Raw genomic sequence first — 46,287 nt, 5'->3', positions numbered from 1 at the left:
CCGCGGCGTCGACCGGGTCGCTGACCTGCTCACGCAGGATGATTTCTACGAGCAGGCGCATGGCCGCATCTACGCCGCGATTGTCGGCGAGGTGCAGGCTGGCCGTCGCGCGAACCCCATCCTGCTGCGTCCGCTCCTAGAACATGACGCTGGCTTGGCTGAGCTGGGCGGCCCGTCCTACCTCGCCCAGCTCACCGGCTCCGGCGCCGGCCTGATCGGCACCGTCGATTTCGCCAAGCAGATCGCAGACCTCAGCAAACGCCGGAGGCTGGTAACGCGCCTCGGCGAGCTTATCGAGGCGAGCCGTGACAGTGCGCGCATAGGCACGCCGATCGAATCGCTCGTCGACACGATCGACCAAGCCATGACCGAAGCGCTCCAGCGTGATCACGTGTCAAAGGGCGTTTCGTTCGATCGTGCCTTCGACAACACGCTGAAAGCGATCGAGGCCGAGGCTCGCGGCGACGCACCGACCGGGCTTGCTGTCCACGGTCTGGACGACTGGAACGAACTGACCGGCACCATGCGGCGCGGTGAGGTCGTGATCCTCGCCGGGCGGCCGAGCATGGGCAAGACGGCCGTTGGGCTGTCTGCGGCGCTCGCTTCCGCCCGCGCCGGGCACGGCACCCTGTTCGTCAGCCTCGAAATGTCAGTGGAGGAACTGACCAAGCGCGCGATCACCGACACGATCTTCGACTATGGCCAGTCCGCCAGCTACGAGAATGTGCAGCGCGGGAAGTTCACCGCCTTCGATCGCGACCGCATCGGCGAGATCCGCCGCCAGATCGACAGCTGGCCGCTGATCTTCCACGAAGACGCCGGCCTGCGGATCGGGCGCCTGGCCATGATGATCCGTCGGTACCGCCGCCAGATGGCTGGCAAGGGAAAGACGCTCGACGTCGTGTTCATCGACTATCTCGGGCTGGTGCGCGGCGACAGCAGCAAGCAGAAGCGGTACGAGGAAGTCAGCGAGGTCAGCCGCACCATCAAGACGCTGGCGCGCGAGTTGAACGTCGCGATCGTGCTGCTCGCCCAGCTGAACCGTGAGGTTGAGAAGCGGGAGGACAAGCGCCCCCAGCTTTCCGACCTGCGCGACAGCGGCGAGATCGAGCAGGACGCCGACACGGTGCTGTTCGTCTATCGCGAGCAATATTACCTCGAACGCAGCGAGCCCGACCAGCATGACGACCGCAAGCGTGCCGCGTGGGAAACCGCCATGGACGCGTGCCGCGACCGGGTGGAGCTGATCAGCGCCAAGGTGCGCAAGGGCCGTATCGGCCGGCGCAACTGCTACTTCTTCGCCTCGCACCAGGCCGTGCGTGGCTCCGCCTTCTTTTCTTCGGGCCGTCGCTGATGACGGCCGAACCTTGGACCAAATGGTTCTGGACCGATTACGAGGCCGACCCCGGCCTTCGTATGAGCAGCCTAGCCGCACAAGGGCTGTGGATGCGTATGCTGTGCCTGATGGCGAAGGCCACCCCGAAAGGAGAACTCAGGGTGGGCAGCGAGCCGTGCACCATGGCTGACCTGGCGATTTACGTCGGGCAGCCTGAAGAGACGGTAGCTGCCCTCGCTGAGGAACTGGAACGGAGAGGGGTTTATTCGCGCACCAGGGCAGGCGTCATCTACAACCGTAGGCTGCGAAAAGACGCCGAACTTTCGAAAAAAAGAGCGAAAGCAGGCGCAAAAGGGGCTGCCGCTACAAATCTGAAAACACAGCGAAAATCGGATTTGCCGCGGCAAAACTCCGGCAACGGTTCCGGCAAAAGGCCGGCCCCAGAAGCCAGAAGCCAGAAGCCAGAAAGCCCCCTACCCCCAAGAGACGGACCTCCACCCGATCTCGCGGCGGTGATGAAGGCTGGACGGTTCGTCTCACCGCCCTCGGACGCATACCTGCTCCGGGAGTGGCTGGCGCTGCCCGACGTAAAGCTCGAGCGGGATATCATCCCGGTCGTACAGCGTGTCGCGGAGAGCGAGATGCAGCGGAATGGCCGCGCGCCGTTCAAGCTGAAACTCTTCGACGCGGCGGTCCGCGAGAAGGTCGCGGCCGATGCGGCAGAGATCACCCGTCTGAACCGCATCAGCCAGCGGATGACCACGCAATGAGCCGGCTTGGATCACCGCTAGGTCGCTTCGCTCGCCTCAACCACGAGCCAGATCCCGACGCGGCTTTCCACGCTGCTCGGTCAGCCTGGCTCAACACCGGCATCGTCCTGATCAACCCGGAATGGCTCACCAGCTGGACCGACCGAGCACAAGCCGAGCTGCTCGCTGAAAAGCTCTACGGCAAGCGCAAGGGAGGCGCAGGGAAGTGACGAACCGGGGGGAAGTGAGCGAGGGTCTCGCCGACCGCGTCGAACGGCTGTTGACCGCCAAGAAGCGCGAGCGCCAGCGCGCTGCCGACCTGCTCGAGCGTGATCGGATCTGTGCCGCTGCGGATGCCCGGCGAGAGGCGGCGCAGGTCGAGGTGGAGGATGGCACGTTCGTCAACTTGGGCGACGCATCGGACGGCCCGACACCGGAGCAGCTGAGCAAGGGCGAGTTCCGTCAGTTCACGATCGAGGGCCGAGATGGCACCGTGCGGGACGGCAAGGCCCTGCGCCGCGTCATCCCCGACCGGCTGGTGCAGCTCCACAGCCGCGGCGTGCTGGACGACGACACCTTCGCGGCCTGCGCCTGGTACCGGAAGGCTTGGGAGGACACCGGGCTGGGTATCACCGTATCGGCTGGCAGCTACACGCCGGTGATCCGTGGGGGCACGCCTCGCCGCGACCACCTGCCCAAGTCGGCGATCGGCTGGGAGGCATGGGAGGATTACCGCTTCGCGCGGGATGGCATCCCGCTGGCATTCCGCACGATCGTGGATCTCGTCGTGCTCGACAACGACACGATCGAGGAGGCGGCGCGGAAAGCGCGCGTTGGCTTCCGCAATGCCTCCGCGGCCTTCCGGCAGGGCGCGCTCGAGCTTCACGGCGCGATCAAGCACCGCCTGCCCGTGCGGCAGCTGTGATGTTTTTCGTGTTGACTTCCCGACAGGGAGAATCGATAGGGAATGCGTTGTGTGGAATTGCGCCCGGAGCCGATCGGCTGCCGGGCTTTGTTGTAACTGCGGCACTTCGGCTCCCCTGACATGCCCCGCGTCGCCGCTGATCCCAGCGCTTATCTCGACCAGCTGAACTCTGCCCGCGCTGATGCCGCGCCGGGTACGATCGTCAGCGCCAGCGGCCTGGCCAAGGCGACCGGCATCACGTGGCGGGTGCTGGAACGCTGGGCCGAGAAGGACGCCAAGCTGCCGGTCATGCAGCGCGGCGGTCCTGGTACGAAGTGGCAGTTCGACTTGGTCGCTGTGCTCGATCATCTGATCGCGTCGGGCCGCGCCATTGCAGTCACGAAGGGACAGCGTTCGGACGAGGCGGCGCGACTGGCTGGCATCTCGGAGCGCACCGCGATGCCGCTGATCGACTTCGGTGCAGAAGCGCGCGGCGCCAAGGCGATCGCTGAGGCTCGCCTGATGACGCACCGGCTCAAGCGCGAGCAGGGCGAGTACATTCGCGCCGATATGGTCAGCGCTTTGCTGAACGATCTCATGGGCCTGATGCAGACCGAAACACTGGCCATCACCGCCAGGATCGATCCGGCCGGCATGTGGCCAGCGGAGCACCGCGCCGAGGTGGAGGACGAGCTGCGCACCGTGCTGATCACCGTCCGCGATCGCTGTGACGCGCATCTCGCCAAATGGAGCGACAATGGAGGGTTTGGCCGAGCTTAGATCGGATCTCGACCGACTGAGCCGCGACGGTTTTTGCGCCGATATCGTCAAGATCGCGCGCGAATCGCTGACCCTCCTGACACCTCCCGAGCGCATCTCGACCACGGAATGCGCGGCTCGCTTTCGAAAGCTACCGGCTCCGGAGGGCAAGGGAACGATCGACTGGTCGCCCACCCTCACCCCCTACATCAACGATATTCAGGATCTACTCGACGATCCACGGGTCGAGATGGTGGTGGTGATCAAGCCCGGGCGCGTCGGCGGCACCGTTGCGGCCGAAAATTACCTATTCAAACTGATGAAGTTCGGCCCGCTGGTCGACGTGCTCTGGTACCTGGGCGCCGGGTCGGAGGTCGAGGCATACATCGACAACGTCGTGACGCCGATGTTCGACATTCACCCGGATCTCAAAGCCAAGATCGGCAAGGGGCGCAGCGACAACAAGCTGGCGTTCAAGCGCATCAACGGCCGGCGCCTCGCCTATCTGCCGGTCAATCCGAGCACGATCACAAACCGCCAGGCCGGCTTCATCGTGGTCGACGAGATCGACACGGTTCGGCCCCGCCTCCGCGGCACCATGGCCAATCAGGTCAAGATCCGCGGCCGAACGCTGGGGTCGCGGCGCAAAGCCTACATCTGCAGCCACCCTGACGCTGGTTGGGGCAGCGGTGTTGGCGCCGCGTACAAGGAAACCTGCCGCTCGATCTGGTGGTGGCGGTGCCCCGAATGCACCTGGTGGTCGAGCCCGGCTCCGCCGGCGAAGCACCGCATGGTCCTCCACTACGACAGGCTCGAGGGTGTGACCGACGACGAATATCTCGATCGGGTGAAGGAATCGGCGCGGCTGCTGTGCCCGCACTGCGGTTCGCTGCTCGACGATGCGGCCAAGGCGCACCTGCTCGCCAACCGTCGGCTGGTTTTCGAAGGCCAGACGATCGACGCCGAGACCGGCGAGGTGATCGGCGAGCCGCGCAGCATGACTGCGGTCGGCCTCTGGATCCACGGCACTATGACGCCGTTCGTGAAGCTGGGCGAGCTGGCCCGCAGCTATGAGGCGGCGCGGCTGCATTTCCAGCGCACCCGCAAGCCGGAGAAGCTGCGCGAGGTCACGTCCAAGGAAATGGGCGAGATCTACGAGGGGGGCGGCGCCGGCGGCGCTCACATCGCACCCGAACGTCTCGCCCAGCGCGCCAGTGACGATACCGGCTTCGCTGTCGGCACGGTGCCTGACGAAGTTTTGTTCATAACCGCATCCGTCGACCCCGGCGGCGCCAAGTTCGACGTCGGCTTCTGGGGCTGGGATATCGAGGGTCGGTCCTGGTTGATCGACCGCATGACGCTGAAGCAGCGACGCTGGCCAGATGGTCGGCTCCGCGACATTCGCCCCGCCGAGCGGATCGACGATTGGAACCTGATCCGCACCGAGGTGCTGGACCGCAAGCTGCCGCTCGCATCCGACCCCGATATAGCCTTGCCAGTGGCGGCGGTCGCGATCGACAGCGGCGATGGCAACGTAACGTGGAAGGCGCGCGAGTTCGCCCGACGCATGGCCGTCGCCGGATATGCCTGGGGCAAGGGCGCGAGCCGCTGGGAACGGGTCCGCCTGATCAAGGGCGCCAAATCGGCGAACGCAACGGAGCTGCCCGTAACGGGCCGAAAGGTCAGTGCTGACGAGCAAGGCCGGCCGGTCGCCCCTACGGTGATGGAATTCGACCTCGGCGTGTTCAAGCTGAAGTCGCAGGCGGTCGAACGCCTCGCCGTGACCGACGACGGGCCGGGCCAATGCTACTTCGCCAATGGCCTGCCCCGATCGACGTTCGCCGAGTTTACCGGCGAGGTGCTGATCGACGGCAAATGGGAACGCCGCGGCCCGAACGAAACGCTCGACCTCTTCGGCTATGCTGAGGCGGTCAGGCTGATGCTCCGCCCCGATCGCGCGGACATCAAGTGGAACACCCTGCGCCCGATCTGGGCCAGGCCGGTGCGCATAGCTGGTGAAGAGCCGGCTGCACCTGACAAGTCACAAGCTCAACCGGCCAAAGCGGCGCCGCGCTCGGCGCGGCAGCGGTTGGCCGAGCTCAACAGGAAACGATGATGGCGACACGCGAAGAGTTGGAGGCAGACAAGGCAGCGCTGCGCGCCGCGCGCCTGTCGCTGCTCAGCGGGCAGAGCGTCCGCGAGTATTGGCGCGACGGTCGGCGGGTCGTGTACCGGGACATGACGGCTGCCGACATCAAGGACGCGATCGACGACATCGATTCCGATCTCGCCGCCCTCGCAGTCGATGCCGGCACTAGTCGCCCGCGCTTCCACGCGCTCAGCGTGCGGTTCAACGGGCGGTGACGTCCATCACGGCGGGCGGCTTGCCCAACGGCACCATCACCGCGACGGTCGCCGAGCCGAAGACGCGTGCCTCCGCCGGCGTCGTGACGCTGACCAATCACGCCTATGTGGCCGGCGGCAGCAGCCAGGAGCTTGCCGGCTTCTACCCTGCCCTGCGCAGCGCCGATGCCGAGGTGATGCAATCGCGCGACCGGATCGTGGCGCGGTCGCGCGATATCGACCGGAACAACGGCTTGATCGCTGGCGGCATCGATCGCCGTGTCGATGCGGTTGTCGGGTCGAACCTCCGGCTAAAGCTGAAGCCCGACTTCGCCGCGATCGGCATGTCGGCGGAATGGGCCGACGAATGGTCGATCCGTGTCGAGGCGCTGTGGCGCACCTGGGCGAACTCGTCGCGCTTCCTCTGCGACGTCGAGCGGCACCACCAATTTGGCGGCATGATCCAGCTGGCGTATCGCCACTACGTCACTGACGGCAGCGCCTGCGCCGCGGTGATGATGATCGAGCGCGGAGGCCTGTTCAGCACCGCCGTCCAGATCGTCGACCCCGACCGGCTGTCCAACCCTGCCGGCAAGCCCGACAGCGCTCGGCTGCGAGGCGGGGTCGAACTGGACCAATACGGCGCGGAGGTCGCCTACCACGTCCGCAAGGCGCACCCCGGCGACGTCGGGTACAATCCCGACACCAGCAAATGGGAGCGGGTCGCGCGCGAGGGGCCGACCGGCCGCTCCCTATTCGTTCGCGCGCTGAACAAGCGACGCGCGCACCAGCACCACGCGATTGGCCGCCTCGCCTCGGTGATGGCGAGGGTTCAGCAGCAGCACCTCGCCGATAAAACCGAGCTGCAGGCCCAGATCACGAACGCCATCTTCGGCCTGTTCGCGACCACGAACCGCAGCTCCGCCGACATGGCGGCATCCATGGCGCCGGCCGACGACGGCCTGGGCGACGACAACGATCTCAACCGCGCCGGCTTCTACGAAGAGGCGGACCTCACGTTCAACAACGTGCGGGTCGCGGTGCTGCCTGACGGCGACAAGATCGAGACGCTCACCGCGGAGCGCGCGTCGAGCAACTTCGTCGCCTTTCAGAACTACATCCTGCGCGCGATCGCGTCGGCGCTGGGCATCTCCTACGAGCAGCTCAGCAACGATTGGTCGGGCATCAACTATTCGAGCGCCCGCACGCTGCTCAACGAGATCTGGCGCGGCTTGCTCGCCGACCGCCACCTGTTCACCCAGATGTTCTGCACGCCGATCTTCGCCGCGTGGCTGGAAGAGGCGGTGGCGCGTGACCTGATCGAGATTCCCGGCGGCAAGGCCATGTTCTACGTGTTCCGCGACGCACTGACGCAGTGCGAATGGATGGGGCCGGGCCGCGGCATCATCGACCGGAAGAAGGAAGCTGACGGCTCCGCGATCGATCGCGCCGGCGGCGTGTCCAACCTCGAAATCGACTGCGCAGAGCAGGGCCGCGATTGGCGCGAGGTCATGTGGCAGGAGAAGCGCGAGATGGAGCAGCGCCGCAAATACGGTCTGCCGATCGCCGGGGAAGCGCAGGTCGCTTCCGGCAACGCCGGCGGCGGCAACGACGAAGACGATCCCGACAGCGCCGACGCGCGCGAAACCGCCGGAGCTGAACGATGAGCCGACTAGCCCGCCTGGCGTCCAGCCAGCTGTTCAACGTGCCCTTGATGATCGACCCGGCCAAGGCCGAGGTGATCGTCGCGGCGTTGCAGGAGCGGCTCGGCGTCGTCTCGTTCGAGCGCATCGACGGCGTTACGCTCAACGCGCTCGATCTTCAGGCCAGCGCCGGCGACGCCACGTTCCGCGGGCGTGCGCGGGACAAGCTGTATCCGATCGAAAGCAATGTCGCCGTGATCGAAGTCGATGGCACGCTGGTGCATAAATATGGGTACGTCGACCCCATGTCAGGCCTGACCGGCTATGATGGCATCGCGCAGAAGCTGCGCAGCGCCATGGCCGATCGTGAAGTGAAGGCCATCTGGTTCGACTACGACAGTCCTGGCGGCGCGACGGCTGGCTGCTTCACGCTCGCCGAAGAGATTGCCCGCTGCACGAAGAGCGAGGGCGGCAAGCCGATCTGGGCATTCGTCAACGAGACCGCCTGCTCCGCCGCCTATGCCCTCGCGTCGGTCTGCGACAAGATCTACGCACCGGCGGACGCGATCGCCGGCTCCATCGGCGTCTATTGCATGCACGTCGACCTGACAGAGGGCCTCTCCAAGGAAGGCATCAAGGTCGAGATGATCCGAGCCGGCGAGCAGAAGGCGCGCGGCGGTCCTTACGAGACGCTCGACGATCGCACGCGGGCCAAGCTGCAAGCGTGGGTCGACGAGACCCGTCAGCGCTTCGCCACCCTCGTCGCTGCTGGCCGGCGCATGTCGAAGGCGGCGGTGCTCGCCACCGAGGCCGACTGGTTCCCCGCCGCTGAGGCGCTGAAGCTGGGCCTGATCGACGGCGTCATGTCCGAACCCGAAGCCTGGGCAAAGCTCCAGCGCTCCATCGCGCGGGCCAACTGACCCCGCCTCACTGAAAGGAAATGCCATGCGTATCGCGCTCGGCTCGCGCTTTGCGAGCCTGGGGAAGACGGCGCGCGCCATCAGCGCGGCGGCCGAGGAAGAGCTGGGCGGTGACCCGGTGGTGCTCGTCACGGACAACGGCGAGGAAGAGGAACCTGCCTCGACGACCGAACCGGAAGCGCCTGCCGAACCCGACCCCGCCCCCGAGCCTGACCCCGCTCCCGAACCGGCGCCAGACCCTGCCGCCGCGGCGAACGCCCGCGTCGCTACCGTTTTCGCCTCCGAGCACAGCGTTGGGCGCGAGCGCCAGGCTGCCGACATGCTCCAGACCAGCATGAACGCCGGCGAGATCACCACTCTGCTCGCCAAGCTGCCGAAGGGCGGCGGCGCGGCGGCGGACGCCATGCTTCAGCGCCTCACCGAGCAGCCGAACCCGGAGCTTGGCGCGGGCGACGACACCGACACCAGTCGCGCAAGCGCCGGTGATTTCTGGGCCAAGATCCGCGGCACACGCGGCAGTTAAGGAGCTTCCTCAATGCCCCCGATCCCCTACGAATTCCGCCGTTCGGGCAACTACCTCGGCGAGTGCGCCGGCCCGAACATCGTCAACGAAGAGATCATCGTGGCCAGCGGCCAGGGCGTTCTCTTCCCCGGCCAGATCCTGGGCCGCATCACGGCGAGCAAGAAGTTCGCTGCGCATGACCCGGCCGCGAGCGATGGCTCGCAGAACGTCGCCGGCATCCTGTTCCACAAGGTCGATGCCACCAGCGCCGACGTCACTACCGTGGCCACCCGCCGCGGACCCGCCACCATCAACGGCAACGACCTGATCCACAAGGGCAGCCTCAACGCGACGCAGCAGGCGTCCGCGATCGAGGGCCTGCGCGGATTGGGCCTCGCCGTTCTGCCCCAGCACGCGGCCTGACGGTCGCCCGTTCGCACAGAAGGACCCTTCCATGATCACCTTCGACGTCTTCAACGACCCCTACTTCTCGGTCAGCAGCATGCTCGAGGGTATCGACAAGATGCCCTATGTGCCGACCGGGCTGGACACCCTCATCGGCTTCGAACCGGAGCCGGTGAACACCGACACCATCCAGATCGAGTTCCGCAACGGCCAGCTGAACCTGATCAACACCACGCTGCGCGGCGCGCCGATCGAGATGGGCACCGAACCCGCAAAGGCCGTCCGCCAGTTCAAGCTGCCCCGCCTGGCAAAGGGCGACCAGATCTTCGCCCACCAGATCGCCAACCTTCGTCCGTATGACGGCGAGGGCGAGGTCGAGACCGTCGGCAAGGTGCTGGCCCGCAAGCAGGACCAGCTGATCGTCGACCTGGAAGGCACCGAAGAGTTCCACCGCCTCGGCGCGCTCAACGGCGCGGTGTACAATCCGAACGGTTCGCTGATCATCGACTTCTATCAGGAGTTCGGGATCTCGCAGCCGGCTGTGATCGATCTCGATCTCGACGCGTCGGTGCATGTGCCGGGCAAATTGCGCCGCGATATCGACGAGCTGATCGTCACCCCCATCGAAACGGCCAGCATGGCCGGCAATGCGCCGAACTTCGCCATCAAGGCGCTGTGCAGCGCGGCGTTCTTCAACCGCCTGGTCACGCACCCGGACGTCGAGAAGACGTATCTGAACTATGCCGCTGCGGCCGAGCTTCGCGGCATGAAGCGGTATGAGGGCTTCGAATTCGCTGGCGTGACGTGGATCCGCTACCGCGGCAACACGCAGATCGGCATCACCGCCAACCAGTGCAAGATCTTCCCGGTCGGCGTGCCGCGGATGTTCAAGCACGTGATGGGGCCGTGCAACGAACGGTTCGAGACGATGCACCAGATGGGGCGTCGCTATTACCCGCTACTCGTCCGCGACAAGGATCGCGATCAGTGGGTGCAGCCGGAAATCTATTCCTATCCCGGCTTCCTCAACCTCCGCCCTGATCTCGTGCTTCGCGCGCAGATCTGATCCGTCCTACCTCACAGGAGGGTTGAATGACCAAGCACAAGTTCCTGCGCCAGCGGGTGTTTCACGACGGCACCAGCATGATCGTCGCCAAGAAGGGCGACAGCCATCCGGTGCCGGACGAACTGCTCAACGACTTCGTGATCGACAAGTCGATCGAGAAGCCGAAGGGCTGGAAGCATCCCGATGGGGTCGAGACCGTCGACGATGACGAAGGTGATGACGACACCGGCGCCTCTACTGGCGCTTACACCATGAAGTACAAGCCGGTCGGTAAGTACGTCATCGCGGGCCCGAACCTGCCCGCCGAAGGCGAGACGGTGTCCGGCAAGGAAGCCGCCGAGAAGCGCCTGGCCGAGCTTACCGAGGCTCACACTGCTGGCGGCGAAGGCGCGCCCACCGAATGACCACGCTCCGCGACGCCACGCTTGTTCTTGAGCGTGGCGTCAACGACGCCTTGGGCGACGAAATCACCTACCGGTTTGGCGATGGTGACCTTGCTCCCATTACCTTCAATGCCTGGGTCGAGTTCGATACCGCGGATGCCAGCACCGGCAGCAGCGCCTCGCGCACAGATGCGCCGAGCATTGAGGTGCCGATCGATGCCGTTCCCCTGCCCTCGCATGCCGACCGCATCACCATCACCGTGCTGGGCAACCAGCTGTTCGCCATGGCTGCTCGCCGCCGCTCCCCCACCGGCGCCAGCTGGATTATCGACCTGAAGCGAGCCGCGGAATGACCGCTGAGCCGCATCCTCCCGCGATCACGAAGGTTTCGGACGGCCTTCAGGAGCTCATCAAACAGATGAGCATGGCCGTGTTCGTCGATCGCTCCGACGAGGAGCCGATCCTCGACGAGGAACGCCCATGCGTCGTGATCCGCATCGTCGACGTCCAGTTCACGCCCGTCGGCATGGCCGAGATGCGGCATGAGGTGACGGTCGACTTCGACTTCTACGACCAGCTGCTCAGCGCAGCCACCATCACCCGTCGCCATGCCGTGATGGTCGCGGAGGCCAACGGCCTGATCGCGGCCGACCGCACGCTGGGCGGCATGCTGGAATCTTTGGAGCTCCGCTCCGCCACGGCCGAGATCGACGCCATGCCCGATCTGGGCTGCGCGACCCTCACCGGGGACCTCAGCTTCCTGACACCCCGCGGCGACTTCTTCACCATCCTCGGCGCCTCGCGCCAGTTCTGACCGCCAACCAAGGATCTGCATCGATGACCCAGACGACGGCCCCTGCGCCGGCGAGCGCTGCCGCTTTGCCGAACGCCTCGATCGACTTGAACCAGCTGCTGGCAAACGATGCCGATGGAAAGACCGGCGAGGCGCTGTTCGCCGGCGCAATGCTGGTGGAACCGTCCGTGTCGGCCGAGTCGTCTCCGCCCGCAACGGCGCCGGAAGATCGCGAGCCGGCCGCAGCTGACACCGTCACCTATGAGGCGACAGGGGGCAGCTGGTTCGCTGTGACGGCCTCATGGCTGGCCGAACCGATCAAGGTTCAGGGCGAGGCGAACGCACAGGACAAAGTCGCCGCGCTGACGGCCCTCATCCCCAGCCCCGCTGCCTGACCGCAGAGCCAGCAAAGGAACCGACATGGCTGACCTTTCCCTTAATTCGGTTCTCGGCATCGCCGTCGAGACCACCGCCGGCACCTATGTGGCGCCAGCACTCGCCGATCTGATCGCGGTCGCCGATCTCCGCCCATCGATCGAAGGCATCACGTCCGACGTTCGCGAGTATACCGGATCGATCCACCGCCCTGGCCCCGCTGTGTTCGGCAAGACGTTCAACGTCACGGGTCGTATTTACCTGCGCGGGCCTGGCGGCGCTTCCCCGCCTGCTGCCGGCGCATGGGTACCGGGACGCGTTCTCCGCGCGGCCGGCTTCGCTGAGCAGATCCTATCGGCGGCGGTACCACCCGCTCCTGAGGCGCTGGCGGTCGGCAGCACCACCGGTGTGGCAAATCTCGGCGCTTCCGGTGCGGCAACCGACGATATCTACAACGGCCTGCTTCTCGCCCTGTCCGGTCTCGGAGCCAATCGCACTGGGCTCTCCGCGGTTCGCGATTACACCGGCTCGTCGAAGGCAGCACGCCTCGCCGAACGCGCAGGGGCGCCGATCACCGGCAACTGGCAGCTGCCCTCGCAGCTCACCTATGCGCTCAGCCCCGGTGAGCCGCCTTCCCTCTCGGTATCGTGCTGGATCGGCAGGCGCCGTTATAACGGTGTCGGGTGTGCCATCTCGTCGTTCCGGTTCAATCTGCCCGCTGCGGGTCGTGAGAGCCAGGAGCTTCCGTCAATCGAATTCACACTCAGCGGGGATCTCGCCAGCGCCGTGGACGAGGCCCCGCCCGCCCCGCCGGCCGGTCTCGCCATCCCGCCGTTCCGCGACGGCAAGCTGTGGGTGAGCGAAGTGCAGGTCGGCGGCTCGTCCGTCACGATCGATATGGGCGCGCAGGTCGGCTATCCGCCCAACCCGAATAAGCCGTCTGGCAACGACGCGGCGCAGCTGACCGAGACGACGCGCACTGTCGACATGACGCTGAACCAGATGGCGATCAGCGCCTTCGACGATCTCACCATGTCGGACAGCCAGGCCTATTACCCGCTGTTCGCTCTGTGGGGTCTCGGCAGCGGCAACGCCTTCGGCCTTACCGTAACCGACATGCGCTTCGCCCCGCGGTCACCTGATAACTCCGGTGCGTTCGTCACCAGCACCGGGCAGGCGTACATCGACGGCGCTAACCGCACGATCGCGCTCTCCATCCCCTTCACGTCGTTCTGATCGGAGCGCGAATGATCCCGATCACCAGCACGGAGCTGTCGGTCTTCATACCCGCCAGCTTCGCCAACCTCGAGCCGAAGCCGGTGTTCCGGCTGCGGCCGGCAACACCGCGGTCGAAGCGTCGCTACAGCCAGGCGCTGATCGAGGAGGGTCTCCGCTTCCATCCCGAGCCGGTGGTTGAGGCGGAGGTGCTTCGCGCAATGCGGGAGCTGTGGGTCGGCGATCCCGACCAGCTCGCCGCCAATGAGGCGCGGCTGACGACCTTCAACGAAACGCTCCGGCAGGCGCGCAAGGATGAAACGATCGTCATCGACCAGCGCGAGGCGGAGGCCATCATGCTCGCCGTCGATCGGCTCACCGATGCGTGGCCGATGCTGCGACGGATGAATTCGGACAATGCGCGGTTCAACCAGGACGCGCCGAAGGTCGCACTGGGGCAATTCCTCGCTGGCTGGTCGAACGTGAACCTCTCGTTCCGCCTGGAAGATGGTGTGGTGCCGCTCGACCTGCTCGACCGGCTTGAGGACGAGATCCAGCGGATTGAGCTGGCCGCGATCGCCGACGGCGTTGAGGGTGTGAACGGCGCCGGTTTTGCCGAGCTGACGCTCCGCGCGCTCAACCTCCTCGGCCTTGCGCAGGACGCGGAAAAAAACTCGCCAGCGCCGTCGTCGCAATCCGACACCCCGAGTGGCTCGACGGCGGCTGGATCGGATCAGAGCAGCGAAGCGCCGCCATCGAACCCGCAGCTCGAGAGCTTGTCCTCCTCTGGCTCCGCTGCCGAGACGCTAACGGCATGATCCACTGGCCGGATGGTGGTTGCTACCTCGACCAACCGGTGCAGTTGATCGCCGCGTTCGACCACATCGCGGTCGAGTGGCGGAAGCTGGATCCGAAGCGATGAGGTTCGAGCTGCGCTCACCGGCGCGCGGTTCGACCGGTCCATGGCGGCGGAAGAATAAGGCGCGGCTCACCAAGGCCGCAGCCCGCACTACCGATCGTGCCGCGTTTGGCGCGCGGGACGAGATCCGCGCAGCCATGCGATCCCAGCGGCTGGGCAATCTGGCCAATGCGATCGCCGCCACCTCCGACGTCCGGAAAAACCGCCCTCGCGGTCGAGGCGGCGACAAGCTCGACGTGGCCGGCTTCGTCACCACCAGGATCAAGTCGCAGCGGACCGCCGGCGCGCTCAGGTCCTATGTCGAGCAGGACGTCACCGAGATCGGCCCGAAGGGTCGCGGCAAATGGATGGCCCTGCCCACCAACGAGATCCCGCAACGCGCCGGGCGGCGGCGCATGACGCCGGAGCTCTACCGCGAAAAGGGGTTCGAGGATCGGATCGGTCCCCTCACCTTCATTCCCAGCCGTCGCGGGCAAGTGGCGTACCTGGTCGTGAAAGATACCACCATCCAGCTCGCGCGGCAGGGCAAGGCGCGCCGGCTGCCCAAGCGAGGGCGTGTCGGCGCCGGCCGCGCGCGTGTAGGCCTGGTGGCCTTCGTGCTGATCCGGCGCACGCGACGCCAACGGCGCGTCGCACCGCGCGAGATTGCGCAACGCTGGCTCAGGCAGCTACCGTCCATGCTTCGTGAGGATCTGGGGCGGAGTCGGTGACGACCCGCGAAGGGTTGTGCTATGCTTTCACTGGTGATCGTTGCGCTGGTTCTAGAAACCGCCAGCGGAAGTTCAGAGCGGATGGCTCCGCCAAACGTGGACATATCCGACGTCGCGGTTGAACGCGATATGAAGGTGTTCTGCGGGACAACGGACGAATGTAGATCGCGCTTTTTCGCGTACCGGGACTACATCGTTAAACAGTACACCGAGAACAAAGGACGCCGGCGAGGCATAGAGAAGATATTCGCCAAGGCGAAGCGGCCCGATGGCGTTGACTGGACTGAAGTGGAGACGATGGTCCGGTATCGCTACGGCGAGCCGATATTTTGGTCACCAAGGTACCGCTCGACGGTGACGTGCACCACTACATCGTCAACGAATAGAGTGACTACGACCTGCCACTCTTACTGAGACTTCAAGATGACCCATCTGCGAGCCGCCCCTAACCGGGCGGCTTTTTCTTTGCACGAAAGGAGGACGACATATGGCTGACGACAGCGTGTTCCCGCTCGTCCTCGCGATCCGTGAAGATGGATCGATCGACACGGCGATGTCCGGGTTCGAGCAGTCGATCCTCGCCGGCACCGGGCGGGCGGCGCAGGGCTTTCAGTCACTCACTCGGCAGGTGCAGACCTTCAAGTCTGAGACTGCCCGCAAGATCGCTGATCCGCTCGGCATCGACGCCGCGCTGAAGTCGCTGAACGCCAGCCCATTTCAGAAGCTCGTTGACGCCCAACTCTCCGCCCAAAACGCACTTGCCGCGCAGCAGGCGCGCGCGAGCGCAGAGCGTGTGGCACAGATCCAGCGTGAGTTCGACGCCGCCATGTCGGCGATCCGCCAGGAACAGGCTGCCCGCACCGCGGCATGGGCTCAGGCAGACCGCGAAGCGCAGGCGCTGGTCTCGCTCCAACAGCAGCGCATTGCTGCCGCCGTTCAGTCGGTAGCCGCGCCCCAGCAACTTGTTGGCATGTCCCTCGACCCGCGCGGCTCCGCGGCCGCTGCGGCAGCGGCGCGCGCATTCGCGACCGAGCAGGAGGCTTTGGCGCGGGCGGCAGAACGCGTCGCCGCTGCGACCGACAAGGCGACCATTGCGGATCGCAACTACGCCATCGCGGCGCGCGAGGCGGCGAACGCGGCCCTGCTCGAGGCTCAGCGGCTTGAAGACAATGCCGCCACCCACACCCGTGTCGCTGATGCGGTGGCGCAGTCCGGCGTGAAGCTGGGCCAATCGAGCGACTTCGCAACGAGCAGCGCTCGCAATCAGCGCTTCGCCTATGTCCAGCTCGGCCAGCAGTTGCAGGATTCGATTATCCAGGCACAGCTGGGCACCAGCGCGCTGATCATCCTGACGCAGCAGGGTTCGCAGGCAGCCTACGCTTTCACGGAATTCGGCGGGAAAGTTGGCGCGGCGGCTCGCTTCCTAGCCGGCTGGCAGGGCGCCGTTCTGCTAGGTGCACTGACCCTCACCGGCATGCTCATTCCTGCATTGTTCAAAGAGAGCGAGGCGGATGAGATGGCGGCGAAGGCCAAGGAAGCTCACCGGAAGGCAGTGCTGGACCTCGCCAAGGCACAGGGCGATGCGATCACCACGATGGAGCGCAAGCAGGCGCTCGATACGGCGCAGATCAAGATCGACCTCGATGCCGCCATTGCGACCCGCCAGCGCACACAGGCATTGCTCGAACAGGCGCGCGCCGAGGAGCAGCTCAACAACTCGGCAGGCGCCGCGTCGATCGCTGGGGAGGCAATCAGCGAGGTTCAGCGTCAATCCCGCAACCGTGTCACGGAGCTGGAGCGTCAGCTTGCGGAAAACAACACCAAGCTGACCGCGCTTCAGTCGGGCTATAACGCTGGCCTCGCTCGCTTGATCGGCCAGCGGGTCGACGCCATGCGCGATCCGCGTAGCGGAATCGACCTGATCTACCGTCAGCAGCGCTCGGCGCTGGAGAACGACCCGGCGCTTCAGAAGAATGGCGCGCTGCTCGCCGCGAAACTGGACGCGCTTGCCGATGCGCGCGATCGCGAGATCCAGGCCGTGAACGACGCCGAAGCGGCTCAGAAGAAGCTGACGAACAAGGTCAATGAGATCGGCCGCACGATCACCCTGAGTGAGGCGAAGGGGATCGTTGCGGGCATCGGTGGTACCGTGACGTCCGGACTGCGCTCGCGCGATCATCAAGCACAACTCTACGCACGCTATCAGGCCGGCACCGGCCCGCTCGCCGCGCGGCCCGGTCATAGCAACCACGAACTCGGTCAGGCGCTCGACATCGCGAAGTCGGAAGGCATGACGATCGGCAAGATTCGCGACGCGTTCCGCGCCCGCGGAGTGCAGGTCACCGAGCTGCTGGATGAGGGGCGTCACTTCCATGTCGCGTGGAAGGCCAGCGCGACAGCGTCAAAGGAAGCGAATGCCGCTGCACGCGAGGCGGCCAAGGCGGAGCGCGAAGCAGCGCAAGCCCAGCGCGAGTTGGAGCAGAGCCTCGACGCGATCACGACCCGGTTCGATCCCGCGACCGCCGCCGCGCGCGATTATGCTGAGACCCTGACCGAGATCAACAAGCTTGCCGGCGCGGGCATGATCAGCAACGGCACGGCCTTCGATCTCCAGATGCGCGCCGGCCGGGCTGACAGCGATCGCAAGGGCGCAGAATTCAACCAATCGTTCCGCGACATCTTCGGCCCCGACGTCGACACGATCATCCAAGATTGGGAGCGCGGCCTCTCCGCCGGCGCCGTGGCCGCCAGCGAGGAGCTGAAGATCGGCACGCGCCAGGCTGCGGAAGAGCTGCGTTTCGCCGTGAGTGGCATCGCCGATCTGCTTGGCGTTCGGATCAACGGCCCGTTCCGCAATCTGCTGCAGCCCGGCGGTATTCAAGGCCAGGCGGATGACATTGCTGACGCTCTTAGCCGCTCGCTCAGGGGGGCTGGAATCAATTTGTCGGAGCGGTCCGAAGCCAGGCTCGCCAGCGTAATGGCTGGCGCTGGTTACGGTCAGATTGGTGCGTCTATCTACTCCGGGGTCAGTGGTCGCCCTGGTAACGGCACTCTTGGCGCCATCGGCGGCATCCTTGGTAATGAGGGCGGTAAGGCACTCGGCAGCACCATCGCCACCGCAGTGGGTGGCTCTTTGGGCAAGATGCTCGGCTCCGCCGCCGGCCCGCTCGGCGCCATTGCTGGCGGGATCCTCGGCAACGTCGTCGGCGGCCTGTTCCGCACGGTGAAGTACGGCACCAGCAACGTCACGCAGAGCGGCTCATCGATCGCCGGCAACAGCTCGAGCGCCCGCGGCGCGGCGGGCAACCTTGGCGACTCCGTTGCCCAAGGCGTGCAGCGCATCGTCGATCAGTTCGGCGGCACGCTCGGCAACTACAATGTCTCCATCGGCACCTTCGACGGCAAGTACCGTGTCAGCACCACCGGCTTCAAAGGCTCGCTCGACTCCAAGAAGGCGCGCGGTCAGGGCCTGGTCGACTTCGGCACCGACGGCGCGGAGGCTGCGATCCGCTTCGCCATCGCCGACGCGATCAAGGATGGTGCGGTGCAGGGCCTGCGCGCCGGCACGCAGCGCCTGATCCAGCTGGGCAACGACGTTGAGGTGCAGCTGCAAAAGGCGCTGCAGTTCGAAAGCGTGTTCACGCAGCTGCGCCAGATGAAGGACCCGATCGGCGCCGCGGCGGAGGCGATCGAGAAGGAATTCGCCAACCTGCGCAAGATCTTCGACGAGGCCGGCGCCACGTCGGAGGAGCGGGCCCAGCTTGAGGAGCTGTACGCCATCAAGCGCACTGAGGCGATCAAGCAGGCGCAGGAGTCCGCGATCGGTCAGCTGAAGGATCTGCTCGACGACCTCAAACAGGGCGACAACGGCTTGTCGCTGCGCACCCGCGAGCAGAACATCCTGCAGAGCTTCACGCCGCTCATGGAGGCGATCCAGCGCGGCGAGAAGGTGGACCAGGGCCAGTTCACCGACGCGGCCCGCAACTATCTCGATATCCAGCGTCAGCTCTACGGATCGACCAACCCGTATTTCGAGGCGTTGGCAAAGGTCACCGAGCTCACCAACAAGGCGATCCAGAACAGTGGCGCCGGCGCGAACGTCGCGTCCCTGCTCAGCGGCGACAAGCAGGGCGCGCTGGCGGCTGCCGCCGCGGCGGGCGGGTCTATCCCGACCGGGAGCACGTTCGACATCAGCGGCATGGTGAACGCTGTGTCGAGCCAAACCGACACGCTCGCCGGCGCGATCGCCGCCACCAACAGCCGCTTGGACCTCATCTCCAAGCAGCTCGCGCAGAACGGCACCCCGATGGTCCTGCAGATCGGCGACTCCGGGAATGGCCTGGCCCGCGTGAACGCGCTTCGGAACGCCTGACCTGTGGCAGTCGTGTTGGAGATCTCCCCGCTCGATCCGACGAGCGGGATGAGGAAGCCGTTGCGCGTGTCGGCGCATGACGACAGCCGTGTCACCGGCCTGAATGGTCAACGGTGGTGGCCCGGCGTTGTCGCACCCCCTACCCTGCGCCTGGACGGCTGGGATGGCAGCTTTGCCAGCACCGCAACGCTCGCCAGCGCCTCTGCGCAGATCGACCCGGTCGCGTTGCGCAGACTGGATCAGCGCAGCCCCGCCTACCGCTGGGCCGGCGCGCCGCTCAGGATCTGGCAGGGCACGCCCGGTGCTGCGTGGGGCGAGTGGCGCGAGATCTTCACCGGGCTGGTGAACGATTACGGCACTGACGAGAATGGGCGCTATACCTTCTCGGCACAGGTCGATGGGGAGCCGTTCGAGGCGGACCTGCTCAACCGCCGCTATGCCGGCACTGGCGCGGCGGAGGGTGACGACAGCCTGAAGGACAAGCCGAAGCCGGCGCTATTCGGGCGCGCGCGCAACGTAGAGCCGGTCCAGATCGATGCGGTGAACCTCGTGTATCAGGTTCATGGGTATGGGCCGATCCGCGGAATCGCTGCCTTGTACGAGCGTGCCGCCAGTCTGATCGCCGCCGGCGGCAAGAACGTCGGCGACTTCGCCGATTATGCCGCCTTGGTGGCCGCCGCGATTCCGGAGGGCTCGTTCGGCACTTGCCTTGCACGCGGCATGTTCCGGCTCGGGGCGCCGCCGGCAGGTCTGGTCACCGCCGATGTTGAGGGCGACAACGCCAGCGGGTTCGTCCGATCAACCGCCGCAGTGATCACTCGCATGTGCGCGATCGCGGAGGTCGATCCTGCCCGTATCGATGCCGGCAGCCTCGCAGCACTCGAGACAGCTGTGCCGTACCCGATCAACCTATACGTGACCGCATCCACCACGCTGCTGCAGATGGTCCAGTCGCTCGCTCAGGCTTGCAACGCGCAGGCGATCATCGACTGGAACGGCAGACTACGGGTGATCCGGTTCGGCGCTGTCCCGCCGCCTGCGATCACGCTGGATGCGCAGGGCCGGCGCCGCCCGCCGGTGCTGGCGAACCAGGAGGTAAAGGTCTCCCCGCCTTACTGGCGAATCGAAATGCGCGGCGCCCGGTGCTGGCGTACGCACGGCATGGACGAGGTTGCGTTCGGAGCGCCGCTGGTGCCCCGTGGTGATTATAGCGCGACCGAGACGTACCGAGAGGGCAACATCGTCCAGCACCAGGGGTCGTCCTGGCTCTACATCAACACCACCCCCGGAGCGGGGCATGCGCCGCCAGCTCTACCAGCGACTGAAAACACGCACTGGTCAAAGCTGAGTTCGGCACCTGCCTGGGATGACATTCCTGATCCCAACGGCACCAAGCCGAGCAACAATGCCGACAAGACGAGCGAGAACACGTCGAAGGATACGGAGGCGGTCGGTGGTCGCCCGGTCGAGCAGGTCATCACGCACCTCGACGTGAATACGCAGGCGATCCTCGAGGAGGCGCTGCGGCAGGACGATCTGTTGCAGGTGGTTCAGGCCATTGCCTACGTTGAAGGGCAGCCGGTGTCGGTCAAGTTCCTCGCTTTCCGAAACGAGATCCTGACGGACACGAGCGCGCTGGCTTCCGACTTCAATGGCATCTTCGCGAGAGCGGCAAACGGCACGAGCCGCATCATCAATCTTCAAACTGTGCTGGTCGACGAGACCAAGACGCTGGCGGAAAAGCTGGAGGAGGTCGGGCTCAGCGAGGGGGACGTAGAGGCGAAGATCACTGAATACGATAGGGTTGTGAGCGGCCGCTTCGGCAACGTCGAGGCGACCCGCACCATCGCGATCGACATCAACGGCAACATCGTCGGCACGCAGCTCGTCGGCGTGGCGGACGGGCGCGGCAGCCTCAACCTCGTCAACGCTGACCTCCGGATGGGCACCGGGCGCGTGATCTTCAACAACGGCAGCGTCATGCGCGTGCAAGGCACCGGCTTTGGCCAGAACAACGACTTCATCTCTTGGTTTGGACCGACCATGGCGATCGAGGACTGCTCGCGCGCGAATGCGATCAGCTACGAGGCCACGAACGGCGATGCCTATTTCGGCGGTTCGCTGTCGGCAGGTGTCCTGCGAAACTCGGTTCAGACCTCGTCGCAGGACTTCAACGCGAGCGTATCGACCGGCCCCCTCGGCTCCAACGGGGGCACGCGCACCGTGGTGGTCAGCTATGCGTGGACCCTCATGCAATCCGTGGATCAGCCCCAGAACGAAGGTACCGGGGCGACCAGCGCGACCATCGTTCTGAGCCGCAACGGCGTTGACGTCGCCACGCTGACGGCGACGGGTATCTGGCGCCGCGACCCTGCCTTCAGCGCGCAGGAGCCGGGCAACTACACCTCGAACATCGGCGGTGCGCTGACCTTTACCGACAACAGCGGTGGCCTCGGCGTGGAATATTCGGCGCGACTGACGGGCCGAAACACGGGTCCGGGGCCGCAGAACGGCAGCTTGCAAACGCCGACGATCAGTCAGCGCATCAGCATTGTGCAGACGGAGGAATAGGCATGGCGACCCTCCCTGAGTTGCTTGACGACGTTTCGGCGCTCCTTGGCCGGCGCGACCTGTCGCAAGCGGAGTTCGCTAACTGGCTGGCGGGGCCGGCTGACGGCGGCCCCAACGGCGACGGGCTGTATCCGCTGACAGACGCCTCCGGCTTCACGCGCATGGTGCCGTCGCCTGCCAAGCAGATGCAGGGCGGCACTGGAGGCGGTTCACTGGATCCGGAGGGTGTCGCAGCGCTCCCGGTCGCGCCGCCATCCGACATCACGGCAAACCTGCAGGTCATCGGCGTAGCGCCGGACGGCAGCCCCAAGCGGTTCTCGACCAACCTGTTTGCCGCCCGGCGCACACGCGATCTCGCGCCGGCGACGCAGCTGCTCGGCGATGAGGTGCTGGCGAGCTGGTCGCCAAAGCGCCACGCACAGCTGGGCAATGGTGATGCACAGCTGTCGGTCGGTGAGATCTCGGCGCTGATCCAAGGCGTCGCGAACCCCAAGATCGGCTATGGCGCCCGCGGTGATGGGCGTCTCGCCTATGACGTTTCGACCACCCGCGACTCTGATGTGGTCGAGAGCCTGGACGGCTCATTCTCGCCGCTCGACGTCGGCAAGCATATCTGGATCTCGAACGCGGGTGCGAACTCGTCGTCGCTGCTGAACATCCAGATTATCGCCTACCTCGATCCACAGCATATCCGCATTGCCACACCGGCGCTGACCACCCGCAGCCGCCAGTTCGCCTTGTGGGGCACCGACGACACGATCGCGATGCAGAACTGGCTCAACGATCTGGGCGGGAAGGGATCGTACAACTTCGGTCGTGCCGGTCTCCTGCCTGAGGGCGTCTTCATCACTCAGACGCTGCGCTACGGCGCGCGCATGGTCATGAAGGGACAGGGGCGCAGCGCGACGACGCTGGCGCTGATCCCCGGCGGCACCGGCTCCGCGCACCTCCAGAACGTCAGCAATCGCGTCGATTTCCCGGTGATCCGGGACATGACGCTGCTGGGGAACAAGTTTCTCACCGGCAACAACAAGGATGGGCTGCGGTTCGTCTCGATCCCCGGCAGCGATCCCTCGCTGCCGCAGACCGACCCTTATCCTTGGTTCAGCGACCTCGACATCGACGAGCCGGGTAGCCGCGGCTTCTACCATCAGTACCGTGGCGGCGGTAACTTCCAGAACGTGATCGTCCGCCAGGCGGGATATTACGGGATCGAGAGCCAAGGATACGACATGTCGTACCAGAACGTCTCGGTTGCCGCGGCTCGACTAACCGGCATCTACTTCAGCCGCAACAACTCGGCTGGCAACAACCTCCGGTCCTGGTACAGCTTCTTCAACGGCTCGAACCCCTACCAGCAGGGCGCGGGCGGCATCCGCGACGCCAACTCCCCGGGCAACATCGCGTGGGAGGACAGCTGCAACCTGTTCCTTGGCTCACCGCAACAGATCACGGGTGGACGGTCGCAGGAGAGCTGGGGACCGAGCATCGTGATCTGTGGCCGCGGCAGCTACCTTGCTGACACCCGCATCGACGACACGGGCTGTGTTTACCCGGATCACCAGCAGGGTCGCTCGACGCTGCTCAGCGTCCGCGCCGCCATCATGTTGGTGGGCGAGCGCGCGCACGAGAACTTCGTCAAGGATCTCTACGTCACCCCTGCGGTCCACCGGAACAATAATTACGCCACCCACGCGATCTACAGCGTCGGCAACGACACCGTGGGCTATCCTTATGCAAATTACGTCTCGGTCCGCGAGGAGATCGGCATGCCGCCTTATTACGGCACCGGCACCGGCGATCTGACCCCCGGACGTATCGGCACCAACAACCCCGCCGGCTGGGGCGACAACGCCATCTACATCAACAACCAGCTCGTAGCTGGGCAGGACATCTGAGATGGATCTAACGAGGCGCCTCGTTCGGAAGCTCGTTGCTGCCGGTCAGGCACTGAAGCACGTCTTGCGGCTGCATGCCGGTGATTGCGCCCATCACTTGGCAAGGCATGGCGCGCATTCCGGCAGCCCAAGCACTTGCGATCATTTCCACTGTGGTGGCAGCCGCTCCGGTGAACTCCCACTGGCAATGGCTGGTGTCGCACCCATCGAGAGCTATTGGACCTCCATCGAAGACCAGCCGACAATTGATGAAGGTGCAATCGACGAAACGTCGGTTGGAAATCTCGACGCGTTCTTCCTTGAAAATCCGAGCGGCGGTGGTCGGCGGGGTTTCCATAATTGCTCCGAAAAGGACTGCTGGATAGCCCTGCCTAATGGCCTGACGATTCGGCTAGAGGATTCGTCCCCGCCGGCCCCTAAACACTTCGAACCCAAGCGCCACCCACGCTCATAGACGGAAGCGGCGCCGCGTTCGCGCGGGCCCGCTCCGGCAGATTCGGCGACCACACACGCATGACGCGTGCTCGGCGCAGCCGTGAGATCTGCCGAGCGCCTGCCACTCCACCATCATCGTGCGACCTCTGAAAGGATCGATATGTCTGACCGTTACGGCAGCTTCTCCGCCAACGTCTCCTCGCCAGCGACCCGCTCCACCCCGATCGAGCCGGGCGCGGAGCTCAATCCGATCCCGAAGGCGCTGCTCGTCGGTGGCGCCGGCGCGGTCGTCGGGCAGCTGATGGAGGACACCGAGGATCGGACGTTCAATCTGGCGGCGGGCTATCACCCGCTTCGGTTCAGGCTGATCCGCAGCGCGGGCGAGGGTACGACCGCGACCGGCCTGGTGGCGCTCGACTGATGCTGGGCTTCGGCTTCGGCCCGGGTTCGGTCGCGACGGTGCTAGCCGGCGGCGTGCCGCTGCCGATCGAGCCGCCGGTGCCCACCATCCCACCCGCCGACTGGCGCATGCCGGCGACAGTGACGACCAGCGCGGGGCTTGCGGGATCGCAGCCTGCTCTTCAGGCGGCGCAGCAGTCTGCGGCGAGCAAGTCGCGGCCATCCGTCACCGTCCCGACCAGTACGACCGAATGGATCGAGTGGCAGGTCGCCGCATCATCCACCTATCTTTCGCTGTCGTTCATGGGCGGCAACAACGGCACCGTCACTGTCGCGGTCGACGGCGTCGACCAAGGCTATACCCCCCAGTTCCCGCCCGACCACGCCAGCGGGCCGAGTGGCAAGCGGCAGGGAATCGCTATCCCGCCGGGCGCCGCGCGCACGATCCGCCTGACCTGCGTCGCCGGCGCGGCCGATCGCAGCATCGCCCCGCTGCTGCACCAGATGCCCGCGCGCGGCCCCGCTGACAGCTATGTCGTCAATGGCGCCAGCCGCGAGGATCAAGGTCTCAAGTCGGCCGAGTTCGAGGCGGCCATCATCGCCGCCTATCCGGGCCGCGACCCGATCGTGTTCAACTGGGCGCGGTCGGGCCAGACGGCAGACTACGTGGCAGCAGCGGCGCCCTCGGCCATCGCACTCTACCGCCACATCTCCAGCTATGCTCTCGTCGGCTCGATCCTCGGCAACAACATCACCGGCGGTCGCCCCTACCAGGAGGGCTACCAAGCGCCGTTGACAGCCTATTACGACGCGATCGGACAGGCCTATTCCGACGCGGGCATCCGGCTGGCTCTAAGCAACACCAGCTACCGCGCATACAGCGGCGTCACGCCCGAAACGCAGGTCGGCGGATCGCGGGAGTACAATGACGCAGTCGTCCACCCGATGATCCTCAAGTGGTCGCCGCGCTTCTACGATGCCGCGCTTCTGCGCGCCAAGGGCGACGAGTACGTGACGGTCATGCGTGCCCGCAGCACCCTTACGGACTCCACCCACGGGGCCGAAGTGGCGCAGCGGAAGGCGCTGCTGGAGGGCGTCTTCCCCGTTATCTACGGCGCCCCCTTCGTCAGCCAGGCGGAGCGCTTGGTCGCCGCGCTCGAAGCCGAGCCGACCGGGGTCAACGACAACGAAGCGCTTTACGCTCTGACGGCGATGGTGCCGAGCGCAGGCCGGAACGCATTGGTCGCCCGTTACGCTGTGGCCCATCGGCGGATGCTCTATGCCGATGCGCTGGCAGCAACGCAGAACGCGGAGGCGGCCAAGACGCAGGCGGCCAAGGATGCGGCAACAGCCGCGGTGCAGGCGGCGCGCGCTGGTGGGTACACGCCAGCCAGCAACCTCGACGCGCTGGACGCCCGTATCGCGGCGATCGTAATCGTTGCGGCGATCGTCATCGGCGTGAACTTCAAGACTGACACCGACGTGCCGGGCTGGAATAACGTCAGTCGCTCCGATCCTGGCTTATCCACTCTGGGAGCCATAATTATTGCTGATCTTATCGATGACAAAGGCCAGAAAACGGGGTTCCGGCTAGAGTTGGTTGCATCGAGCGGGGCGCTCAGCACTACTAATACCCTAGGGGCTCAAGGCGCTCCGGCAGGAGCGCCGTTCCCCGACGCAGTTCTGTTGCGGGGTATGTTTGCTTCGGCTGCGACGAGCCGAACTTTTCGTATATCGTCAGACCGTGCAAACTGGCGCGCATCGCAACAAGGCATCTCGTCCACAACGCGCAGTTCCACGAGCACCACTCATTATGACGTGCCAGGCCGAACTCGACAGACATTAAGCGCCCGGGGCAACGTTAGCGACTATGCACACTTCTTGGAAGTTGAGCCGGAAGCGTTCGAGGAAGCAGGAAAAACCCGCCATGGAGTCAATCTGGCGGTTTCTCGAGGCTCAGGTTATTTGGATATAAACGCAATCCGCTACGTCATCATTGATCACTGACGCTGAAATACAAAGACTGCTCATCTCCGGACAAGGCCGGCAACACCAGCATTTTTCGTTCTTCTTCGCCAACAGCGGCCAAGGACTTAAGAAAGCTGTCTCTGAAGCCATCCCCCACACACTTCAACGCGCGTTTAAAAAGAAGAATTGCTTTGTCTATATCAAACACCATGTTGAACGAAGACAGCATGAAGTGGCCAGCGATCTTGGTGTCTGCTTCAAGAAACTCATTTTCGAAGTAGTCTAATGATACATCCTTACCGACGTACGGTCCAGATGAGTGCCAAGCGAGAGCATCAGCGCGACCGTCTTCTATATCTCTAGTCCAGTAATATATGGATCCAAAAAGGGGATAACCCTTTGATTTACTGGCACTTAGGTTAGAAATGCTCTGATCTACATGATCCATGCGATTTCTCATTTTACTCGCAACCGACGCAGCTTCTATAAAGCGAGACACATCTTTTGGCGGCTCAGCACCCTTTCGGATCAGTAGCGGCATAAGCCTTCGTCCGACATGAATTGAGTCTATAATGGTCCAAGCAGCCCTGAACATTCTGGCTCGCTCCATCTCGTCCAGCGCGCCAACTCCAGTTCCTGTCGAAACTTTGAACAGATCTTCCCAGGACAGCTCAATTGATCGAGCTGAATAGGTCAAAGTTGACATAATAAAGAGGTATCTTGTTTCCAAGCCGATTGGCAGAGAAGCCAGAAACCCATTGGGTTCATACAGGTGCCCTCCTCGGTGAAGCATTGTCGAGATCCCGATGACTCTGCATTGTTTCCAACCGCTGCGGGCAGTGCAACAGCGAGTAGGCTAGGCATAATCACGCGATCCGCACCCAGTCCAGTGCCAACCACCACGGCCAACAACGTCGATCGTTCAAGGGATTGCGTGTCGCGGCAACGTGAAATGTCGCGCAGGTTTCTTCGTTTACATGCTTCTGAGCGTTGGATGAGCAAGTACTGCGCCAGCGTCCCCATAAAGCATAATGCGGTAAAGCTGAAGAAAATGCCCGGCGAGCACTAGGGAGCTCGCCGGGCAGGATGCCTGCTGCGCCACAGGCTTGGGTCGCGGGACCAACGTCGATCAGTTTCAGGCGATTCGCATCCCCCAAATGGGTGAGATCGCCCCCCCCATTGAGGAAACTTCCATGAACCAGACATGCCGCGCGGCCTTGGTGGTCGCGTTGGGAAGGCGCGCGTGACGATCCTGATCGCGCTCAACACGCTCGCGTGGTTCGGCGCGGACCTGTTGCTCAGCGGAAGCGTGGTGCGCTTATTCGCCAGCCGCGCTCGCCCAAACGACGATGTGCTCGCCGCGCTGAGCCTGATCTCCGCCCTGATCGGCCTGTTCTTCATGCGGCGCTTGGTAGCGGCTAGCGACGACGCCACCTTCGATGTCCTGTGCATCCTGGCGCTCTGTCTCGTCGTCTACGTCTATCGGTTGAGATGGGGGCGCGGCAATGAGCGTTGATAGTGCGGTGCCCGTCACGGTCGCGAACCTGACACCCACCTTCTGGAGCGTCGTCGTCCTCACCATGGTGGCGATCGGCGCCCTGATTAAAGTCTGGCCCTCGCTCGACAGGCAGAAGCGCGACGGTGACGCCAGCCTTCGCGAGGATCTGCTCGAACGCATTAAGGAGCTTGAGGCGGACATCCGCGACGAGCGTCGTCGATGCGACGAGGAGATGGCGAAGCTGCGGACGCACGTGGAAGCCCTGCAGCGGATCATCGTGCAACTCCAGATCTCGACCGGCCAGATGCTCAAGTTTCCGGTTGAGACGCCCGCGGCAGACGCTGCGCTGGAGCGCTTAGCCAAGAAGCAAGGGGACGAAGAGTGACGGATGCCGATCGCCATTGGCGTTATGGCCTCGCTGCCATGTTGATCCTCTGTTCGTTCGCGCTCGGCATGGCTGTGATCTTTCACGCCGTGCCAGCGGATAATCAGCGCATGGTCGACACTCTGTTCGGGGGGCTTGTGACCATCACCGGCAATGCCGTGCTGAAGGCGATCGACGCCGCGCGTTCGGTAGAAGACGCCAGCACCATCAAGCAGCAGTCGGCGCAGCTTGCGGATGCGCGCCCGTCTGATGGCCCAAGCGGCCGGCCGGGCGATCCGCTCGCGGTGATCGAAGAGCCCTCCTGAAGCAAAGGCGCGACGCTCCGGGGTCGCTGTCGGAGCGTCGCGTCTCGCTGCGGCTCTGCCAGAACTAGGGAGCGTTCCTTCGCCGCACCCGACACCCACCCGGTCGGCAATCGGGCAAGGGCTTCATGCCACGCGATTTCGTGCCGCAGAACCCCCTGTGACAAAGATCACAAATCGGCCGAGCTGGGCAGCAGTGAAGAGGCGCCGCGCCTAAAGGGGTGGAAGACGCGACGCCTCCAACTCGCGAACCGGCATGTCTGGAAGACAAGGGGGCTCCGACTCGCAGGCATCAGCCTTGTCCTTCATGGTTAACAACGCAAGGAACAATGTTCATGGCATCTGAACCAGCGTGGCTGCTTGCCGCGCGGGCGAAGCTCGGTACGCGCGAAGCGGCGGGCAGCGCCAACAACCCGACCATCATGGGTTGGGCGAAGAAGCTGGGCATCAAGGTGCTGGGCATCGCCTACAACGCTGACAGCGTGCCGTGGTGCGGCGTGTTCTGCGCCGTCTGCATCGCGGAGGATGGGATCACGCCGCCCCCGATCGCCGTGCGCGCGAAGGCGTGGGCCACGTGGGGCCTGAACATCCGACCCGAGCGGATCGCACCTGGCGCTGTGCTGGTGTTCGAGCGACCGGGCGGCGGGCATGTCGGCTTCTATGTCGGCGAGGATGCGACAGCCTACCACGTGCTCGGAGGCAATCAGGGGGATCGTGTCTCGATCGCCCGCATCGAAAAGAGCCGGTGCATCGCGCGACGTTGGCCGATCGGGCGCCCGGTAATCGGCAGTCCGGTCGCGATGAAGGCGATCGCCGGCATGCCGCTGTCGCGGAACGAGCGATGAGGCCCCTGCCCCGCTGGGCCGTCCTCGCCGCAGCTGCCGGGCTGGTGATCCTCGGCACGCTCGCGCTCACCCGCTGCGGTGCGCCCTCGGCCGAGCGCCAGGCAGAGCAGGCCGTCGACCTCGATCGGTCTGAGGCGGCAGCCGAGGGCTACGAGCGCGGCATGCTCGCCGAGCGCGCCGCCACAGCCAACCAGATCGAACGCGATGCCGCGTTCCGGAACAGCCAGGAGGAACTGATCGATGCAGCTCGCGAAGCAGACACTGGGGCTGGCGTCGGCCCTGCTACTGCCAGCGTGCTTGAGCGCATGCGCCAGCAGCAAGCCGCGGGTCGTCGTGGTGACGCCGCCCGCTGAGCGCCTGACGTGCAAGCCAGAGCCGGCAGTTCCGACCTTCGTTAATGATCACAACACCGCAAACTACATAATTGCCCTTGCCGAGGCTGGACAGGACTGCCGATCGGCCGTTCGCTGGCTACGCGAATGGGCCGTCAGCATCGGAGAAGGACAATCCTCTTTAAGATAGCCCTCGCGTTGTTCTGTCGGTGTGAATACTGTCCGCATCGGGAGAGAGCGGGAGTTCAGCCGTGGATTATTCGACGCGTGTCGTGGTTGCTTATCTACTGATTGCGGCGGTCGCTATTATTGCCGGAACGGTTGCGGTGATCCAATATCGCAAGCGACAGCGCCAAAATCTAAGGCGGCGCGGCATCAAACGTCACGGTCATTAGGACGTGGGAAGAGGCGGCTAGCCGCTCCGTTGAACGCCGAGCAGAGTCGTCTGGTCCCTTGTGATGGAACCAACCTCAAGGTGACAGCTTCAAACGAGCACTAACCTGCCAGATTGAACCCAATGTACTCAGAACTTGTGTATTTCAACGACGCACACTTTGCGCATATCGCTGCGCGTGAGGAACACTTCCGCATGGAGCGGATCCGCGTCACCTACGAACGTGCCTGGAAGCGCAGGGAGAAGGCAAATCTGCAATCGGTACCGCATGACCGCAAAGCAGGCCGAGGTAGCCGCCCGGTACGGCATCTCTCCCTCGTATCCTGAAGACCTGACCGTGCCGCCACCCGAGCTATTCCCCGACAAACCCGCCTATGTCGTGCGCGAGACCGGCGGCGAGCGCCACCTCGACACCATGTCATGGGGCTTTCCGCGCAAAGTGCCGGGCAAGCGGATCGACAAGGCGACGGGCAAGCCGGTGCTCCTCGACAAGAAGGTGACCAACGTCCGGAACTACACCTCTCCGTTCTGGGAGAGCGCGCTGGCGAACCCGGAGCGTCGCTGCCTGGTGCCGTTCACCGCCTTCAGTGAGTACGGGCAGACCCGCGGCGAGGATGGCAAGCTGCCGCTGCACTGGTTCGACGTGCCCAGCCGACCGATCGTCAGCTTCGCCGGGATCTGGCGCCCGGCCGAGGGTGGCGCCGTGTTCGCCTTCCTGACGACGGAGCCGAACAGCCTCGTCGGGCCGATCCACCCGAAGGCGATGCCGGTGTTGCTGCACGACGAAGATGAAGAGCGCTGGCTGACAGCGCCGATTGAGGCGGCAATGGACCTTGTCGCACCCTACCCGGCTCAGCTGATGCGAGTGAATGGCTAAGCGATCACGATCGAAGCCCATGAGACTGGTCTTGGGACATTGTTCGCTAGTCCATGGCGATCGCCTAGTTTAAAACTCACCTCGCCGCGGGCATTTCGCCGCGCGACTCTGCGGGGGCCAAGTGGACGATTGGGAGAGCAGCCGCTTCAAGTCGCAACAGGTCGCAGAGCTGTCCTACATCGGGGACGCCTTACGTCGCGCTTACATACCGGAGGCCCGTCTCGACCCAGTTCTGGCTGATCTCATCCGCGAGTTCAGCGAGATCCCTATGACGAATGAGGGAACAGCGCCGCCTGCGGAGAGCGCGTGCAAAAGCGCTGACCAACCAAGGAAGCGTCGAAGTTGGGCGCGTCGAATACTCTCCAGTTGATGAGGTGACGGGCGGAGTCAGAAGCGCCCGGTGGAAGGGGGAAGCCACAGGGCATTTCTATTGGATTGCACCGCGAAATAGATCGCCCTCGCCGATAAGCCCTGATCAGCGTACCTTATCGACGAACCGCTCCACCGCGACGGGATCAGCCTGGATCATCTTTAGGAGAGTGATGGATCCGCAATCCGGCCTGCGGAGGCCCTGCTCCCAATCGCGGACGGTGCCGAGCGGCAAATCGTATGCCTCTGCGAAAGCAGTTTGCGTCATATGCGTGGCCGCGCGTACAGCCTTCACATCGATGTGCGTGTCGATCGAACTCAAAGCGCTTCCAATTGAGTTCGAGTTAGCGATGTCCAACCCGTCTGTCATACTGTCGAAGGTGTTCTTCATCTTGCTCTCGTGACATAGGCAGTATGTCAATGACCAGCCCCACGTGCCGGCGTCGACCGAGATCACCGATCGAACAACGGCCGATTACATCGTTCCGCGGGCAGGCGCCGGGCAGGATTGTCGATCGGCCGTTAGCTAGCTGCGCGGTTGGGCCGCTCACGTGGGAAAGCAGGAGCTGTTGCGCAGGTGATAGTGCAGCCTTACCTCCCCACCCGATTGAACCTCAAGCTATCGATCTTTGGGGTCAACTTGACGCCGAATTGGTTCTTCTCAAGGCTGTATCGCTCTTTGAAGTTCTGAATATCCGACGTTAGGACATACGGCGCTCTTGGATCGGCTTTCTTGCTTTTTATCCAGAAGTCCACGAGCGCCATCATGACAGCAGGATCCTTAAGATCTTCGTCCGTTAGGCCTTCAGCCCATTCTGGCATCGGCTGATCCTCCGGGTCGTTCACCGTCCTTCCAACATTTTGCTTACGCTGAGCCTCTTCCGCGAGCTGAGCAAGCTCCTCTCGCTCCTTCGATGTAGTCTCCTCCCCTTTTTCACGAAGTTCCACCATGCGTTCAGTCTTATGAACGCGTTCCGCATGCTCACGGCGGGATGCGCTCTGCTCCTCCCTTAATGCTCGGCGCTCAGACTCCTGTTTGGCCGAAGCAATGCGGCGTTCGTAATCCTTATCTTCTGCATTGAACCTTGCAGTCTCTTGCCGAAGAACCGCTTTAAGCGCAGGACTCATCCCCAAGCGCTGGCTACTGATAATTGTTCTTTCGCCATTGCGAGCGACATAGACGCCGTAGGAGCCTGACACTTCTCCAGGACGACGCTCGGTTACCTTGCCGGCTGAAGCTGCGGCAATTGCTTCAGGGATGGTGCCGCTCCCCGCAACATCGACGAAGTGCCTAGCTCCCATACCTTGGCCCCGGCGTTCGATGACAATCAGTGTACCTGGGGCAGTCGGATTGGCCGCAAGTTGCTCCCGCGCTTTCTCCGTGATCATGTTTTCTCGCTCGGTGTAGTCTCTGCGACCACCCACGAAGTTACCCCACCACTCCGCCACCTCGAGAGCCTCTGACGCGGTGCCGACACTTCCTTTCGCCTCAACACCTTTTTGCCCATGGAGCTCGCTCCACGTGGGCTTCCTGGGACCGAGAGGCCAGTCCGGATTCTGAGCGCCTGCTTCCGTCGCCAAAACAGCGGCTAACAGAAACACGATCGTAGTCGTCTTCACTGCCTCAGTCTCCTCCGCTAAGACTTCCTAGCAAGTACCACCCGTAGGGTCTTCTCACAATTGCTTGGAAGAGGCCTAAGCCAGAGTTTTACTTGCGAACGTGCCTGATCCACCCCCCCACCTCTGTTTATCTCTAGCTTTGAAAGGCGCCTCCTGTGCCCGCCACCCCGCAGCGCATCGCTTTCGTGTTGGAGGAATTCCGCTCCACCACCTGGTCCGACCCGGCCGTTCAAACCATGTACGGCAAGGTTGCCCGCGATACCGGCGACGCGCCGATCGACACCTACTTCGACGACGTCAGTGCCGTGCAGGCGATGGCCAACGAGCGCGGAGCCCTGCTCGGCGCCCATTCTCGCGCCTTCCGCACGCGGGTGGACGGCACGCTCGCGCTCGACTTCCTCTCCGCCTTGCCCGGCGCTCGCATGATCGATGACGAACTGGTCGCCGACATGGACACCGCGGTGGTCGCGATCGAATCCTACGACACCGGCACCGAGCAGACCACGCTCGCAACCTGGGGCACGATCTGATGGCTGGCCTTCCCTTCGTTGTGGTGCCGCAGGCGCTGGCCCAGATCACGTGTGGCAACGAGCGTGCAGAGGCGCCGGCCGGACACCTTGGCGAGTTCCTGTACCGTGGCATGGTGTGGCGATCGAACGGGCCAGGCAGCCTCTGGGTGACCTTCCAGCGCAATGCGACAGAGCCCTTCGACTTCGTCGGGATCTTGGGCGCGAGCGCTCGGCCGGGCACAACGCTGCGCGTGCGCGTAGGTGGTTCCGCCGGCGCGACGACGTCAGCGCCTGATTATGACAGTGGCGCCCTTCCCTTCATATCGCCCGCGATCACGCGCCGTGACGGGCTGTATCACGCGCACCACGAGCTCGGCGCCGCTCGTGGCAGCCAGTGGGTGCGGATCGACATCGGGGGCCATACCGGCGACTTCGAAGCGTCCATGCTGGTGATCGGCCTCAAGCGGCAGGTCGCGCGCTATTACGAGACGTCCTGGCGCACCGGCGTGCGAGATCTCGGTTCAATCACGATCGGCCGCAACGGCGTGCCGGGCATTAGCCTGGGCACCAAGCTGCGCACGCTGGAATATACGCTCGGCTGGGTCAGCGAGGAGGAGGCGGAGACGATGCTCGCGCCCCTCGACGAGCTGTTGGGCCGCACCACGCCCTGTCTGACGTGCTTTGATCCGGAACCGACGGCGTACCGGCAACGCCGCACGTTCTTCGGGTGGAATGAGGAGCAGCCCTCGATCGGGAAGGTCGCGTGGAACCGCTACGAACGCGCTTTCCAAGTGCTGTCGCTGTTCTGATTTGGCGTTACGTCACATCATTCGGTGACATCGGAACCGGGCGGGGCTTCGGCCTCGCCCGGTTTTTTGGTGCCCGGTGTTCGCGATTGAGGCTGATCTTAAGGCCGCATCATGTTCTCGATGCGGCTATCAAGCTCATCCATAGCATTCAACAGGGTATCGCATTGTGTTGATTTCGGCCTTGATCCGCATGCTTCCATCACCTGACGGAGAACCCGCTCTTGATCTCGATCACGCAGCGCCTGAGCCCGTATTATCGCGATTGCCTTGTCAGACTGCATCTGGATCAAGGCAGCGTCTGCTGCCGCCCGAATTGCCTTATCTTCGGCAACTGTGATCACTCCGGCAATCGCCAATCCGCCTAGAAGTGGCATCAACGGGCTATCGTATTTTTTCGGGAGGAAGCGTCCGACGATCCGTAGCGCGAACGCTAGAAGGAGAGCATAGTAGAGAGCGAGGAGAAGTGTACTGCCCGTGAAGCGATGTGCTACATTGAGGGCGCCACCAAGAAGCACGACCTCACATAGTTGAATGATCGTGCTTGGCAGCTGATCACCGACAAATATGCGAGCACGCCTCCAAAACTCCTCAGCCTCTTCGTCGGTTAAGCCGTCCCCGGCCATAGCTACCTCGGCATTAGATCTAGATCACTCGGCCACGGACCACCCGTTTAATCGATTCTACGCACGACGTCCCAGCCCATCTCTCGGGCGAATGCCTTGGCCACGATGGTCCAGCCGAAGAACTGCATAACCATTTCTCGCGCGGCCGCAGCTGAAGGCACCTCGCGCGTGACGATTTGACCGTCGATTTTCACTTTACGATCACCATCGACGTTCTCGATCACCAACGCGTCGCGGATCGCCTGCTCGCCTTCGCGCGACGTCCGCCCGACCTGCTCAGCGATCCACGCCCCGCCGCGCGTCTCCCACAGCGCGAGCTCGGTCCAGCGATCCTTCGGCCGGCGCTCGCTCTGGGTCGTGTAGAAGCCGATCCGCTTGCCCTCGAAGTGCACGTCGGGTGCGTTGTTGACCACGAACTTCTGCCGCGTGAACTCGTCGCCTTCAGCCATGCCCGTCCCCTCTCATTCCCACGATTCGGGCATGCCTGAGCTGGCCGCGTTCTGTCCACTCCATGGCGGTGACGTCGACCGACATTCCCACGGCGAGGGTGCTGCCTTGCGCCTCGGTCGCGGCGACCCGCACCACGCGCGCACCGATCGCAACGCGTGCGGCCCGCGACAGGATCTCGACCACCTCGCCGGTAAGGCTCAGCTCGCGTTTCACCTTCAGCCAGGCGCGCGACCGGGCGCGGGCATAGGTGGCGCCGGCATCTTTGAGCATCAGCCCTTCCCCGCCGCGCTCCCACACCGCTGCCGCCGCGCGATCGATCTCCGCCGCCGATCCGACCGGCGCCGCGGTTACGCGCACCAGATGCGCGGGCGCGAACCCGTCCCAGGCCCGGGCGATCCAGTGCCGCCGCATGCGTTGGGCTTCGCTCCCCTCGCCCGCCTGCCACTCGTCCAGCGGCAGAGCGTCGAACACGTGGAGCTTACCGCGCGGCTCGCGCCGGCCGCGGCTGCCGAGCACCGCCAGCGTGTCGAGAAACCCGCCGGGCTCCTGGTACTCGCCGTCGATCGCCATCGGCTGACCAATGCGCCGTTCCAGCCGTACCAGCTCGGCCGTGACGTGCGGCAGGTCCAGCGGCACGCCCTCGCGCGTCCAGAGCTTGCCGCCGGTCCAGATCGCGCGGATGCCGTCGACTTTCTCCTCCGCCTCCCATTCCCCCGGGGGGAGGGTGCCGGTCCACACGCTCGCGAGCTGGCACATTTCCACGACGGGGGGTGCGAAGCGCGGATCTCGCGGCGCCAGCGCAGGCGGGGCGAAGGGGAGGACCTCGCCCATTACGCGCTCGCCGCCGTCTTGCCGCTCATCAGCCCGGCAAGGTTGAACGTCGGGCGCCAGCCGGCGCCTTTCGCCCGCGCCTCCCACGTCGCAACGTCGCGCTCGAGCTTGACCAAACGCCCGTGCGCTTCGTCTATCGCCGGTGCCGTCTCGCGTTCGATTTGATCGGCGCGCGCTTCTGCCGTGGTCGCGCGCTGGGTCATGGCCGAAAGGTCGAAGGCCAGCGCCTCGACCCGGGCAACTTCATTCCGCGCCCGCGTGACGGCAGCGTCACGCTCTTCGTTCGCCTTGCGGAGAACGTCCAGCGCTCCACGATAAGCTCCATTTGCCGCCTCAAGCGCGCGGCGATCAAGGTCCGCGCGCTCCCGCATTTCGCGACGAAAGCGCCACGCCCGCAAGATTGCGCGCCGCTCCGCATCGCTCCGGCGTGCCGCGCGCATGGCGTTTTCGCGCTCGAGCTGATCACGATTGGCGATGACAGCGCGCACGCGCGGATCGCGTGGGAGAGGGACGACAACATCATTCCCACGCTGGGGGGTGTCCAACATTCCCACGGCGGGGGGTGCAACGTCGGCAGGCTGGCGCTGTAGCTGGTCAACCACCTGCTCCACCGCGGCGAGGCGGGCGAGAAGCGCGCGCACGTCGATCGGCTCGACCTGCTCAGGCATGCCGGCCGACGCAACCGAATCCGAATTGCAGGGCGTTTCGTCAACCAGCTCCATCGATTCGCCGGCGAGGTCCGAAGGTTCGGGCACGAGGTCCGAAGGTTCAGCGATCGGCGGCAGCGATTCGGCGCCCGGATCAGCAGCGCGCGACCACGACGGCCCCGCCCCGCCCTCGCGTGTCATCTGGCAATATGCCGCCATCTCATCGGACGACATGCGCAGCGCCTGCCGCGGATCAAGCGGGAAGCGTGCGCGAGCTGGCGCCGCCGTCCGCTTGTTCTTCAACCCGGTAGCGGCGCGTACCTGGTCCGCCTTGATCGTCATAGAGCCGTTCGGCGCCAACGCCACGCGCTGGGTGCGCTCCACCTCTCCTGCTTCGTCCAGCGTCTCCATGGTGACGACGTCCACCACGCCAAAGCCGGGCATAGGCACCAGCAGCTCCGCGTCCTTGCCGGGCCCGCTCCAAATACCGTTGAGACGGAAGACAGAACCTAGCGGGAGCTCGATGCCGCGCTTGGCGGCCAGCCATTCCAGATACTGGCGCGCCGTGGGATCGGCGACACAGTCGGCGGTAAGGGCGGCGCGGTTGCGGTGGCGTGTCATGTCGTGGGATCTCCCCGTCTAGTCTATTGGCCAGCTCATCAGGCGCGGGCGGCCACTCCCGCGCGACGCACGCACCCGGCGGTGACCGGGCGCGGCGTTTCGCCGTTCAATGATAATCGTTCGCCCAATAGTCGCCGGCGGATGCCTCCACCTCGCGCGCCTCGTGCTTCCGCCGCACCTGCCAATCGAGTTCGGCAGAGCCGTAGAATCGATTGTCGAAGTAATCGGACATGGAGTCGCTGTTGTCGCGGTTATAGCTGGCGAGGATCGCGGACAGCTTGGCCAGCAGGTTGCGCAGCTCGTCGCTGGACGCTTCCACCCACGCGAACGGGTAATCCCGCGTCTCGCCAAATTGTTTGCGCCACGAGGCAGCTTTGACGCTCAGGACCGGGAAGTCTGCTGGCAGTGCCTTTACGCGAACGTCAATCGAGTTGTAATCGCTGCGCACGGAGATCTTCAACGCGGCCGGTAAGCCTAGTGCCTTGATGTCGTCGCGCACGCGCTTGGCCACCTCTTTGACCGGCAGGTCCTTTGTGGCTTGGTACTTCGAACCCTGCACCTCATTTGCCGGGTCGCAATAGGCGGGGGTGAAGCGGTTCGCCCGCTCGCGCTCTTCGTTCGCGTCGGCGATGTTGGCCATAGCCTCAGCCATGATATGCCCGGCCACGCCGGCCCCTGCCCGCTCCGCTTTGTCGTGCAGACTGGCGCGCCGCTCGTTCGCCAGCTTGCTGCGGGCCTGTTCCTGTTGTTCGATCGCAGCAGCCACACGGCGAGCCTGGACGATCGCGGCGAAGTTGATGACGTCTCCCATGGTCGCGCCCCCTCAAGCTGCGATGCGCAGGGTGCGCAGCTCGTGACGGCGGCGAACCGCCATACGCAGCACGCCGCGCGGATCAGCACGGAACGGCGATGCGGTGCCGTAGCGCTGCGACATGATGCAGGCGACAGCGTCGGGACGGTTCAAGCCGCACGTGCGCTGCAGCAGGCGGACAAGGCGGGGGTGGGTCTGCGTGATCGTTTCGAACATCGGTCTAGTCCTATTGGGCAGGCTCATCAGCGACCGCATGCCCGGGCGGCCGGACGCCGGCGCCGTAGCGCCAGCGTTTCGCCTTAGCTGCGAGGTGCAGGGAGCAGGCGCAGCGGCACCCAATCGTCGAAGTCCATCGCAGCTACACAGCTGCCGTAATGGTCGACCACGGTGCGCACGGTGAGCGGCTCCGCATAGTCGCCGGCAGCAGTCCAATAGCCAACTGCCAGCACGTCCGTTTCGAAGTAACGGGCGCCTTCCGCCTCGTGCGCGAGGGTCACAGGATCAACGCGGGCAATGTTGCCATAGGCGGTGCCGCCGCAATCCTCACAGCTGCAAGGCTCGCCGCGATCGACGATCACCCCCGTTGCCATGTCGGCGCGGATGGCACCGTGCGAACCACTGATCAGCATCGTCTGCATGTTGTCTGCCTCATCGTTCTGGCAGTGGGGCCAGCTCACCGCGCCGGCCCCGTTGCCCTGTGTCTAGTCCGCCCTGCCGGGCTCCTATCGTCGGCACCGCTGCACCGACGACTAAGTAAATGCAGACGAACGCGGGCAGTTCAACGGTAAACGAATGGGTCCTAGGTCGAATGCGACAAGTGGTAAGCGGCAAGGAACCGCATTTTTTGTCTGTGAGTGGTCCGGAATACTTAGCGTTAGTCGCAACCGCGCCGGATTTACGGATTGCACGGTTCAAGCGCGACTTTTCCGACTCCGTCAGCTCTCGATAGTTGATCATCTGCACCTCCATCGCTCAAGCGCGCATAGGTGCGGACGATGGCTCGGTGCGGCTCCATGCACAGGGTCGTTCGAATAGCCCTGCGACTCACTGCGGCTCGCCCGCGTGGCGCGAACAATCGGACATTTCCAGCCCTTACGTTCTCGCTCCGTTCTGGCATTCAGGACGCATGGGCGCGCCGCGGATCAAGAAGCTCGAGGATTTCGACAAGGTGGATGCGCAGGTCGGCATGGAATGCCGCGGCTGCGGACGCATCGCAGTTTATCAGCGAGAGGGGCTGATCCAGTGGTTCCGGCACAAAGGGTGGAACACCGATCTCGAGGTAGCCGGCTCGCACTTCAGCTGTCGGGAGTGCGGCGCGAAGTGGCCGCGCGTCTTCGCGTCCAGCGCGACACCCCCGCCGGCGCCGCCGAAGCGACCGGAGTTATTATGGGAGCGGGAGGCGAAAGCTGCTGATCGCCGACGCCGTGGCTGAACCCAGATCAGCCAGCCGTACCGTTTGTGTCGACTGGCGGAGGAACAGGCACGATCGGCGGGAACGCTCGCGCGGTGGCCGCGCTTGCCAGTTCATCGATGTACTCGCGGGCAACGGTGTTGATGTCAGCGTAGATACGATCGGAGCTGACACCGAGCACCTTTAGAGCGGCGAGCATCGACGGCTTCACCACAGACGATATTGTCCAGATGATTGGATCGTAGTCGGGCAGCAATTCGTAATTACCTGCGCAGTGCAGCGTCATCACGCTGTCTTGCGCCATAGACCGCTTGTTCATCGTATCGGATGGGACGAGAAGCGGTGGGCCAGACCATGTGTTGAATACGTCAACTCGGCTCGGGTCATTCTCTCTCCACAAACCGGATTGGCTGATGGTCATGACCGCGCCGTTTGCTGCATTCCCGAGACTGTCCTTTGCGGGCTGGCAAGCGAAGTATAGCGCGATCAGGGGATTGCTGGTCCAATCAAGCAGCGGGGTGGCGACACCGTAGTGCTGAGCAAGCACCAACCATTCTAAGTCTCTGAGCGGGCGGTCCACAAAACGGCGAGCGGCGCCCTTCCATCCCGCAAGATCCTGAGCATTCCGGATGCCAAATACATTCGGGCGAAATGCGGACGGCAGCACCTGCCAAGCCCTATTTGCGTGCCCTCGGAAGATTGAATCCGCGCTGGTGCGAGTGGAAAGGTGGTTCAGATAGGCCGCGATGTGCTGCAGCCCAACGCCAAGGTACGGCATCTACAGGTGGCCTTTGCTTTTCAGATGCAGGAGTGCCGCCGCAGCATTGCGTCGGAACGCATCCTGCCAGTGGAATGCGACTTCCCACTCGATCTCATGCCCGCCGCTCGCCCACATTGCCGCCGCGACCTCGTCGATCAGCCGCGGATCCTCGATGTCGATCGGCTCGGCCGCGGGCGCCGGCGCAGGTCCTCCCAGCTCGACCTCCGACACCCCCAGCACCTCAGCCAGGATGCGGCGATCTTTCTCCGCCAACACGCGGGGCGTGCCGCGCTCGATGAACTGCTGGAGATACGCCACGTTGCGACCGATCAGCCGCGAAAGCTCAGATAGCGACGTGTTGTTCTTGAGGGACAACAACGCCAGCCGCTTGCGGACCTCGTCGCTCATCGGATCAGCTGCATCAGGCTGAATAGCGCCTGCAGGACACCGAGCAGCACCAGCGCACCGACCACGGCTGCCTCGATGCGAATGAGCCTGGGCGACTTCAATGCCGGACGCCGCGCCGGATCTGGTCCAGCCGCTCGGCGATCTCTTTGAACCGGATCACGCCGGCCTGATCGTCCGCAAGCGCGAGCGCGCCGATCCGCTCTGCAACGAAGAGCGGGGCCTCCTCGCCTTTCCAGCGGTGTATCTGCCATGCCTCGGCCCAGCGCTCCTGATCAGGCATATCAAGCGCGGGATCAGCGCTCGAGTACATTCACATTAACGCGATGTCGGCTAGTGCACTCTCCAGCACCTCTTTGCTTTTGGTTGGCCCCTTGAAGAGCACAGCCATGAACCGCCCCTCGTGCTCCCGTTCGAGCACGTTCAACATGGCCTCATAAATCAGCTCACACAGCTCCACTAGGTACTCTTCATCGAGAGATGCTGCGAAGTCCTGTATTGTCTCGTTTAGCTTACCCTCACCGTAGAGCCGGAAGACCCCACTTTCGAGAACGCGATTGCCGTGCACCAACAACCCCCAAGGCAATCCCTTCTTCTGGTCCAATGATCGCTTCTTTTGGTCGATCCACTCTTCTATTTTGCGCTGCATCAGAACGGAATTGAAAGCGCGCGCGCCGCGAGTTCCAGAGTTAAAGATCGTCTTGTAAGGCGCTCGCTTGAGATCCGCGAAGAAACGGCCGATCGCGGTCTTCGCTAGTACCGCAAGGGTTGGGTCAGGAGCGGCGCAGGCAAGAGCAGTGAGAACTTCGATCAGGTCAGTGGACCGGGCAGTTGGTGTCGCCCGCTCTCCGCGGAGAAACTGATAATTCACGTCCTCAATCGACATCTCCTGCTGGAGCCGGGCCTGCTCCGGATCCTGAGCAACGAAATCCCGTGCTTCAACGCGGTTTTGGAGATTATTGGTTCTCGTGACTTCCCCACCAAAACCCGCAGGCGCGTCCTTCAGGAGCACGACGCGGATTGGGATTCGAACCTTACCGAGATTTTCATCCTGATCGACACGCGCCAGAGTGCTTACTGTTTGAGCTCCATTTACGATTGATGCTCCCGCGAAAGAGAAATTTCCAGCCGTCTTAGCGCTTGATAATCCCGGCGCCCGTTTTGCCTCGTCAGCGACAATCGTGATGCCGTTATTGAAATACCAGAATTTCTCAGGCTCAGTCGCCGCTGTATGACTGATAGCGTCATTGACATCAGTGGCGCCTAACGAGTGCCTGATGTTCTTGGCTACAAGCCGATTCCCGTGGGCTTGCCACCACGTTTTCAGCTGCAAACCGTCGATGACACCAAAGTACGCTGCATACGGATTGGCGAAATAGGACCAGTCATAGAGCGTAGCATCAACCGAGATTTTGCCGGCCGTCGTATCGCTCGCCAAGCTGGCGTAAATTTCTGAAAGGCCGCTAAGCGACCATTCCGCCATGTCAGCCTCGTCTTCCCCATTCAAGGAGTCGACAAGCTTTTGCATCACCTTGGTGCCATGGGGCGCTAAGTCGCTTTTACCGGTTGTCGCAATAATCAACTTGGTGGTGGTACCGACCTCGAGCAGCGAATCCTGAACAACTGACAATTTGCTGTGCAAGCGAGTATGAAAACCGTCGTTTTCTTGTTCCATTAGGTCTCGTACGCCGTCTGCGAACGTACGAAGGTCTTTAGCTTCGGGCTCACCGGAGCCAGCGTGTATCCACTTAGCTTGCACGAGAATGACCTGCTTATCAGTCGTATCGACGAAGGCAGCATCGATGCCGTTGTCATCTGAACCATCCCAGACCGCAGCGGCCGCGTCCTCAGGACTGCACCCCGCCTCTCGAAAGACGGCAAAAGCGGCAAGACACCGAGAAAGAATTTTGTTCTCGCGTTCGGGATCTGTGGACCCGATATCGCTTAGATCCAAGTGATCCTCGAAGAGCCCCAACAGCTTAGCTTTAGTCTGCTTAACCTTCAACGATGACATCGGAACCTCTCCCCGCCGCGCGATCGCAGAAAATAGCGAATACGTCGAGCCCGCGACGACAAGAGCGAAAGGTCAGGGAAGAGCGTTAGAAAGCTGTTTCCGCCCCGCCTCTTCCGGCGGCGCGAACTTCGGCGTGAATCGTTTCATGGTGCCCGGGCAGGACCAGCACGGGATCTGCTGAGGACAAGGCTCGCGCACCTCGTCGCGGGCACCGCAGACGCAGGCGAAGGAGGCGACGACGGTCACCGGCACGGCTCCGCCGGCGGGCGCTTAGCGACACGTCGCTCGACCGCCTTCCACGCCAGCCATTCGCGGCGCCCTAGCGCCTCGTCGTAATCACCGGTGAGCGCATGGATTCGTCGCTGCTGGCGCTTGAGCCGGGCGAGCAGCGCCTTCTCCCGCTTCGTGGCGCGGCGCCAATGCGAACCGCAGACGAAGGCGGTCCAGCCACGCCGTTCCATGGTCGATGCGGCGCTCCACCGGTGGCAGCCGTGGACCGAGCAGTAGATGCGGGGCTCGGTCACTTCGCCCTCCAAAGGAGCGGCCGCTGATCACGCGGGATGCGGTGCTTGCCGCGTGCCATAGGGTGCTTAGGCGAACCGTCCGCGTTCGTGCCCCAGCACCACAGGTCAGGGTACGGCTCTGCCCCGGTCTGGATCTCCTCGACCACATGATCGATCCACATCGGATTCCACGCGATCGCGCCCCAGCAGACGAACACCTGGTGCGCGGCCTTCGCGGCCTCGACCAGGGCTGGCAGGTTGATGAAGTGCAGCGCGTCGCGCGCAGCCCAATCGCCACCCTCGATGCCGTCAACGATCTTGCGGCACTCAGCAGGCTTGGACGTGACGAACGGGTAGAGGTTCATCGCATCGTAGCCGCCGAAGCCGAACAGCTGGAACCATGCGTTCCACCAGAGCGAGGTTGGATCGTCGCCGAGCGCGTCAGCGGTCGACGGGTTGCAGCCGATCACCAGCGCCCGCGGTCCAGGCGCCCAATCGCGTGTGAGGCGGGTGCGGACGCCGGCGGACGGGAAATGCGCGGAGCGGCGCAGGACGGGATCGCCGAGCAGGTCGACGCCGAGATCGGGCGCGCTCATGCTGCCATCCTCTCGAGCTTGTCGGCGTATGCACGCACGCCCATCCACTCGTCGGGCGTTCCGGCGAAAAGGGGCTGGCGATAGCGATGATGGTTCTGCGCGAGGCTGGTGCTGTCACAGCTCACGAACGGATAGTCGCCACCCACCAGCACGCCGCGCAGCATGTGCAGCGGGTGCCAGGTAGCGCCCATCAGCCCGGCAACCTCGTCCATCCGACGCCGATAGGCATCGCAGCCGACCGGCTCGCGCTTCGGATCGCCGATCCAGCCGAGGCAGATCCGATCGTAGCGCTCGCACAGCCGAGCTAGGCGGTCGATCGGGCCGTCCATGTGCCATACGGGCGCGCCGCGGGACCGTCCGAACGGCCACTCATTCAACAAGCCGTCGTTAAGCTGAGATGGCGCAGCCGGCTTGTCGGGGATCACTGCCCAGCGCCCCGGCGTGAACAAGCGGCCCTCAAGCCACTCGTAATATCCCGACCAGTCGCCGCGCCCCGCCTCGATTGGATCGATGCCGAGTCGAACAGCCTGCATCCAGAAACTGAATGCGCCATTGTCGTACATGACGAAGGGAGCTTGCTGCTCCACAGCATCCACGTCGTCGGAACGGAAGTAGCTGACGCAGTAGCCGCGCGGTCCAGCGGCAAGGAGCGCGGCGCGCGGCGTCAGCGGAGTGCCATGATAGACCAGCGCCATCATGCGCTCACCATGCAGCCGCAGCCGCTCTCGCCCGGCTGGTACTCGTAGCTCGCGCCAGGGTCCGCGCGCAGCCGCTCGGCGAACTCCGCCAGTGTCATCGGCCGCTTGCCGGTGCCGCCACGCCGATCGGTGAGCATGGAGACGTCAGCGCCGAGGTAGGCGCGCATCTTCTGTTCCATCAGCGCGTCATAGGCGTAGCGTTTTGGCTGGACGCGGAAGCGATTGGCGTAGTGCGCCTGCCCTGCCTTCACACACCAGCCGCCGCAGTTGTTGTGCTTGTAGCCCATGCCGTAGAGGCGCGGGCTTGCCGGTCCGATCTGATCGAGCGGAGCATAGGCCAGCGACAGGATCTCGCCCGGAACGCGCTCGCCCGCTTTGATGCGGGCGTTCAGGTCGATGAGCGGCGCGTGATATTGCCAACCGTCCGCCGCCATGCGGGGACCGAGGCCGCCGCCGTTCCCATCGAAAAAACGATGTGCCTCGCTCTCGTCAATGCCCACGGCGAACCAGTCGGCTGGCTCGAACAATTCGCCGACCCGGTGGCAGTGACCGACGCGCCACGCGTCAGCGACCTCGCGCTTCGCGACCTCTGAGCAGGGGTCGCGAAGGCTGTTGCCCAGGAACCGACGGTCGCGGAAAATCTCCCACGGATCGCGGCCTTCAACGAGCCAGATCAGTCCTGGTAGCGCATCCATGGCCCGTTCGCGCAGATCAGCAAGCCAAGCGCGCCACTCCGGGTTGCCGCGGTACTCTTCGATCGGGGTGTCGGCAGAGACGCGATAGTCAGGCGCGTCGTCCGCGCGCACGGTCCAGTTGAGCCGACGGCCGAGCACCTGCGCCGCTCCCTCGATCAGGAAGCGATAGGCGTCGGCATCCTCGTAGAGCGTGTCGGTGAAAACGAGCCCGTATTCAGCATCGGGGTGCTGGGCACGGTCGATCATCGCGGCGCGGAACGAGCCCTGGCCGGCGGAGAACATGGTATAGCGGCGGCCGCTCACCACGCGACGACCTTGAAGATCGCCATCCAGAGCAGGCTGCTGGACACGATGATGCCGGCCCAACCCAGCCGAGAGATGCCGCTGCAAGGGGCCGCCTCGGGCCCAGCGTGCACATCGCACGGTCGGCGGTTCGGCACATCGGCAGGAGCGCCGGCGTCGCGCGGTAAACCTGCGGTGCAACTGCCGGTTGTGCGCTGATTGTTCTTGAAGCGTTCGCGCTCTGATCGAACGCGTGTTGAACGGAAAAGCTCGGTTTTCTGCGGCCTTCTCAGCCTTCCCAAGCTTACGACGAGGGTTCGATTCCCTTCACCCGC

At 64.2% G+C, this 46,287-nt stretch carries 55 protein-coding genes and 1 other RNA gene; 35 read left to right on the top strand and 21 right to left on the bottom strand.

The genetic code is table 11. The annotated features are described in order from the left end of the window. From L8F96_RS16825 to L8F96_RS16720, 22 genes are all read left to right on the top strand, one after another. Positions 1–1,354, top strand: a 1,354-nt coding sequence (locus L8F96_RS16825) for a DnaB-like helicase C-terminal domain-containing protein (protein WP_334656748.1), incomplete at its 5' end; no start/stop codon positions are given. Next, entirely contained in the window at positions 1,354–2,106 is a 753-nt protein-coding gene (locus tag L8F96_RS16820; RefSeq protein ID WP_334656747.1) for a hypothetical protein, read from the top strand. The genes L8F96_RS16825 and L8F96_RS16820, both read left to right, overlap by 1 nt. Continuing rightward, positions 2,103–2,315 carry a hypothetical protein gene (locus tag L8F96_RS16815; RefSeq protein ID WP_334656746.1) on the top strand — a complete coding sequence of 71 codons (213 nt, stop codon included), beginning with the start codon at positions 2,103–2,105 and terminating at the stop codon, positions 2,313–2,315. The genes L8F96_RS16820 and L8F96_RS16815 overlap by 4 nt, the downstream gene beginning before the upstream one ends. Then, on the top strand, positions 2,312–3,010 hold the full coding sequence (locus tag L8F96_RS16810; protein ID WP_334656745.1) for a hypothetical protein: 699 nt from the start codon (positions 2,312–2,314) through the stop codon (positions 3,008–3,010). Before L8F96_RS16815 ends, L8F96_RS16810 begins: the two co-directional genes overlap by 4 nt. A gap of 120 nt (positions 3,011–3,130) precedes the next feature. After that, positions 3,131–3,769 carry a hypothetical protein gene (locus tag L8F96_RS16805; protein WP_334656744.1) on the top strand — a complete coding sequence of 213 codons (639 nt, stop codon included), beginning with the start codon at positions 3,131–3,133 and terminating at the stop codon, positions 3,767–3,769. Then, a complete protein-coding gene (locus L8F96_RS16800) occupies positions 3,747–5,864 on the top strand; it encodes a terminase gpA endonuclease subunit (RefSeq protein ID WP_334656743.1) in 2,118 nt (705 codons plus the stop codon). Before L8F96_RS16805 ends, L8F96_RS16800 begins: the two co-directional genes overlap by 23 nt. Further along, complete coding sequence (locus L8F96_RS16795) at positions 5,864–6,112, top strand: hypothetical protein (protein WP_334656742.1); 249 nt, start codon at positions 5,864–5,866, stop codon at positions 6,110–6,112. The genes L8F96_RS16800 and L8F96_RS16795 overlap by 1 nt, the downstream gene beginning before the upstream one ends. Beyond that, a complete protein-coding gene (locus tag L8F96_RS16790; RefSeq protein WP_334656741.1) occupies positions 6,109–7,758 on the top strand; it encodes a phage portal protein in 1,650 nt (549 codons plus the stop codon). Before L8F96_RS16795 ends, L8F96_RS16790 begins: the two co-directional genes overlap by 4 nt. Continuing rightward, positions 7,755–8,654: a S49 family peptidase gene (locus tag L8F96_RS16785; RefSeq protein ID WP_334656740.1), complete on the top strand. Its 900-nt coding sequence runs from the start codon at positions 7,755–7,757 to the stop codon at positions 8,652–8,654. The genes L8F96_RS16790 and L8F96_RS16785 overlap by 4 nt, the downstream gene beginning before the upstream one ends. A gap of 25 nt (positions 8,655–8,679) precedes the next feature. Next, positions 8,680–9,177, top strand: a complete 498-nt coding sequence (locus L8F96_RS16780) for a hypothetical protein (protein WP_334656739.1) — start codon at positions 8,680–8,682, stop codon at positions 9,175–9,177. 12 nt (positions 9,178–9,189) lie between these two features. Further along, positions 9,190–9,579, top strand: coding sequence for a head decoration protein (locus tag L8F96_RS16775; RefSeq protein WP_334656738.1), 390 nt, complete (start codon positions 9,190–9,192; stop codon positions 9,577–9,579). 31 nt (positions 9,580–9,610) lie between these two features. Next, positions 9,611–10,627, top strand: coding sequence for a major capsid protein (locus tag L8F96_RS16770; protein WP_334656737.1), 1,017 nt, complete (start codon positions 9,611–9,613; stop codon positions 10,625–10,627). A 26-nt stretch (positions 10,628–10,653) separates the two neighbouring features. Continuing rightward, positions 10,654–11,031, top strand: coding sequence for a hypothetical protein (locus L8F96_RS16765; protein WP_334656736.1), 378 nt, complete (start codon positions 10,654–10,656; stop codon positions 11,029–11,031). Then, positions 11,028–11,363, top strand: coding sequence for a head-tail joining protein (locus tag L8F96_RS16760; RefSeq protein WP_334656735.1), 336 nt, complete (start codon positions 11,028–11,030; stop codon positions 11,361–11,363). The genes L8F96_RS16765 and L8F96_RS16760 overlap by 4 nt, the downstream gene beginning before the upstream one ends. 65 nt (positions 11,364–11,428) lie before the next feature. Further along, the gene (locus tag L8F96_RS16755; RefSeq protein ID WP_334656734.1) at positions 11,429–11,824 is read left to right on the top strand and encodes a hypothetical protein; all 396 of its coding nucleotides are present in this window, start codon (positions 11,429–11,431) and stop codon (positions 11,822–11,824) included. A 23-nt stretch (positions 11,825–11,847) separates the two neighbouring features. Continuing rightward, complete coding sequence (locus L8F96_RS16750; RefSeq protein ID WP_334656733.1) at positions 11,848–12,198, top strand: hypothetical protein; 351 nt, start codon at positions 11,848–11,850, stop codon at positions 12,196–12,198. Between the two features lie 25 nt (positions 12,199–12,223). Continuing rightward, positions 12,224–13,414 carry a hypothetical protein gene (locus L8F96_RS16745; RefSeq protein WP_334656732.1) on the top strand — a complete coding sequence of 397 codons (1,191 nt, stop codon included), beginning with the start codon at positions 12,224–12,226 and terminating at the stop codon, positions 13,412–13,414. Positions 13,415–13,425: 11 nt separating this feature from the next. Continuing rightward, positions 13,426–14,211 (top strand): hypothetical protein, encoded by a 786-nt coding sequence (locus L8F96_RS16740; RefSeq protein WP_334656731.1) that lies wholly within the window; start codon positions 13,426–13,428, stop codon positions 14,209–14,211. A 238-nt stretch (positions 14,212–14,449) separates the two neighbouring features. After that, on the top strand, positions 14,450–15,022 hold the full coding sequence (locus tag L8F96_RS16735; RefSeq protein ID WP_334656730.1) for a hypothetical protein: 573 nt from the start codon (positions 14,450–14,452) through the stop codon (positions 15,020–15,022). Between the two features lie 487 nt (positions 15,023–15,509). Beyond that, the gene (locus L8F96_RS16730) at positions 15,510–19,394 is read left to right on the top strand and encodes a M15 family metallopeptidase (RefSeq protein WP_334656729.1); all 3,885 of its coding nucleotides are present in this window, start codon (positions 15,510–15,512) and stop codon (positions 19,392–19,394) included. A 3-nt stretch (positions 19,395–19,397) separates the two neighbouring features. After that, entirely contained in the window at positions 19,398–21,965 is a 2,568-nt protein-coding gene (locus tag L8F96_RS16725) for a hypothetical protein (protein WP_334656728.1), read from the top strand. 2 nt (positions 21,966–21,967) lie between these two features. Next, the gene (locus L8F96_RS16720; RefSeq protein WP_334656727.1) at positions 21,968–23,863 is read left to right on the top strand and encodes a hypothetical protein; all 1,896 of its coding nucleotides are present in this window, start codon (positions 21,968–21,970) and stop codon (positions 23,861–23,863) included. Positions 23,864–23,870: 7 nt separating this feature from the next. Here L8F96_RS16720 and L8F96_RS16715 read toward each other — a convergent pair whose 3' ends face one another. Continuing rightward, positions 23,871–24,200 carry a hypothetical protein gene (locus L8F96_RS16715; RefSeq protein ID WP_334656726.1) on the bottom strand — a complete coding sequence of 110 codons (330 nt, stop codon included), beginning with the start codon at positions 24,198–24,200 and terminating at the stop codon, positions 23,871–23,873. Positions 24,201–24,458: 258 nt separating this feature from the next. Here L8F96_RS16715 and L8F96_RS16710 point away from each other — a divergent pair, with 258 nt between their 5' ends. Together L8F96_RS16710 and L8F96_RS16705 are read left to right on the top strand one after the other, a co-directional pair. After that, positions 24,459–24,719, top strand: coding sequence for a spike base protein, RCAP_Rcc01079 family (locus L8F96_RS16710; protein ID WP_334656725.1), 261 nt, complete (start codon positions 24,459–24,461; stop codon positions 24,717–24,719). Further along, a complete protein-coding gene (locus tag L8F96_RS16705; RefSeq protein ID WP_334656724.1) occupies positions 24,719–26,704 on the top strand; it encodes a hypothetical protein in 1,986 nt (661 codons plus the stop codon). Before L8F96_RS16710 ends, L8F96_RS16705 begins: the two co-directional genes overlap by 1 nt. On the opposite strand, the gene L8F96_RS16700 is transcribed toward L8F96_RS16705, so the two are convergent. After that, the gene (locus tag L8F96_RS16700) at positions 26,691–27,371 is read right to left on the bottom strand and encodes a hypothetical protein (RefSeq protein ID WP_334656723.1); all 681 of its coding nucleotides are present in this window, start codon (positions 27,369–27,371) and stop codon (positions 26,691–26,693) included. The genes L8F96_RS16705 and L8F96_RS16700 overlap by 14 nt on opposite strands. Positions 27,372–27,908: 537 nt before the next feature. Here L8F96_RS16700 and L8F96_RS16695 point away from each other — a divergent pair. The 8 genes from L8F96_RS16695 (at position 27,909) to L8F96_RS16665 (ending at position 31,298) form a co-directional block, all read left to right on the top strand. After that, positions 27,909–28,181: a hypothetical protein gene (locus tag L8F96_RS16695; RefSeq protein WP_334656722.1), complete on the top strand. Its 273-nt coding sequence runs from the start codon at positions 27,909–27,911 to the stop codon at positions 28,179–28,181. Then, complete coding sequence (locus L8F96_RS16690; RefSeq protein ID WP_334656721.1) at positions 28,171–28,548, top strand: hypothetical protein; 378 nt, start codon at positions 28,171–28,173, stop codon at positions 28,546–28,548. Before L8F96_RS16695 ends, L8F96_RS16690 begins: the two co-directional genes overlap by 11 nt. Further along, on the top strand, positions 28,545–28,853 hold the full coding sequence (locus tag L8F96_RS16685; RefSeq protein ID WP_334656720.1) for a hypothetical protein: 309 nt from the start codon (positions 28,545–28,547) through the stop codon (positions 28,851–28,853). The genes L8F96_RS16690 and L8F96_RS16685 overlap by 4 nt, the downstream gene beginning before the upstream one ends. A 332-nt stretch (positions 28,854–29,185) precedes the next feature. Further along, positions 29,186–29,695 (top strand): TIGR02594 family protein, encoded by a 510-nt coding sequence (locus L8F96_RS16680; protein WP_334656719.1) that lies wholly within the window; start codon positions 29,186–29,188, stop codon positions 29,693–29,695. After that, positions 29,692–30,048, top strand: a complete 357-nt coding sequence (locus tag L8F96_RS16675; RefSeq protein ID WP_334656718.1) for a hypothetical protein — start codon at positions 29,692–29,694, stop codon at positions 30,046–30,048. Before L8F96_RS16680 ends, L8F96_RS16675 begins: the two co-directional genes overlap by 4 nt. Continuing rightward, positions 29,936–30,217, top strand: coding sequence for an Rz1-like lysis system protein LysC (gene lysC, locus L8F96_RS18675; RefSeq protein ID WP_465250264.1), 282 nt, complete (start codon positions 29,936–29,938; stop codon positions 30,215–30,217). Before L8F96_RS16675 ends, lysC begins: the two co-directional genes overlap by 113 nt. Before the next feature lie 61 nt (positions 30,218–30,278). Further along, positions 30,279–30,422, top strand: coding sequence for a hypothetical protein (locus L8F96_RS16670; protein WP_334656717.1), 144 nt, complete (start codon positions 30,279–30,281; stop codon positions 30,420–30,422). 222 nt (positions 30,423–30,644) lie between these two features. Continuing rightward, positions 30,645–31,298: an SOS response-associated peptidase gene (locus L8F96_RS16665; protein WP_417159004.1), complete on the top strand. Its 654-nt coding sequence runs from the start codon at positions 30,645–30,647 to the stop codon at positions 31,296–31,298. A gap of 475 nt (positions 31,299–31,773) precedes the next feature. Here the strand turns inward: L8F96_RS16665 and L8F96_RS16660 are convergent, their stop codons facing one another. Together L8F96_RS16660 and L8F96_RS16655 are read right to left on the bottom strand one after the other, a co-directional pair. After that, complete coding sequence (locus L8F96_RS16660; RefSeq protein ID WP_334656716.1) at positions 31,774–32,058, bottom strand: helix-turn-helix domain-containing protein; 285 nt, start codon at positions 32,056–32,058, stop codon at positions 31,774–31,776. A gap of 200 nt (positions 32,059–32,258) precedes the next feature. Continuing rightward, positions 32,259–33,287 carry a hypothetical protein gene (locus L8F96_RS16655; protein WP_334656715.1) on the bottom strand — a complete coding sequence of 343 codons (1,029 nt, stop codon included), beginning with the start codon at positions 33,285–33,287 and terminating at the stop codon, positions 32,259–32,261. A gap of 155 nt (positions 33,288–33,442) precedes the next feature. Here L8F96_RS16655 and L8F96_RS16650 point away from each other — a divergent pair, with 155 nt between their 5' ends. Both L8F96_RS16650 and L8F96_RS16645 read left to right on the top strand, forming a co-directional pair. Next, on the top strand, positions 33,443–33,817 hold the full coding sequence (locus tag L8F96_RS16650) for a hypothetical protein (protein ID WP_334656714.1): 375 nt from the start codon (positions 33,443–33,445) through the stop codon (positions 33,815–33,817). Beyond that, on the top strand, positions 33,817–34,605 hold the full coding sequence (locus L8F96_RS16645; RefSeq protein WP_334656713.1) for a hypothetical protein: 789 nt from the start codon (positions 33,817–33,819) through the stop codon (positions 34,603–34,605). Before L8F96_RS16650 ends, L8F96_RS16645 begins: the two co-directional genes overlap by 1 nt. A 98-nt stretch (positions 34,606–34,703) precedes the next feature. On the opposite strand, the gene L8F96_RS16640 is transcribed toward L8F96_RS16645, so the two are convergent. The 8 genes from L8F96_RS16640 to L8F96_RS16605 all read right to left on the bottom strand — a co-directional run bounded on the left by L8F96_RS16640 (position 34,704) and on the right by L8F96_RS16605 (position 39,226). Continuing rightward, on the bottom strand, positions 34,704–35,228 hold the full coding sequence (locus L8F96_RS16640; protein ID WP_334656712.1) for a hypothetical protein: 525 nt from the start codon (positions 35,226–35,228) through the stop codon (positions 34,704–34,706). 47 nt (positions 35,229–35,275) lie between these two features. Further along, positions 35,276–35,677, bottom strand: coding sequence for a hypothetical protein (locus L8F96_RS16635; protein ID WP_334656711.1), 402 nt, complete (start codon positions 35,675–35,677; stop codon positions 35,276–35,278). Next, a complete protein-coding gene (locus L8F96_RS16630) occupies positions 35,670–36,509 on the bottom strand; it encodes an ATP-dependent DNA ligase (RefSeq protein WP_334656710.1) in 840 nt (279 codons plus the stop codon). The genes L8F96_RS16635 and L8F96_RS16630 overlap by 8 nt, the downstream gene beginning before the upstream one ends. Further along, entirely contained in the window at positions 36,509–37,777 is a 1,269-nt protein-coding gene (locus tag L8F96_RS16625) for a hypothetical protein (RefSeq protein WP_334656709.1), read from the bottom strand. The genes L8F96_RS16630 and L8F96_RS16625 overlap by 1 nt, the downstream gene beginning before the upstream one ends. Before the next feature lie 25 nt (positions 37,778–37,802). Continuing rightward, an RNA gene (locus L8F96_RS16620) (hammerhead ribozyme type II) lies at positions 37,803–37,882 on the bottom strand. A gap of 1 nt (position 37,883) precedes the next feature. Further along, a complete protein-coding gene (locus L8F96_RS16615; protein WP_334656708.1) occupies positions 37,884–38,588 on the bottom strand; it encodes a hypothetical protein in 705 nt (234 codons plus the stop codon). 12 nt (positions 38,589–38,600) lie between these two features. Continuing rightward, positions 38,601–38,804, bottom strand: coding sequence for a hypothetical protein (locus L8F96_RS16610; RefSeq protein WP_334656707.1), 204 nt, complete (start codon positions 38,802–38,804; stop codon positions 38,601–38,603). Between the two features lie 83 nt (positions 38,805–38,887). Then, positions 38,888–39,226 carry a hypothetical protein gene (locus L8F96_RS16605; RefSeq protein WP_334656706.1) on the bottom strand — a complete coding sequence of 113 codons (339 nt, stop codon included), beginning with the start codon at positions 39,224–39,226 and terminating at the stop codon, positions 38,888–38,890. A gap of 488 nt (positions 39,227–39,714) precedes the next feature. On the opposite strand from L8F96_RS16605, the gene L8F96_RS16600 reads away from it, so the two are divergent. Then, complete coding sequence (locus L8F96_RS16600) at positions 39,715–40,020, top strand: hypothetical protein (RefSeq protein WP_334656705.1); 306 nt, start codon at positions 39,715–39,717, stop codon at positions 40,018–40,020. A gap of 7 nt (positions 40,021–40,027) precedes the next feature. Here the strand turns inward: L8F96_RS16600 and L8F96_RS16595 are convergent, their stop codons facing one another. The 9 genes from L8F96_RS16595 to L8F96_RS16555 form a co-directional block, all read right to left on the bottom strand. Further along, the gene (locus tag L8F96_RS16595; protein WP_334656704.1) at positions 40,028–40,777 is read right to left on the bottom strand and encodes an FRG domain-containing protein; all 750 of its coding nucleotides are present in this window, start codon (positions 40,775–40,777) and stop codon (positions 40,028–40,030) included. Beyond that, entirely contained in the window at positions 40,778–41,167 is a 390-nt protein-coding gene (locus L8F96_RS18645; RefSeq protein ID WP_417159003.1) for a hypothetical protein, read from the bottom strand. A 97-nt stretch (positions 41,168–41,264) separates the two neighbouring features. Further along, complete coding sequence (locus L8F96_RS16585) at positions 41,265–41,447, bottom strand: DUF6961 family protein (RefSeq protein ID WP_334656703.1); 183 nt, start codon at positions 41,445–41,447, stop codon at positions 41,265–41,267. 30 nt (positions 41,448–41,477) lie between these two features. Next, positions 41,478–43,178 carry an AIPR family protein gene (locus L8F96_RS16580; RefSeq protein ID WP_334656702.1) on the bottom strand — a complete coding sequence of 567 codons (1,701 nt, stop codon included), beginning with the start codon at positions 43,176–43,178 and terminating at the stop codon, positions 41,478–41,480. Between the two features lie 242 nt (positions 43,179–43,420). Beyond that, positions 43,421–43,702 carry a hypothetical protein gene (locus L8F96_RS16575; RefSeq protein WP_334656701.1) on the bottom strand — a complete coding sequence of 94 codons (282 nt, stop codon included), beginning with the start codon at positions 43,700–43,702 and terminating at the stop codon, positions 43,421–43,423. Then, a complete protein-coding gene (locus tag L8F96_RS16570) occupies positions 43,699–44,277 on the bottom strand; it encodes a DUF1643 domain-containing protein (RefSeq protein ID WP_334656700.1) in 579 nt (192 codons plus the stop codon). Before L8F96_RS16570 ends, L8F96_RS16575 begins: the two co-directional genes overlap by 4 nt. Further along, positions 44,274–44,975, bottom strand: coding sequence for a hypothetical protein (locus tag L8F96_RS16565; RefSeq protein ID WP_334656699.1), 702 nt, complete (start codon positions 44,973–44,975; stop codon positions 44,274–44,276). Before L8F96_RS16565 ends, L8F96_RS16570 begins: the two co-directional genes overlap by 4 nt. Further along, a complete protein-coding gene (locus L8F96_RS16560) occupies positions 44,972–45,973 on the bottom strand; it encodes a hypothetical protein (RefSeq protein ID WP_334656698.1) in 1,002 nt (333 codons plus the stop codon). The genes L8F96_RS16565 and L8F96_RS16560 overlap by 4 nt, the downstream gene beginning before the upstream one ends. After that, positions 45,970–46,287, bottom strand: a 318-nt coding sequence (locus L8F96_RS16555) for a hypothetical protein (RefSeq protein WP_334656697.1), incomplete at its 5' end; no start/stop codon positions are given. The genes L8F96_RS16560 and L8F96_RS16555, both read right to left, overlap by 4 nt.

The sequence above is a fragment of the Sphingomonas panaciterrae genome (genome assembly GCF_036890205.1).
Lineage (GTDB): Bacteria > Pseudomonadota > Alphaproteobacteria > Sphingomonadales > Sphingomonadaceae > Sphingomonas > Sphingomonas panaciterrae.
The sequence above is the reverse complement of the archived record's forward strand: the minus strand, read 5'-3'. Positions and strand labels throughout refer to the sequence as shown.

What these genes read in the sequence shown, in the direction of transcription:
- L8F96_RS16730 (WP_334656729.1), top strand. Translation starts at nt 15,510, where the DNA reads ATGGCTGACGACAGCGTGTTCCCGCTCGTCCTCGCGATCCGTGAAGAT.
- L8F96_RS16710 (WP_334656725.1), top strand. Translation starts at nt 24,459, where the DNA reads ATGTCTGACCGTTACGGCAGCTTCTCCGCCAACGTCTCCTCGCCAGCG.
- L8F96_RS16570 (WP_334656700.1), bottom strand. Translation starts at nt 44,277, where the DNA reads ATGAGCGCGCCCGATCTCGGCGTCGACCTGCTCGGCGATCCCGTCCTG.
- L8F96_RS16675 (WP_334656718.1), top strand. Translation starts at nt 29,692, where the DNA reads ATGAGGCCCCTGCCCCGCTGGGCCGTCCTCGCCGCAGCTGCCGGGCTG.
- L8F96_RS16750 (WP_334656733.1), top strand. Translation starts at nt 11,848, where the DNA reads ATGACCCAGACGACGGCCCCTGCGCCGGCGAGCGCTGCCGCTTTGCCG.
- L8F96_RS16780 (WP_334656739.1), top strand. Translation starts at nt 8,680, where the DNA reads ATGCGTATCGCGCTCGGCTCGCGCTTTGCGAGCCTGGGGAAGACGGCG.
- L8F96_RS16580 (WP_334656702.1), bottom strand. Translation starts at nt 43,178, where the DNA reads ATGTCATCGTTGAAGGTTAAGCAGACTAAAGCTAAGCTGTTGGGGCTC.
- L8F96_RS16705 (WP_334656724.1), top strand. Translation starts at nt 24,719, where the DNA reads ATGCTGGGCTTCGGCTTCGGCCCGGGTTCGGTCGCGACGGTGCTAGCC.
- L8F96_RS16770 (WP_334656737.1), top strand. Translation starts at nt 9,611, where the DNA reads ATGATCACCTTCGACGTCTTCAACGACCCCTACTTCTCGGTCAGCAGC.
- L8F96_RS16640 (WP_334656712.1), bottom strand. Translation starts at nt 35,228, where the DNA reads ATGGCCGGGGACGGCTTAACCGACGAAGAGGCTGAGGAGTTTTGGAGG.
- L8F96_RS16610 (WP_334656707.1), bottom strand. Translation starts at nt 38,804, where the DNA reads ATGTTCGAAACGATCACGCAGACCCACCCCCGCCTTGTCCGCCTGCTG.
- L8F96_RS16630 (WP_334656710.1), bottom strand. Translation starts at nt 36,509, where the DNA reads ATGGGCGAGGTCCTCCCCTTCGCCCCGCCTGCGCTGGCGCCGCGAGAT.
- L8F96_RS16635 (WP_334656711.1), bottom strand. Translation starts at nt 35,677, where the DNA reads ATGGCTGAAGGCGACGAGTTCACGCGGCAGAAGTTCGTGGTCAACAAC.
- L8F96_RS16815 (WP_334656746.1), top strand. Translation starts at nt 2,103, where the DNA reads ATGAGCCGGCTTGGATCACCGCTAGGTCGCTTCGCTCGCCTCAACCAC.
- L8F96_RS16680 (WP_334656719.1), top strand. Translation starts at nt 29,186, where the DNA reads ATGGCATCTGAACCAGCGTGGCTGCTTGCCGCGCGGGCGAAGCTCGGT.
- L8F96_RS16565 (WP_334656699.1), bottom strand. Translation starts at nt 44,975, where the DNA reads ATGATGGCGCTGGTCTATCATGGCACTCCGCTGACGCCGCGCGCCGCG.
- L8F96_RS16720 (WP_334656727.1), top strand. Translation starts at nt 21,968, where the DNA reads ATGGCGACCCTCCCTGAGTTGCTTGACGACGTTTCGGCGCTCCTTGGC.
- L8F96_RS16690 (WP_334656721.1), top strand. Translation starts at nt 28,171, where the DNA reads ATGAGCGTTGATAGTGCGGTGCCCGTCACGGTCGCGAACCTGACACCC.
- L8F96_RS16625 (WP_334656709.1), bottom strand. Translation starts at nt 37,777, where the DNA reads ATGACACGCCACCGCAACCGCGCCGCCCTTACCGCCGACTGTGTCGCC.
- L8F96_RS16805 (WP_334656744.1), top strand. Translation starts at nt 3,131, where the DNA reads ATGCCCCGCGTCGCCGCTGATCCCAGCGCTTATCTCGACCAGCTGAAC.
- L8F96_RS16700 (WP_334656723.1), bottom strand. Translation starts at nt 27,371, where the DNA reads ATGTCAACTTTGACCTATTCAGCTCGATCAATTGAGCTGTCCTGGGAA.
- L8F96_RS16765 (WP_334656736.1), top strand. Translation starts at nt 10,654, where the DNA reads ATGACCAAGCACAAGTTCCTGCGCCAGCGGGTGTTTCACGACGGCACC.
- L8F96_RS16660 (WP_334656716.1), bottom strand. Translation starts at nt 32,058, where the DNA reads ATGAAGAACACCTTCGACAGTATGACAGACGGGTTGGACATCGCTAAC.
- L8F96_RS18645 (WP_417159003.1), bottom strand. Translation starts at nt 41,167, where the DNA reads ATGAGCGACGAGGTCCGCAAGCGGCTGGCGTTGTTGTCCCTCAAGAAC.
- L8F96_RS16735 (WP_334656730.1), top strand. Translation starts at nt 14,450, where the DNA reads ATGCGATCCCAGCGGCTGGGCAATCTGGCCAATGCGATCGCCGCCACC.
- L8F96_RS16595 (WP_334656704.1), bottom strand. Translation starts at nt 40,777, where the DNA reads ATGCCGTACCTTGGCGTTGGGCTGCAGCACATCGCGGCCTATCTGAAC.
- L8F96_RS16600 (WP_334656705.1), top strand. Translation starts at nt 39,715, where the DNA reads ATGGGCGCGCCGCGGATCAAGAAGCTCGAGGATTTCGACAAGGTGGAT.
- L8F96_RS16755 (WP_334656734.1), top strand. Translation starts at nt 11,429, where the DNA reads ATGAGCATGGCCGTGTTCGTCGATCGCTCCGACGAGGAGCCGATCCTC.
- L8F96_RS16785 (WP_334656740.1), top strand. Translation starts at nt 7,755, where the DNA reads ATGAGCCGACTAGCCCGCCTGGCGTCCAGCCAGCTGTTCAACGTGCCC.
- L8F96_RS16800 (WP_334656743.1), top strand. Translation starts at nt 3,747, where the DNA reads ATGGAGGGTTTGGCCGAGCTTAGATCGGATCTCGACCGACTGAGCCGC.
- L8F96_RS16715 (WP_334656726.1), bottom strand. Translation starts at nt 24,200, where the DNA reads ATGGAAACCCCGCCGACCACCGCCGCTCGGATTTTCAAGGAAGAACGC.
- L8F96_RS16615 (WP_334656708.1), bottom strand. Translation starts at nt 38,588, where the DNA reads ATGGGAGACGTCATCAACTTCGCCGCGATCGTCCAGGCTCGCCGTGTG.
- L8F96_RS16795 (WP_334656742.1), top strand. Translation starts at nt 5,864, where the DNA reads ATGGCGACACGCGAAGAGTTGGAGGCAGACAAGGCAGCGCTGCGCGCC.
- L8F96_RS16645 (WP_334656713.1), top strand. Translation starts at nt 33,817, where the DNA reads ATGGCTGGCCTTCCCTTCGTTGTGGTGCCGCAGGCGCTGGCCCAGATC.
- L8F96_RS16740 (WP_334656731.1), top strand. Translation starts at nt 13,426, where the DNA reads ATGATCCCGATCACCAGCACGGAGCTGTCGGTCTTCATACCCGCCAGC.
- L8F96_RS16605 (WP_334656706.1), bottom strand. Translation starts at nt 39,226, where the DNA reads ATGCAGACGATGCTGATCAGTGGTTCGCACGGTGCCATCCGCGCCGAC.
- L8F96_RS16745 (WP_334656732.1), top strand. Translation starts at nt 12,224, where the DNA reads ATGGCTGACCTTTCCCTTAATTCGGTTCTCGGCATCGCCGTCGAGACC.
- lysC (WP_465250264.1), top strand. Translation starts at nt 29,936, where the DNA reads ATGCAGCTCGCGAAGCAGACACTGGGGCTGGCGTCGGCCCTGCTACTG.
- L8F96_RS16760 (WP_334656735.1), top strand. Translation starts at nt 11,028, where the DNA reads ATGACCACGCTCCGCGACGCCACGCTTGTTCTTGAGCGTGGCGTCAAC.
- L8F96_RS16585 (WP_334656703.1), bottom strand. Translation starts at nt 41,447, where the DNA reads ATGCCTGATCAGGAGCGCTGGGCCGAGGCATGGCAGATACACCGCTGG.
- L8F96_RS16775 (WP_334656738.1), top strand. Translation starts at nt 9,190, where the DNA reads ATGCCCCCGATCCCCTACGAATTCCGCCGTTCGGGCAACTACCTCGGC.
- L8F96_RS16820 (WP_334656747.1), top strand. Translation starts at nt 1,354, where the DNA reads ATGACGGCCGAACCTTGGACCAAATGGTTCTGGACCGATTACGAGGCC.